The organism is Kitasatospora sp. NPDC051164 (genome assembly GCF_044455625.1).
Lineage (GTDB): Bacteria > Actinomycetota > Actinomycetes > Streptomycetales > Streptomycetaceae > Kitasatospora.
On record NZ_JBITFB010000010.1, the window covers coordinates 112990 to 170660 of the forward strand.

Consider the following 57671-nt stretch of genomic DNA (forward strand, 5'->3'; position numbering starts at 1 on the left):
CGGCGAGGAGTCCCTGGTCGGCCGCCGCTTCCCGGCCGGCCGGGGCATCGCCGGCTGGGTCGCCGCCTCCGGCGAGCCGATGGTGGTCGACGACCTGGGCGCGAACCGCACCTTCGACCGGGACTTCGCCCAGTCCACCGCGTACGTCCCGAATGCCCTGATGGCCGCGCCGCTCACCCACGGCAACCGGGTGCTCGGCGTCCTGGAGGTCCTGGACCCGGCCCCGCAGGCCCGCGCGAGCCTGCCCGAACTGGACCTGCTGGCCATGTTCGCCCGCCAGGCCGCCGCCGCCCTCCGGGTGATCGCCGACCGCGCCCCCGCCCCGCAGCCGGCCCCCGACCGCGCCGCCGCCCTCGGCCTCCTCGCCGACCTGGAGGAACTGCTGCGCCGCTGAGGCGGGTGCGGGCCTCAGCCCCGGGCCGGGGCCAGGCGGAGGATCTCGCCGCGCTCCAGCGCCGCGTACACCGTGCCGTCCGGGGCGACGGCGATGCCGTGCGGCTCGGCGCCCTCGCCCGGGATCGGGTGGCCGTCCAGCCGCCCGTCCGGGGTGAGCACCCCGATCCGTCCCGCGCCCCACTCGGTGAACCAGAGCCGGCCGTCCGGCCCCGCCGCGATGGCGTGCGGCTTGGCGGCCCGGTCGGCCAGCGGGTACTCCGTCACCTCGCCGTTCACCGTGAGCCGCCCGACCAGCCCGCCGCCGATGCCGACGTACCAGAGCGCGCCGTCCGCCCCGGCGGTGATCCCGACCGGTGCGGTGCCCCCGGTGGGCAGCCGGTGGACGGTCACCTGCCCGTCCGTACCGACCCTCGCCACCGCGTCCGCCTGGTTGAGCGTGCACCACAGGGCGCCGTCCGGCCCGGCCGTGATCAGCGACGGAAACGCCCCGGCGACCGGCAGCGGGTACTCCGTCACCTCCCCGTCCGGCGTGAGCCGCCCGATCCGGTTCGCGTTCATCTCGGTGAACCACACCGCCCCGTCCGGCCCGGCGGCGATCCCGTACGGTCCGGCGTTCTCGCCCGGCAGCGCGAACGAGCCCGCCGTCCCGTCCCCGTCGATCCGCCCGATCCGGTGGTCCCGCATCCGGCTGAACCACATCGCCCCGTCGGGGCCGGCCGCGATCACCGCCGGCCCGCACCCGGGCGCACCGAGCCCGTACCGCCGGACCGCCCCGTCCGCCGCCAACCGCCCGATCTCCCCGGCATGCACCAGCGTGAACCAGACGCTCCCGTCCGCCCCCACGGCCACCCCGTACGGCCCGGCCCCCGCTTCGGCCACCTCGAACAGTTCCATCCGCACCCCTCCCGGCACTATCGCGACTGTCGTCGCATTAGTGATGTTCACACAGGGCCCGCAGGCCTGGCAACCGGCTTCTCACGCCCCGCCGACCGCCCGCCCCGGGACGCCGCGCAGGACCGAGATGACACCCGTCGCCGCCGCGCAGACCGGGACGGCGAGCAGCGCGCCGATGATGCCCGCGATGCCGGAGCCGGCCACCACGGCGACCATGATGGTGGCCGGGTGCAGCTCGACGGTCCGGCTCTGGATGACGGGCTGGAGGATGTTGCCCTCGATCATCTGCACGGCGAGCACCACGCCGAGGGCCCACAGGGCCGTGCCGAGGCCCCCGTCGGCGAGGGCGACCAGGACGGCGACCGTGCCGGACAGGAAGGCGCCGACGAAGGGGATGTAGGCCCCCATGAAGACCAGCGCGCCGAGGCCGGGGGCGCCGGGCACGCCGAGGGCGACCAGGCCGATGGTGATGAAGCCCGCGTCGATCAGGGCGATCAGGGTGGTGCCACGCATGAAGCCGGCCATCGCGTCGAAGGCCCGCTCGGCGCAGGCGACCACGGTCTCGGCGCCGGGTCCGGGCAGGTAGGAGCGGATGGCGTCGGCGGTGCGGTGGCCGTCGCGGAGGAAGAAGAAGACCAGGGCGAGCGCCAGTACCCCGCCAGTGATCAGTTGGGTGAGCAGGCCGAGCCCGGAGAGCACACCGTTCGTCAGCGTCGAGACCAGCGAGTTGGTCTCGCCCTTGGCGTTGTTCAGGGCGTGCTGGATCTTCTCCCCGAACGGGCCGAGCCACTCGGCCAGCCGGTGCCCGGCCTGCGGCAGCGAGGTGGCGATCTGCGGGGCACTGTGCACCAGGGAGTTGACCAGCAGCGCGAGGACCCCGCCGACCGCCACGACCAGCACCATGCAGGTCAGCCCGGCGGCGAGGCCCCGACTCACGCCCCGCCCGACCAGCCAGGGCACCACCGGGTAGAGCAGTGAGGCTCCGAGCAGCGCCAGGACGAACGGCACGGTGGCGGCCCGCAGTTCGACCAGCGCGAAGACCACCAGCGAGGCGACCGCGATGAGCAGGATCACCGCCATCGCCCAGGCCGCCGCCTGCCGCAGCGCCGGCGGCAGCATCAGGTACGGCCTGCGGTGGTCGGGCTGCCTGCCGGGCGGGCGCTCCACGGACACGGCCACCTCCGCCGGGGATCGTCGTTGGGTCCGAACCGACCCAGCTCAGCAGAGAATGTGACGATCTGCCCGTTGTATCGCTATTCGGGGTCCTCGATCAGAACCGCACCGCCCGCGCCCGCGAAGGCCAGCACCCGCTCCGCCTCGGCCAGCGCCGCCTGCCGGTCGGCCCGCCGCAGCGCCACGAACGGCTGCACGACGACCTCCTGCTCACCCGTCAGCCGCCAGGACCCGGCGACCATCCCGTCCACCAGCAGCGTCCCGAGCACGATCCCGTTCTGCGTCATGACCCGCCCCCGGTACTCCTCGGGCAGCACCCGGGTGCGGTCCGCGTGCGACAGCAGCAGATTGTCGAACGGCGCGACCAGCCGCACCGGCGCCGGGGTGTCCGCGTCCGGCCGGGGCGCCTCCGGCAGGTCGTACAGCAGCCGGCCCTGCTCGTCGCGGAAGGTCAGCAGCCGCGGCGCGAGCCGTGCCAGCACCGGGGAGAGTCCGGTGCGGCCCGACCACTTCTTCAGGTCGGCCGCGGTGGCCGGGCCGAACGCGGCGAGGTAGCGCAGGACGAGGTCGTCGAGCACGGGCACCGGGTCGAGCGGGCGGCCGAGCCAGGCTTCGGCGGTGGTGTGCGCGGCCGGGCCGCCGCGCCCCCACAGGCCGCGCGGCGGCACCTGGACGAGCGGCAGCAGGCAGCGGGCCGCCTGGGCGAGCACGGCCGGGTCGCGGTCCGGGCGGGCGGCGGCGAGTAGCGCGCCCAGCTGTTGGAAGGTGCGCGGCTGCTCCTCGACCAGCTCCCGGGCCTCGGCGGCGAGCGCGTCCGGGTCGAGCCCGGCGAGCCCCTTGCCGAAGGTGGTGCGCAGCCCCTGGTCCAGGACGGGCTGGAGCAGCGGGCGCAGCGTCAGGCAGTCGTCGGCGGTGACCAGGTGGATGGTGCCGCGCTGGAGGGCGATCCGGACCACCGACCGCTGTTCGATCAGCGTGCTCAGCGGCTCGGGTGTGAAGCCGTCGAGTCGGGCGAGCAGCCCGAGGTAGGGCGGCTGGGGCGCGGCCTGGGCCTGGAGGCCGGCGAGGTGGTGGACCATCGCGGCGGGTTCCAGGTCGGTGCGGGCGAGCAGGTGCTGACGGGCCAGCAGGGCGCGGCCCAGCTCCCGGGTGCCGAGCACCTGCCCGGGTTCGGTCACCGGCGGCCGTCCAGCACCGAGCGCAGTACGCCGATCCGGTTGGTGGTGATGGAGGCGACCCCGGTGTCCCGCAGTCGGCGCATGGTGCGGCGCAGGTCGGCGGTCCAGGTGGAGACGGCGAGTCCGGCGTCGGTCGCGGCGGCGGCGAACTCGGGGGTGACGAGGCCGAACGGCGGGTTGAGGTAGCGCGGGCGCAGGTCGTCCAGCAGGGTGCGGACGGGCATCCGCGGCTGTTTCCAGGTGAGCGCGATCTCGGCGTCGGGGGTCAGTTCGCGCACCGCGAGCATGGCGGTGACCGGGCCGCAGAAGGCGACCTGCCGTTCGGCGCCGAGCCCGGTGACCACGGACCAGGTGGCGGCGGCCGGTCCGGGGTCGTCCAGGTCGATCAGCAGTCGGCGGCCCTCGGTGGCGGTCACCGCCTTGATCGCCTCGGCGAGCGTGGGGATGGCGAGCCGGCCGTGCCGCAGCTCCTCCAGCTGCTCGGTGGTGACCCGGTCGATCGACCGCGGGTCGTTCCAGAGCCGTTCCAGGGTGCGGTCGTGCAGGAGGACGGGCACCCTGTCGCGGGTGAGCCGGATGTCCACCTCGACGGCGTCGGCGCCGGCGGCCAGCGCGGATTCGATCGAGGGCAGGGTGTTCTCGCGGTGGCGGTACGGGTCGCCGCGGTGGGCGACGGCCAGTACCCGGGGGCTGCGGTCGGTGGTCATCGGATCCTCTCCGCGAGCCAGGGGGTGAGGTTGTGGACGCCGACGTCCTCGCGGTGACTCGGCTCCCCGGGGACGGTGACGATCAGCGTGGTGGACGGCGGGAAGGTGCGCGCCCTGACGTGCACGAGGTCGGTCCAGACCGCGTCCAGGAAGCCCGGGACGCGGTCGCGCTCGACGTCGAAGGCGATGCCCTCGACGGTCACCGTGACCTCGTCGTGGGTGAACAGCCGGACGGCGACACGGGGGCGGCCGTCGAACTCCAGCAGCGCCTCGTGCGGAATCCCGTCGAACTCGCCGCCCGAGCCGCCCGAGCCGCCGGAGCTGCCCGACCCGACTGGCCCGGGCGGCCCGACCAGGCCGGCGAAGGTCTGGTCGCGGCCGATGTCGTGCCGGGCGCGGACGGTCCGGCCGTGCCGGTCCGCCACGGTCTGGATCGCGAGCACGGCGCTCTGGGTGGTCGGCAGGTGCGGGGGTGGCATCCGGGCCTCTCGGTCGGTTCGACGTCCGGGACTCGTCGGTGGGGCGTCAGCGCCGCTCGATCATCACATTGGTGGACTTGATGACCGCCGTGGCGGGTGCGCCGGGCACCAGGTTCAGCTCCTCCGCCGACTCCCGGCTGATCAGCGACACCACCCGGAACGGCCCGGCCTGGATCTCCACCTGCGCGGCCACGTCGCCGAGCACCACGTGGGTGACGATCCCCGGGAAGCGGTTGCGGGCCGAGGACGGGCGGCCCTCGGCCTCGGCGTTCTCCGGCCGGGCCAGCTCGCGGGCGAAGGCGGCGAGCTCGGCGCCGGGGATGATCCGGTGCCCGTGCTCGTCGCGCGCGGCCGCGAGCCGCCCGGCGTCCACCCAGCGCCGCATGGTGTCGGCGCTGACGCCGAGCAGCGCCGCCGCCTCGCCGATGCGGTACGGGTTCGCCGGCACCTCGGGCTGGCCCATGAGCGACTCCTGACGGTGGTTCGAGGAACAAGGGTCGTGGCGGTACACGCCCCCGTCCGCCATCCTGCCGTACCGGGTACGGCAACGGGCAAGTCAGGGGCTGCTACCGCTCGAAGCCAGGGGCCGCTACGGCTCGCCGAAGAGGTCCCGTCGCACCGCGTCCCCGGCGGTCAGCACCGCACCGGCGAGCACCGCGCCGCCGCCCGCCGTACCGGCCCGCACCTCGGTGCTCAGCGGGGAGAGCCGGGCCAGCCGCCGCTCGACCCGGCCGGCCAGCTCGGCGCCGCCGGCCCGGCCGATCTCCCCGCCGAGCACCACGCAGCCGGGGTCGAGCACGACGCACACGCTCGCCGCGCCGAGGGCGATCCGCGCGGCCAGCTCGTCCAGGAAGCGCCCGCCTGCCTCGCCCGCCTGGCCCGTGCCCGCCGTCGGCGCCGCCACCGCCGTGCGGACGACGGCCTCGGCGGCGGAGGAGTCCCCGGCCGGGTCGGCGGGCAGCCCGTGGGCGCGGGCCAGGTCGCAGATCGCCGCGCTGCCGACCAGGCCGTGGAAGCCGCCTTCGCAGCTGTCGGCGCTGGGCAGCCCGGCGGTCCCGGGGACGGGCAGGAAGCAGATCTCGCCGGTGCCGCCGGAGAAGCCGCGGCGCAGCCGCCCGTCCAGGATGACGGCGGCGCCGACGCTGTGGCCGAGCCACATCAGCACGAAGGTGTCGCGGTCGCGCGCGGCACCGACCCGGTACTCGGCCCGCCCGGCGAGGTTGACCTCGTTCTCCAGGATCACCTCGGTGCCGGGCAACTCCTCCAGTGCGGCGAGGAGTTCGGCGTGCCAGGCGGGGAGCTTGCCGGTGCTCTGCAGCCGCCCGGTGGCGGGGTCGACCAGTCCGGGGGCGCCGACCGCGACGGTGTGCAGCCGCTCGACGCCGGCGCCGCGCGCGGTCTCCAGCAGGGTGGCGGTGATCGCCGCGGCGGTGTCGGGCCCGCCGTCGCCGTCGACCGGGATCTCGGCGGTGGCGAGGGCGTGGCCGGCAAGGTCGGCGACGACCAGGCTGACACCGCCGGAGCGGACGTCGAAGGCGGCGATGTGCGCCCGGGAGGCGACCAGTGCGTAGACCCGGGCGTTGGGGCCGCGCCGCTGTTCGCCGCGTTCGCCGACGACCGCCACCAGGCCGGTGCGCTGGAGGCGTTCGAGCAGGTCGGCGACGGTCGGCCGGGAGAGGCCGGTGAGGTCGCGCAGCTCGGTCGCGGTCAGGGGGCCCTGCTCGAGCAGGAGGTTGAGCGCCAGCCGGTCGTTGATCGCCCGGGCAGTGCTCGGCGTGGCCGTACGCGCGGTGGTCATGGCCACTCATCCTTCCAGAGTGTTTCTATCAGGGTCCCTTCCTGATAGTTTATCGAACCGTCGACCGGCCGGCTGCACCTGCGTTTGACTGTCAGCAAGGCCACCCACAGGGCACTGTCGCGCCCCGCACCGCGCGACCGGGAGGGAACGCCGATGAACCGCACCACCGCACCCCCGCCGGACCCACGGCCGGAACCCCTGGCCGCCCCGCGCCGGGCGCGGGCGAGCATCGCCCTGGTCTTCGGCGTGCACGGCGCCGTCAGCGGCACCTTCGTCACCCGCATCCCGTGGATCCAGGACCACCTCGACCTGTCCACCGGACAGCTCGGACTGGCCCTGGTCATGCCCGCCATCGGCTCCTCCCTCGCCATGCCGCTGGCCGGCCGCTTCGTCCACCGCTACGGCGGCCGGGCGGCGGTGCGCGGCCTGATCGCGCTCTGGTGCCTGGCCCTCGCCCTGCCCGCGCTCGCCCCCTCGCTGCCGGTGCTGTGCGTGGCACTGCTGGCGTACGGGGCCACGGCCGGCATGGCGGACGTCGCGATGAACGCGCAGGGCGTGGAGATCGAGGAGCGGCTCGGCCGCTCGATCATGTCCGGCCTGCACGGGATGTGGAGCGCCGGCGGCCTGCTGGCCTCCGGCTTCGGCATCCTCGCCGCCCACCTCGACCTCGACGCCCGGCTGCAGCTGGCCGTCACCGCACTGGTCCTGCTCGCCCTCGCCCAGCCGGTCTGCCGCCGCCTGCCCGACCTGCGGGCGCACGAGGGCGCGGAGGAGCCGCCGAGGTTCGCGCTGCCGCCGCGCAGCTCGCTGGTGATCGGGCTGGTCGGCTTCTGCGCGGTCTTCGCCGAAGGCGCCTCGATGGACTGGAGCGGCGTCTACCTGCGGGACGTCACCGGTGCCTCGGCCACCGTCGCCGCCGCCTCGTACACCGCCTTCTCGCTCACCATGGCGGTCAGCCGCCTCGCCGGGGACGCTGCGATCCGCCGCCTCGGCGCCGTCCGCGCCACCCGGATCGGCGGCGCCGTCGCCACCGTCGGCGGCCTGCTGGTGGTCGCCGCCGACAGCCCGGCGCTGGCCATCCCCGGCTTCGCCCTCATCGGCATCGGCATCGCCGTCATCGTCCCGCTCGCCTTCGCCGCCGCCGGCCGGATCGGCACCAACGCCAGCCAGGCCATCGCGGGCGTCGCCACCGTCACCTACACCTCCGGCCTGATCGCCCCGGCCGTCATCGGCACCCTCGCCGAGGCCACCTCGCTGACCGTCTCCTTCGGACTGGTCACTGCCCTCGTCTTCGCCCTGCTGCTGAGCGCCGGGGCGCTGCGCCAGGCCGGACGGCATTCCACCGGCAGAAGCGCGACCGCCGTGGAATCGGACATGACGGCGAGTTCCTGAAGGAGTTCCCCGCCCGCACCGCCGACCCCCGGCCGACTGCCCGCACGACTTTCTCCGCCATCCGGGTGCTCCGCACAACCTCCTCGAACTCTCGGCGGTCGAACACGCCGCCGCGGCCCGGGACTCCCGGCAACGCCTGCCGGGTTTCCTCGCCGGGTCGCGCCGGACCGCACCACCGCCGAACCGCACCACCGGAGGTCGACCGATGTTGTGCCGCACGCGGCTCGTCGCCGCAAGTACCGTCCTCGCCACCGCCGCCGTGGCCTTCACCGCCCCGGCGGCGCCCGCAGCGCCCGCCACCACCACCGACTTCGGCCCTGCCGAGATCCGCACCGGCATGTACGCCGGGACGAACGACCTCTGCCTGGAGGTCGCCGACTGGCGCACCGACGACGGCGCCCCGGTCCGGATCTGGACCTGCACCGGCGGCGACAACCAGAAGTGGACCCAGACCGCCAACGGCTGGATCAACCTGCACAGCGGCAAGTGCCTGGAGATCCCCGGCTACAGCACCGCCTGGGGCACCCAGGCCGACCAGTGGACCTGCAACGGCGGCTCCAACCAGCAGTGGAGCGACCCGCCCGCCAGCCACCCCGGCACCCCGCGCCGCATCGTGAACGCCCACAGCGGCCTCGTCCTCGACGTCGCCGGCGGCGCACTGACCGACGGCACCCCGGTGATCCAGTGGGAGTACCTCGCCGGCGCCAACCAGTTCTGGCACTACAACCCCGAGAAGGACCCGTACAGCTGATCCCCCGGCCGCCCGGCGGCCACCGGAGAGCAGCACCACTCGCCCACCCGCCGTCAGCCTGCCATCGGACACATCCGACGGCAGGCATCCATGGCCACCTCCCAGGCGAACCCGTGACCACGGTTCGCGTCCGGAACCGGTACGTCACCGAATAGGGTTTCGACGCACGTCGTCCCATGACCACGCTCCCAGGGGGAATCCATGACCACGTCGTCACGTGTCCGGCACCACAGACCCGTCCCGCCCGCCGCAGCCCGCCGCGTGCTCGTTGCCGCCGCCGTCGGCCTCGCCACCGCCGCCGCGACCGTACTCGCCGCCCCGTCGGCCTCGGCGAGCCAGGCCGGGCAGTACCGGATCAGCAACGTCGCCACGGGCAAGTGTCTGGAGGTGGCCGACTGGCGCACCGACGACGGTGCCCCGGTCCGCCAGTGGACCTGCACCGGCGGGGCCAATCAGCAGTGGACGAGCGGACCGGGCTCAACGATCATCAACGTCCACAGCGGCAAGTGCCTGGAGGTCCCCGGGTACAGCACCACCATGGGCACCCCGATCGACCAGTGGAGCTGTAACGGCGGGTCCAACCAGGGCTGGCTCGACGAGACCCTGGGCACCGGCTTCCCCCACGTCTACCCGAACGTGAACAGCGGCCTCTGGCTCGACCTGTACGGCGGGAGTCCGGCGGACGGGACGCCGGTGATCCAGTGGCCGTGCAACGACAGGCCCAACCAGCACTGGTTCACCAACGGCCCGGTGGCCCAGTAGCCCGCGGCCCCGGTTAGGCTCGGGCGGTGTCCGAGCCCGATGTCATTCCCGCACCCCCCGCCGCGCCGCGTTCGTCCCGGTGGCGGTTGGCGCTGCTGATCGTGCTGCTCGGCACGGCGGCCGGGTCGCTCATGCTGTGGAACCCGACGGAGCTGCTGTCCGGGGGGCTGGCGGACCGGATGCCCGGGTACTGGTTCGGGCCGCTGTTCGCCCTGGTGTACGCGGTGGGGACGCTCGCCTTCGTGCCCCGGCCGGCGCTCAACGCGGCGGCCGGGCTGCTCCTCGGCGTCCAGCAGGGCGTCGCGCTGGCGGTGCTCGGCACCACGCTGGGCGCCGCCCTGGCCTTCGGGCTCGGCCGGGGCCTCGGCCGGGACGCGCTGCGCCCGTACCTGCGCGGGAAGGTGCTCGGCGCCCTGGACCGGCGGTTCACCGAGCAGGGGTTCCGCAGCGTGCTGGTGCTGCGGCTGCTGCCCGGCATGCCGTTCCAGGCGGTCAACTACGGCGCCGCTTTCTCCGGGACCCGCGCCCTGCCGTTCGTCCTCGCGACCGCGATCGGCGCGGTGCCGACCACGGCGGTGTACGTGACGGCGGCGGCCAGCTCGGGCAAGCCCGGGTCGGCGGCGTTCCTGCTGTCGGCGGGCCTGATCGCGCTGTTGGGGCTGGGCAGCGTGGCGGGGCTCTGGCGGGCGGCGAGGGCACGGCGCCGGGCGGCGGCCGCCTGAGCGGTCGGCCCGGAGGTCGGCCCGGAAGACCTCCCCGGCCGACCTCCCGGTAGACCGCCCGACCCGACGTCCGGCCGAACAAATCGTTCGCGCCCCTGCGGCCGCCGGCGCCAGGATTGCCCGCATGACCGGAATGAACCCGCGGGTGGACCCGCCGATGGCCGCCGACGAGGCCGCCACCCTCACCGCCTTCCTCGACTACCACCGCAGCACCCTCGCGCTCAAGTGCGAGGGGCTGAGCGACGACCAGCTGCGCCTGCGCTCCGTCCCGCCGTCCGGCCTCTCGCTGCTCGGCCTGGTCCGGCACATGGCCGAGGTCGAGCGGTACTGGTTCCAGGGGATCCTGCGCGGCGAGGAGGTCGCCACCGGCCACTACTGGACCAAGGCCGACCCGGACGGCGACTTCGACAACGTCGACACCGCCGACGTCGCGGCCGACTTCGCCACCTGGCGCGCCGAGATCGAGGCCGCCCGCCGGGCGGCCGCCGGCCTGCCGCTCGACACGGTCGGCAAGCGGCCGCGCCGCGGCGAGGAAGTGACGCTCCGCTGGATCCTCGCCCACATGGTCGAGGAGTACGCGCGACACAACGGCCACGCCGATCTTCTGCGCGAATCGGTGGACGGCGCGACCGGCGAGTGACCGGCCGCGCGAAATCGTTTCCGCATTGTTGACAGAAGGTCAATTACTCGGCGACCGCTACCGATATGGTCTACGCGCGCAACCGTACGGCGCTACGCCGCGTCTGCTCTCTTTGCCCGGGTCCGCCCGGGTTTCCGGCGCGGCACGACTCGTACGGGGGTCGCGAGCGGGCACGGGACCGGTGAACAGTGCGATACTCGGACAGTTCCGACGAGTGGATGACGTGTCAAAAAGCGACACGCGCCCCCGGGGGACCAGACGGGACGAGGCAGGGAGGCGCGGCATGGGAGCACTTCGCGACGAGCACCACAACGGGTGGCTGATGCCCTCGGGGAACTACCCGGCCGCGGTGTACGACGACGAGTGGGTGGATCAGGAGACGGTACCGGCCGTCGCCGCGCCCGCGAAGATCGTCTCCCTGCGGCCGACGGGCTTCGAAGCGGCCCGCACGGTCGGTGAGCACATCCGGGCGAGCATCCCGGTGGTCATGGACCTCACCGAGATGGAGGAGGCCGAGGCCAAGCGCATGGTCGACTTCGCCTCCGGGCTGATCTTCGGCACCCAGGGCGGCATCGAGCGGATCGCCCGCCGGGTCTTCCTGCTGACCCCGGCCGAGGTCGAGGTCATGGTGATCGACCGCCCGCTCGACGAGACCGGCTTCTACAACCAGAGCTGAGCCGCGGCGCCCAGGGCGCAGCGGCACCCCTGACCGGGGACGGCACCCGCCGTCTCCGGTTTTTGCTGTCCGGGCACGCCTCAGCCAGTGGATCATTTGAGACTGGGACTTCAATTCTGAGACATACATGTCTCACATGAACTAGACTCCCCTCATGGCCACCGACCGCGACACCGTCCTCGAAGCCGCCGTCGGCGTGCTCTCGCGCCGCCCGACCGCCCACCTGGACGAGATCGCACGGGCCGCCGGCATCAGCCGCGCCACGCTGCACCGGCTCTTCCCGGGGCGCGAGGCGCTGATCCGCGAGGTCGGCCTGCTCGGCCTGCGCCGGTTCGCCGGCGCACTGGACACCGCCGGGGTCGAGGAGGGCGACGCCGAGGCCGCACTGCGCCGCCTGGTGGACGCCTCGGTCCCGGACGCCATGCTCTGCGCCTTCCTGGCCGGCGAGAACCAGCTCTACGAGAACGACGAGATCAACGACCTCTGGGAGCTCCAGATCGCCCGGCTGCACGCGCTCTTCCTGCGTGGCCAGCAGCAGGGCGTGTTCCGCATCGAGCTGAGCGCCGCCTGGCTGAGCGAGGCCTTCTTCGACCTGGTCGCCGGCGTCGGCTGGTCGATCCAGGACGGCCGGCTCGCCCCGCGCGACGCCGCCTTCTCGCTCACCGAGCTCTTCCTGGGCGGGGCGCTGCGCAGACCGGACGCCGCCGCCCACGAGTCCACCACCCACAGCACCTCGGATCGCAGCACCTCTGACTGCAGACCGGACACCGATAAACCATGAGTACCCCGACCGCCCGCCAGCGCTGGACCGGCCTCGCCGTCCTCGTCCTGGCCGTCACCGTGGTCGCGCTGGACGCGACCGTCCTCTCCCTCGCCATCCCGTCGATCAGCGAGACGCTGCGCCCCAGCGGCACCCAGCTGCTCTGGATCGGCGACTCCTACTCCTTCGTTCTGGCCGGTCTGCTGGTCAGCATGGGGGCGCTGAGCGACCGGATCGGCCGCAAGCGGCTGCTGCTGGCCGGTGCCTCCGCCTTCGGTGGGGCCTCGCTGCTGGCCGCCTACGCGCCGAGCCCGGGCTGGCTGATCCTGGCCCGCGGGCTGCTGGGTGTCGCCGGGGCGACCATCATGCCGTCCACCCTGTCGCTGATCCGCAGCCTCTTCCCGGACGACCGGGAGCGGGCCACCGCGATCGGCATCTGGGGCGCGGCCGCCACGGCCGGTGCCGCGCTCGGGCCGGTGGTCGGCGGGGTGCTGCTGGAGCACTTCTGGTGGGGTTCGGTGTTCCTGATGAACATCCCGGTGCTGCTCCTGCTGCTGGGCTTCGGCGTCTGGCTGCTGCCGGAGTCCAAGGACCCGAAGCCGGGCCGCTGGGACGTGCTGAGCGTCGTCCTGTCGATGGCCGGGGTGATCGGCGTGGTGTACGCGGTCAAGGAGGCGGCCGCACACGGCGTGGTCCGCTGGGACGTGCCGGTCTCGTTCGTTCTGGGTGCCGCGGCGCTGACCGTCTTCGTCCGCCGCCAGCTGCGGCTGGAGACCCCGCTGCTCGACGTCCGGCTGTTCCGCGACCGGCGGTTCACGGCGGCCGTCTCGGCCTCGCTGATCTCCCTGGTCGGGCTCTCCGGTGTGATCTTCGTGGTCTCGCAGTACCTGCAGCTGGTCCGCGGCTACCAGCCGCTCCAGGCGGGCCTGGCCGAGCTGCCGGCCTTCGCGGGCTCGGTGGTCGGCGGTCTGCTGACCGTCCGGGTGGCCCGGCGCTTCGGCGCCCGGAAGGCGCTGACGGCCTGTCTGCTCGCGATGGGTCTGGGCGTCGGCGTGCTCGGCTGGCTGGAGCAGGACACCACCTACCTGCTGCTGGCCGTGTCCTTCCTGCTGGTCGGAACGGCCGAGGGCGTGGTCTACACGCTCGGCGCCGACCTGGTGCTGAGCGCCGCGCCCGCCGACAAGGCCGGGGCCGCCTCGGCGGTCTCGGAGACGGCGTACGAGCTGGGCACCGCGCTCGGCATCGCACTGGTCGGCTCGGTGGTCGGCTCGATCTACGCGAACGGGCTGGCCGTCCCGGCCGGGACGGACCCGGCGGTCGCCGTCCGGGCCGGCGAGTCGCTGGGTTCGGCGGTCGAGTCGGCGCAGGGGCTGCCGCCGGAGGTGGCGCAGCCGCTGCTGGCGAGCGCGAAGCAGGTCTTCGTCGGCGGCATGAACAGCGCCGGACTGCTGGCCGCCGCGCTGCTGGTCGGCGCGGCCGTGATGGCCTGGCGCCTGCTGCACGGGCTCTCCGAGCCGGCCGACGCTGCGGCAGCGACCGACGGGGCGCCCGCCGAGGCACCGGTCGAGACACCCGCCGAGGCACCGGTCGAGACACCCGCCGAGGCGCCCGCCGAGACCTCGGAGAAGGTCCACGCGTGACCCGCTCCCCCGTACCTCCTCGCCGTCCCGACGGGGGTACGGGGAACGGCCCTTCTCCGATGGCTTCCCTGTCGCTCCGCCGTCGCTCCCTGCGGAAACGGCCGTTCTCCTCACGGGAACGTCCGTTCCTGCGTGGTCGGGCGCCGCTACTTCGCCCCGAAAGGCAGCTCCAGCTCTGCCCAGACGACCTTGCCGTCCCGGGTGAGCCGGCTGCCCCAGCGCTGGGCCAGCTCGCTGACCAGGAACATCCCGCGCCCGCCCTCGTCCTGCTCGGCGAAGGGGCGCAGCTGCGGGGTCTGGCCGCCGGCGTCGGCAACCTCGACGGTGAGCACCCGGTCGCGGAACAGCCGCAGCCGGCGCGGGGCGTCGGCGTGCAGCAGTGCGTTCGTCACCAGCTCGCTGACCAGGAGTTCGGCGTAGTCGGTGAGCGCGGTCAGGCCCCAGGTCTCCAGGGTGGCGCGGGTGAAGCGGCGGGCCCGGCCGGGCAGTCGGCCACCGCCGCTGAGCGGGAGGGTGGCGATCCGGTCGGCGGGCAGCGGCAGCACCCGCGCCATGATCATCGCGATGTCGTCCTCGGTGCCGTCGGTGACCAGGGCGCCGAGGACGGCGTCGCAGTTCTCCTCCAGGGTCCGGCCGGGCCCGGAGAGCGTGCGGGCGAGCAGGTCGATCCCGGTGTCCAGGTCCTGGCCGCGCCGTTCGACCAGGCCGTCGGTGTAGAGCGCGACCATGCCGCCCTCGGGGATGGTGAACTCGATCGACTCGAAGGCCACCCCGCCGACGCCCAGCGGCACGCCGGGCGGCACCTCGACCATCTCGGCGGTGCCGTCGGGGGCGACCCGGACCGGCGGCAGGTGCCCGGCCGAGGCGACCTGGACGGTGCGCTCCAGCGGGTCGTAGACCGCGCAGATGCAGGTGGCGAACTGACCCTCGCCGATTCCTGAGGCGGTCTCGTCCAGCCGGGTGAGGACCTGCTCGGGCGGCATGTCGAGGGTGGCGAGGGTCCGGGCGACGGTGCGCAGCTGGCCCATCGTGGCGGCGGCCCGGATGCCGTGGCCCATCACGTCGCCGACCACCAGGGCGACCCGTCCGCAGGACAGCGGCACCACGTCGAACCAGTCGCCGCCGACCTCGCTGACCACGCTGCTGGGCAGGTAGCGGTAGGCGATCTCCAGGCCGAGGGTGCGGTGCACCTCCTGCGGCAGCAGGCTGCGCTGCAGGGTGAGGGCGGTCTCCCGCTCGCGGCGGTAGAGCCGGGCGTTGTCGAGTGCCAGCGCGGTGCGGGCGACCAGTTCCTCGGCGAGGGCGACGTCGGCGGCGGTGAAGGGCTCGGGGTTGCGCATCCGGATGAACTCGGAGCCGCCGAGCACCATGCCCCGGGCGGTGATCGGCACCATCAGGTACGAGTGGATGCCCGCCGCCATCCCGGGGGCCACCCGGTCCTCGCTGGAGACCAGTCCGCGCAGCACCTCCTCGTCCACGTGGGCCCGCAGCAGCGGCTTTCCGCTGCGCAGGCACTGGGTGTAGCTGCGGTCGGGGGCGTACTCGGAGGTCTCGCCGACGACGTCGACGGCGCTCGCGAGCCCGGTCTCGTAGGACTCCCCGACGGCGACGGCGCGCAGGGTGGCGGTCCGGTCGGCGGGGATCGGGGTGGGCTCGGCGCCGCGCAGGACCGGCTCCAGCAGGTCGACGGTGGCGAAGTCGGCGAACCGGGGGACGACGGCCTCGATCAGTTCCTCGGCGGTGCGCTGGAGGTCGAGGGTGGTGCCGATCCGGGCGGTGGCCTCGGCGATGGTGGCGAGCCGTTCCTGGGCCCGGGCGGCACGGGCCTCGGCCTGGAAGCGTTCGGTGACGTCGATGATCGAGGAGCAGACGCCGAAGACCCGGCCGGTGGGGTCCTCGAGGCGGAAGTAGGAGGCGGACCAGGCGCGGTCCCGCTTGGGGTCGCCGGGGACGCGGCCGTGCGAGCGGGCGTCCACCACGGGCTTGCCGGTCTTCAGCACCTGCCGCATGGTCTGCTCGATCTCGGCGCCGTTGATGCCGGGGAGCACCGCGGATATCCGGCGGCCGAGGTGGGCGGCGACCGGCACGCCGTTCATCCGGGCGAGCGCCTCGTTGAGCCGGACGTAGCGCAGGTCGGTGTCGTAGACGGCCATGCCTATCGGGGAGCGGCCGAAGATGCCGTCCAGTACCGCCAGGTCGGCCTCGACGGCGTGCAGGGCACGGCTGTCGGAGGCGGTGGCGAGGAGCAGCAGGGTGCCGGCCGGTCCGGCGATGGGGTAGGTGCGGAACTCCAGGTCGACGGTGTGGCCGTCGCGGTGGCGGACCGGGAAGACGCCGGACCAGCCGACGCCGCCCATGATCCGTTCGAAGAGGGCCAGTACCTCGGCGCGGTTGCCGCCGTCGGTGAGCAGCTGGGCGGCGTAGCTGCCGACGGCTTCCTCGGTGGTGTAGCCGAGCAGGGCTTCGGCGTCCTCGCTCCAGTGCAGGATCAGGCCATCGTCCTGGAGCAGGGCCGTCGCGAGCGGGACGAGCCGGTGGCCCTCGGGGCGCGCGCCTTCGAGGTGTGCGCCTTCGAGGTGTGCGCCCTCGGGACGTGCGCCCTCGGGACGTGGCTGAGTGCCACCCGGTGCCGGGTCGGCGGCGTCGGTCGCGCCCCACTCGTGTCCGTGCATGATCAGGCAGCACCCCGGTTCGGCTCGTGCCCGGCCGGGTGGGCCTCGCGGTCCGTGCCGGCCGGGATTCTTCTCCAGACTGCACGGACATCGGCCGCCCGGCGACCCCTTGGTCAGAGGTTCTCCGGCCGCTCCGGGTGTACGGGCGTCATGGGCCTACCGGGCGCAGCGTACTCTCCAGAATGCCCGCCCACTGCCGGATCACTCCGGATCGTCGAAGGCTGTCGTCGGTGAGCAGGTTGGCCAGGCCCAGCCCGCGGGCGAGGTCCAAGGTGGCCTGCACCGATTCGCGCACGCCGGGGCGGGTCTCGTCGGCGTCCAGGAACTCCACGGCGGCCCGGTGGGCCTCCCGGCCGACGTGTCCCTCCAGGGTGATGATCCGCTCGCGCAGCGCCTCCTCGGTGGCGGCGGCGGTCCACAGGTGCAGGGCGGCGCGGAACAGCGGGCCGGTGTAGAGGCGGACGATCATGTCGACCACGGCGCGGGTGCGGTCGGGGCCGGCGGCCGGCAGCTCGTCCGCGTGGGCGCGGACGGCTGCCAGCCGCTCGGCGGTGACGTGCTCGACGGCCGCGGTGAAGAGGTCCTCGCGGGTCGGGAAGTGGTGCTGGGCGGCGCCCCGGGAGACGCCGGCGCGTTCGGCGACGACGGTGACGGTGGAGCCGTTCCAGCCGCGTTCGGCCAGGCAGTCCACGGCCGCCGCGAGCAGCCGGGCCCTGGTCGCGCGGCTGCGGTCCTGCTGGGGGGTGCGGGCGGCGGCGTGGCTGGTCATGGCGGCGGGCGGCTCCTGTTCCGGTGGGGGCGCGGCGGGTCGATCCTCACAGACGGGCGCCGGTCTTCGCCCGCCGGGGCCCGGCCCGCCCGGGTCGGCGGCGGGCCCGGTCGGCGGCGGGCGCGGGGCGGCGGGCGCGGGGCGGCGGGCGCGGGGCGGCGACGCACTCAGCCGACGGCGGCGCGCTCGGCCTCGCGGGCGCGCAGTTCGCGGCGGAGGATCTTGCCGGCCGGGGACTTGGGGACGGCGTCGACGAACTCCACCGCGCGGACCTTCTTGTACGGAGCGACCTGCCCGGCGACGTACCCGGTGACCTCCTCGGCGGTCAGGCCGCTGCCCGGGACGCGGACCACGAAGGCCTTGGGGCACTCGGTGCCCTCGGCGTCCGGGACGCCGATCACGGCGGCGTCGGCGATCTGCGGGTGGCCGAGCAGTACGGCCTCCAGCTCGGCGGGGGCGACCTGGTAGCCCTTGTACTTGATCAGTTCCTTGACCCGGTCGACGATGTGCAGGTAGCCGCGTTCGTCCACATAGCCGACGTCGCCGGTGTGCAGCCAGCCGTCGGCGTCGATGACGGCGGCGGTCTCGGCGGGGCGGCCGAGGTAGCCCTTCATCACCTGGGGGCCGCGGATCAGCAGCTCGCCGCGCTCGCCGGCGCCGAGGTCGCCGTCGGAGCCGTCCAGGGCGGTGATCCGCAGTTCCGTGGAGGGGACCATCCGGCCGACCGAGCCCAGCGAGGGGTCGCCCTCCCGTGGGGAGACCACGTGGGTGACCGGGGAGAGCTCGGTCATGCCGTAGCCCTGGAGCAGGTGCGGCAGGCCGAGGCGCCGGGCGCAGGCGTCGGCGAGCTCGCGGTCCAGCGGGGCGGCGGCGCACAGCAGGTACTCGACGGAGGAGAGGTCGAAGCGCTCCACGGCCGGGTGCTTGGCCAGGGCCAGGGCGATCGGCGGGGCCACCACCAGGGCCTGTACCCGGTGCTCCTCGACGGCGCGGCAGAACTGCTCCAGGTCGAAGCGGGGCAGCACGACCACGGTGGCGCCGCAGCGCAGCGGCTGGTTGAGCAGCGCCGCGAGGCCGTAGATGTGGAAGAACGGCAGGACGGCGAGCACCCGCTCGCCCTCGGCGGGGCGGTAGAGGGCGTCGCACTGGGCGAGGTTGGTGGCGATCGAGCGGTGGGTGAGCATGACGCCCTTGGGCAGGCCGGTGGTGCCGCTGGAGTAGGGCAGCACGGCGACGTCCTCGCCGGGGTCGATCGCGACCTCGGGGGCGGGGCCGGGCGCGGCCAGCAGGTCGGCGAGCGAGCGGTGGCCGTCGGCGCCGTCCAGCACGACGATCTCGGTCAGCGGGTGGCCCTGCTCGGCGAGCAGTTCGGCGGCCGTACGGGCGGTCGGCAGGAACGGGGAGACGGTGACCAGCCGGCGGGCGCCGCTGTCGCGCAGCTGGCCGGCGAGTTCGGCGGGCGTGGCCAGCGAGGAGACGGTGGTCACGGTGGCGCCGGCCCGGGTGGCGCCGTAGTAGGCCATCGGGTAGGTGATCGAGTTGGGGCTGAAGAGGGCGACCACGTCGCCCCGGCGCACGCCCGACTCGGCCAGCCCGGCGGCGACCCGTTCGACGGCGGCGGCGAGCTGCGCGTAGCTGACCCGCTCCCCGGTGAGGCCGTCGATCAGAGCCGGCCGGTCGCCGTACCGGGCCGCGGCGCCGAGGACCGCGTCATGGATCGGCAGGTCGACCACGGGGACGTCCGGGAAATCGCTGCGGAACACCAAGGTAAGCCTCCAGTAAGGAAGTTGACGCGGCAACAAAACCTGCGAGGGCGTGTTCAGGAGCATACGGACAGTCAGGGGGGAGGCTGGGCCATTGTGGGGAACCGGGGGGAGCTCGCGTGGCACAGTTGCTCCCGGGGGCGCCCGCGCGGACGGTGTTGCACCACGGCCGCCCAGCCCAGGGCGGCCTCGGACCCTGGAGCACCCCACCGTGAGCACCACCTCCCCTCCCCTGCCCCCCGGCCCGCCGGCTGCTCGCCGCCGCCGGCGCCGCCCTCGCGCTCACCCTCGGCGCGGCGCCGGCCGCGCTGGCCGCGCCGGGCGACAACGGTGACGTCAAGATCCACGACAGCACCACGCCGGTGGCCAGCCAGAACGACGACCCGAAGGTCTGCCAGTTCTACCTGGACGCCTTCAACTTCGACACCGTCACGCTGGTCAACTGGACGATCTCGCAGCAGCCGCCGACCGGCACCGCGCAGGTGCTGGCCGGGTCGATCGTGCTGGCCACCGGCACCGGCTCGACGCAGACGTACAGCCTGCCCGACGGGCGCTACAAGCTCGAATGGACGTTCGTCGGCGAGAACGGCAACGCGAAGCAGAAGGTCTTCGACGTTTCCTGCGCCACCTCGTCGCCATCTCCCTCGCCCTCCTCCTCACCGTCCTCGTCACCGAGCCACTCGCCCAAGCCCGGCCCGCACGGCGGGGTGGGCACCGGCGGTGGCGGCACCTCCGGGGCGAACGCCGCCGAGGTGGTCGGCGGCGTCGCACTGGTAGTCGGCGCCGGCGGACTCACCATCCGCGCGATGCGCCGCCGCCCCGGGCGCAATGCCGAGTCCTGACCGCCCCACCCGCGCGCCGCACGGCGACCCCTGCCCTGGCGGGCGGGGGTCGCCGCGCTGGCGCTCGCGGCGTGCGGCGTCTGGCTGGTCCACAACGGCACCACCGGCCGGAACGGGCCACCACTGCCGCCCGCGTCCTCGGCACCCGCCGCCTCGGCACCCGCCTCGCCGGCCGCCGCCCCGACGCCGGCCCCGGTTCCGGCCCCGGTTCCGGCCCCCGTGCCCGCGCCGCCGCTGCCGGCCTCGGTTCCGACCAGGATCCGGATCCCCGCGATCAAGGTCGACGCCCCGGTCACCGGCGTCGGGCTGACCGCCGCCCGGCAGCTCGCCACCCCGCCGATGGAGCAGCGCAACCTGACCGGCTGGTACCGGGTCGGCGCCGCGCCCGGGGCCGCCGGGAACGCGATCGTCGTCGGACACGCGGACAACCACAGCGGGCCGGCCGTCTTCTACCGGCTCGGACTGCTGCGCCCGGGCGACACCGTCGAGGTGACCCGCAAGGACCGGCACACCGCCGTGTTCACCATCGACTCCGTCCAGGTGTTCCCGAAGAAGGACTTCCCGGACGCCCTGGTGTACGGCGCCGACAGCGCCGACCGCGCGGAGCTGCGGTTGATCACCTGCGGCGGGAAGTTCGACCGGAAGACCGGGTACGAGTCCAACACCGTGGTGTTCGCCCACCTGTCCTCCTCGCGGTGAGCAGCGGTCACGACGGCCCGGCTCAGTACGACTTCGGCAGGCCGAGGGTGTGCTGGGCGACGTAGTTGAGCACCATCTCGCGGCTGACCGGGGCGACCCGGCCTACCCGGGTGGCGGCCAGCAGCGCGCCCAGCCCGTACTCCTGGGTGAGGCCGTTGCCGCCGAGGGTCTGCACCGCCTGGTCGACGGTCCGCGCGGCGGCCTCGCCGGCGGCGTACTTGGCCATGTTGGCGGCCTCACCGGCCGCGAGGTCCTCGCCCGCGTCGTAGAGCAGCCCGGCCTTCTGGGTCATCAGCCGGGCCAGCTCGATCTCCACCGCGCACTGCGCCAGCGGGTGGGCCAGGCCCTGGTGGGCGCCGATCGGGGTGGACCAGACGGTGCGGGTCTTCGCGTACTCGACGGCCTTGCCGAGTGCCTGGCGGGCCAGGCCGAGGGAGAACGCGGCGGTGAGGACGCGCTCGGGGTTGAGGCCGGCGAACAGCTGGAGCAGGCCCGCGTTCTCGTCGCCGACCAGGGCGTCGGCGGGCAGCCGGACGTCGTCCAGGAAGACCTGGAACTGCTTCTCGGGGGCGACGAGTTCCATCGGGATCGCCCGGTACTCGAAACCCGGGGTCTCGCGCGGGACGACGAACAGGCAGGGCTTCAGCTTGCCGGTGCGAGCGTCCTCGGTGCGGGCCACGAACAGGACGGCGTCGGAGTGGTCGATGCCGGAGACGAACACCTTGCGGCCGGTGAGCAGCCAGTCCTCGCCGTCGCGGCGGGCGACGGTGGAGATCCGGTGCGCGTTGGAGCCGGCGTCCGGCTCGGTGATGCCGAAGGCCATCTTGCGGCTGCCGTCGGCGAGGCCGGGCAGCCAGCGCTGCTTCTGCTCCTCGGTGCCGTAGCGGGCGATCACGGTGCCGCAGATCGCCGGTGAGACGATGAGCAGCAGCAACGGGCAGCCGGCGGTGCCCAGTTCCTCGAGGACGATGGCGAGGTCGGTGATGCCGCCGCCTCCGCCGCCGTACTCGGCGGGCAGGTTGACACCGAGGTAGCCGGCCTTGCCGGCCTCCGCCCACAGTTCGTCGGCGGGCTCGCCGGCCCGAGCCTTGGCGAGGTAGTAGGCGGAGCCGTAGCGACGGCCGAGGTCGCCGACGGCCTGGCGCAGGGCCCGGCGTTCGGGGGTTTCGAGGAGCTGACTGCCGATGGCGGACATGCGGTGGTTCCTTCCTCAGGCCTCTGGGGGCTCAGCCTCTTGGGGGCTCAACCTCTTGGGGGGACTTGACGACGGCCAGCAGGGTGCCGAGTTCGACCTGCCGGCCCGGGGTGGCGCAGAGTTCGACGAGGACGCCGTCGGCGGGGGCGGTGACGCGGTGCTCCATCTTCATCGCCTCCAGCACGAGCAGCGGCTGTCCGGCGGTGACGGTGTCCCCGACAGCGGCGGTGGTGCGCACGACCGTGCCGGGCATCGGGGCGAGCAGGGCACCGGGGTCGGTGCGGACGGTGGGGTCGGGGAAGCGCGGGAGGGTGGTGAGCACGCTGCCGCCGGCAGGGGTGTCGACGTACACCCGGTCGCCGTGGCGGGCCACGCGGTAGGTGCGCCGCAGCCCGCCCTCGCGTAGCACGACCCGGTCGGGGGTGGCCTCGACCAGCTCGACGTCCGGGTGGTCCTCGGCCCGCAGACCGGTGCGGGTGAGGCGGTAGCGGACCTCGAACTCGGCTCCGTCGTCCGCCCGGTAGCGCTTGAGCTGCGGCTGGGAGGGCAGGTTGCGCCAGCCGGACGGGAACGCCGCCACCCGCCGGGCGGCGGCGTCGGCGAGGGCGGCGGCCAGGGCGGCGCGTTCGGCGCCCTTGGTGTCCGGCGCGGTGAGCTCGGCGCCGTGCTCGGCCAGGAATCCGGTGTGCAGGCACTCACCCAGGAACGCCGGATGCCGCAGCGCGCGGACCAGCAACTCCCGGTTGGTGGCGGGCCCGTGGATCCGGGCCCGGGCCAGCGCGTCGGCCAGTCGGCGGGCGGCGGCCGCGCGGGTCGGCCCCCAGGCGATCACCTTGGCGAGCATCGCGTCGTAGTGCGGGGTGATCTCGCTGCCGGCCTCGACGCCGGAGTCCAGCCGCAGGCCGGAGTCCGGGTGGATCCCCCGGCCGGTGAACTGCTGGTGTGGAACGGTGAGTTCGAGGCGGTGCAGGGTGCCGGTGGCGGGCTGCCAGTCCTTGGCCGGGCCCTCCGCGTACAGCCTGGCCTCGATCGCGTGGCCGTGCGTCGCCGGCGGCTCCGGCGGAAGCTTCTCCCCTTCGGCGACAGCGAGTTGGAGCGCCACCAGGTCCAGTCCGGTGACCGCCTCGGTGACCGGGTGCTCGACCTGGAGGCGGGTGTTCATCTCCAGGAACCAGAACCGGCCGTCCTCGGCGAGCAGGAACTCGGCGGTGCCGGCGCCGACGTAGCCGATCGCCCGGGCGGCGCTCACCGCGGCCGCGTGCAGCTCGGCGCGGACCTGCGCCGACAGGCCGGGGGCGGGGGCCTCCTCGATCACCTTCTGGTGCCGCCGCTGCAGCGAGCAGTCGCGGTCGCCGACCGCCCGGACCGTGCCGTGCGCGTCGGCCAGCAGCTGGACCTCGACGTGCCGCCCGGCGGGCAGGTAGCGCTCGCAGAACACCTCGTCCGAGCCGAAGGCCTTGGCCGCCTCGGCACGGGCGGCCGCCAGTTCGCCGGGCAGGTCCGCGAGGCTCCGGACGACCCGCATGCCCCGGCCGCCGCCGCCCGCCGCCGCTTTGACCAGGATCGGCAGGTCGGCCGCGGTCGGCTCGGCGAGCGCGCCCAGGACGGGCACCCCGGCCGCGGCCATCAGCCGCTTGGCGGCCGTCTTGGAGCCCATCGCGGCGATCGCGGCCGGCGGCGGACCCACCCAGACCAGGCCCGCGTCCAGCACGGCCTGCGCGAACTCGGCGTTCTCGGACAGGAATCCGTACCCGGGGTGGACGGCGTCGGCCCCGGCCGTGAGCGCGGCGCGGACGATCAGCTCGGCCCGCAGGTAGGTGTCGGCGGGCGCGGCACCCGGCAGCCGGACGGCCGCGTCGGCCTCGCGCACGTGCGGGGCGTCGGCGTCCGGGTCGGAGTGGACGGCGGTGGTCGCGATGCCCAGCTCACGGCAGGTGCGGAAGACCCGGCGGGCGATCTCGCCCCGGTTGGCGACCAGCAGATTGCCGATCGATGTCTTGGTAGTCATTCGTGGCTCCGTCACAGGACTGGCTCACATTCGGAAGACGCCGTAGCCACGCGCGCCCTCGACCGGCGCGTTGTGGATCGCGGACAGGCACAGGCCGAGCACCGTACGGGTGTCGCGCGGGTCGATCACGCCGTCGTCGTAGAGGCGGCCGGACAGGAACACCGGCAGCGACTCGGCCTCGATCTGCTGCTCGACCATCGCCCGGATCGCCGCGTCCGCGTCCTCGTCGTAGGGCTGGCCCTTCGCCGCGGCCGACTGCCGGGCGACGATCGAGAGCACCCCGGCGAGCTGCTGCGGGCCCATCACCGCGGACTTGGCGCTCGGCCAGGAGAACAGGAAGCGCGGCTCGTAGGCCCGGCCGCACATGCCGTAATGGCCGGCGCCGTAGGAGGCGCCCATCAGGACGGACAGGTGGGGCACCGTGGAGTTGGCGACGGCGTTGATCATCATCGCGCCGTGCTTGATGATGCCGCCCTGCTCGTAGTCCTTGCCGACCATGTAGCCGGTGGTGTTGTGCAGGAACAGCAGCGGGGTGCTCCGCTGGTTCGCCAACTGGATGAACTGGGCGGCCTTCTGGGACTCCGCGCTGAACAGCACGCCCTGCGCGTTGGCCAGGATGCCGACCGGGTAGCCGTGCAGGCGGGCCCAGCCGGTGGCCAGGCTGGCGCCGTAGAGCGGCTTGAACTCGTCGAAGTCGGAGCCGTCGACCAGCCGGGCGATCACCTCGCGCGGGTCGAAGGGCACCTTGAGGTCGCCGGGGACGATGCCCAGCAGCTCCTCCTCGTCGTACCTCGGCGGCTCGGCCAGCGGGTCGGGGCCCGGGCCGGGCTTGCGGTGGTCGAGCCGGGCGACGATCCGGCGGGCCAGCCGCAGCGCGTCCGCCTCGTCCACCGCGAAGTGGTCGGCGAGGCCGGAGGTGCGGGCGTGCATCGCGGCGCCGCCGAGCGACTCGTCGTCGGCCTCCTCGCCGGTGGCCATCTTGACCAGCGGCGGGCCGCCGAGGAACACCTTGGCGCGCTCCTTGACCAGCACGGTGTGGTCGGACATGCCGGGGACGTACGCGCCGCCGGCCGTCGAGTTGCCGAACACCACGGCCACGGTGGGGATTCCGGCGGCGGACAGCCGGGTGAGGTCCCGGAAGAGGGCGCCGCCGGGGATGAAGATCTCCTTCTGGCTGGGCAGGTCGGCGCCGCCCGACTCGACCAGGTTCACCAGCGGGAGGCGGTTGTGCAGCGCGATCTCGTTGGCGCGCAGGGCCTTGCGCAGCGTCCAGGGGTTGCTGGCGCCGCCGCGCACGGTGGGGTCGTTGGCGGTGATCACGCACTCGACGCCCTCGATCACGCCGATGCCGGTGACCAGCGCGGCGCCGACCTGGTAGTCGCTGCCCCAGGCGGCCAGCGGGGACAGCTCCAGGAACGGCGAGTCCGGGTCGATCAGCAGCTCGATCCGCTCACGGGCCGGCAGCTTGCCGCGCTTGCGGTGGCGCTCCAGGTACTTGGGGCCGCCGCCGGCCAGCGCCTTGGCGTGCTCGGCGTCCAGGTCGGTGAGCTTGGCGAGCATCGCGGCGCGGTGTTCGGCGTACTCGGGCCCGGCCGGGTCGACGCGGGTGGGCAGGACGGTCACAGCGGCCTCTCCGGGCTGTCGAGACGTACGGTCGGGCTGTCGGGTCGCGGTTCGGAGGCCCGGAGCGGTTCCGGAGCCAGGAGCGCCGTCGGGATGTCGAGGTGGCGGGAGCGCAGCCACTCGCCGAGGGCCTTGGCCTGCGGGTCGAAGCGGTGCCGGGCGGCGACGCCCTCGCCGAGCAGGCCGGTGATGGTGAAGTTGACCGCGCGCAGGTTCGGGAGCAGGTGCCGGGTGACGTCCGACTGCTCTGTTTCAGGGAGGAGTTCGCGCAGCCTTTCCACCGTGAGGGCGTGCGCAAGCCAGCGCCAGCCGGCCTCGGAGCGGGCCCAGACGCCGAGGTTGGCGTCGCCGCCCTTGTCGCCGCTGCGGGCGCCGGCCACCAGGCCGAGCGGGGCCCGGCGGGTCGGCCCGGCGGTCAGCGGTTCGGGCAACCGCTGTTCGGCGGTGGTGACTTGGCCGGTGACCGGCGTGGGTGGGACGGCGATCCGGCGGCCGTCCGGCAGGACGGCGGTGTGCTCGACGGCCTTGGCGTCGACGTAGGCGGCGGTGAACACCCCGTACGGCGCGCCCGGTCCGGGTGGGGCGGTGAGGTGGAAACCGGGGTAGCCTGCCAGGCCCAACTCCACTGCTGCCTTGCCGAGTTCGCGGCCGACCCTGGCCGGGTCGGGGTCGCGGGCGGTCAACCGGAGGAGGGCGGAGGCGGCTTCCTCGGTCGGGGCGTCCGGGTGGTCGGTGCGGGCGAGCGTCCAGCGCAGTTCGGCGGGGCGGGCCTCCGGCGGCAGGGCCGCGGCGAACTGCCGTTGCACCAGGGCGGCTTTGGCCTCGATGTCCAGGCCGGTGAGGACGAACACCACCTCGTTGTGGTGACCGCCGAGCGAGTTGAGGCCGACCTTCAGCGTGGCCGGCGGGGCCTCGCCCCGTACGCCGTCGATCCGGACCCGGTCCGGTCCCTCCTCGGTGAGCCGGACGGTGTCCAGTCGGGCGGTGACGTCCGGGCCGAGGTAGTGCGATCCGCCGGTCTCGTACAGGAGTTGGGCGGTGACGGTGCCGGTGGTGACGGCGCCGCCGGTGCCCGGGTGCTTGGTGATCACGCTGGAGCCGTCGGCGTGCAGCTCGGCGATCGGGAAGCCGGGGTGGGTCACGTCGTGCTCGCGGAAGAACGCGTAGTTGCCGCCGGTCGCCTGGGCGCCGCACTCCAGGACGTGCCCGGCGACGACCGCCCCGGCGACGGCGTCGAGGTCCTCCGGAGTCCAGCCGAACCGGGCGATCCCGGGGCCGGCGACCAGCGCCGCGTCCGTCACCCGGCCGGTGACCACCACGTTCGCTCCCGCACGCAGACAGGCCGCGATGCCGAAGCCGCCGAGGTAGGCGTTGGCGGCCAACAGGCCAGTCGGCAGGCCGAGTTCCTCCCGGCGCGGCAGCAGGTCGTCGCCCTCGACGTGCGCGACGGCCGTCTCGACTCCCAGCCGCCGGGCCAGCTCGCGCAGTTCGTCGGCGAGCCTGGCCGGGTTGAGGCCGCCCGCGTTCACCACGATCGTCACGTCGCGCTCGCGGGCCAGGCCGAGGCACTCCTCCATCTGCCGCAGGAAGGTCCGGGCGTACCCGCGCGACGGGTCCTTCAGCCGGTCCCGCGCCAGGATGAGCATGGTCAGCTCGGCCAGGTAGTCCCCGGTGAGCACGTCCAGCGGCCCACCGGTGAGCATCTCCCGCACCGCCGCGAAGCGGTCCCCGTAGAACCCCGAGGCGTTGCCGATCCGCAGTACCGCGCGTTCGCGCATCAATGCGCCTCCCCTGACGGTGAGTTGGCGGCACTCCCGCACGAGCGCCGTCGGGCAGCAGCGTGGCACCGCCCGAAGAAAAAAGCAATCATGCCTGCTTGTTTTCCTGAGATCACGGCCACCCGCCGCGATCACCCGGCTCCGGTTCGCCGCCCGCGGGGACCGATCAGTTTTCGAGAAGCACCCGGTCGGGAGCCGCGCCTAGCGTTGCGGTCATGAGCGACATCACCATTCACTGGTCCTTCCTTCCGCACACCGACCCCGAGGCCTCCCTCGCCTTCTACCGCGACCTGCTCGGCTTCGAGGTCCGCAACGACGTCGGCGGCGGCGCGATGCGCTGGATCACCTTCGGGGCGCCCGGCCAGTCCGGCGTCTCGGTGGTGCTGGAGCCCCCGGCCGCCGACCCCGGCGTCACCGAGGAGGAGCGCAAGACGATCACCGAGATGATGGCCAAGGGCACCTACGCACGGCTCGTCCTGGCCACCGCCGACCTGGACGCCACCTTCGACCGGCTGAAGTCCGGCGGCGCCGAGCTGGTGCAGGAGCCCACCGAGCAGCCGTGGGGCCTGCGCGACTGCGCCTTCCGCGATCCGGCGGGCACCATGGTCCGCTTCAACGAGGTGCGCTGAACCGGTCGGCACCCCGACACCAGCCGAAGCCCGGCAGCCGTAGCCCCGACGGGCCCGCCCCCGGCACCGGCCGGACCGGACCCCCTCGATTCTGGTTGGATCGAGGGGTACACCGCCGACCGTGACCGCGGGGACGGGCCCGCCCGATCGACAGGGAGAGACCGAACGATGCCCAAGAGGACGGACGCGCACCCCGCGTCGCACGCCGCCGACAGCCACGACCTGATCCGCGTCCACGGCGCGCGAGAGAACAACCTCAAGGACGTCAGTGTCGACCTCCCCAAACGCCGACTGACGGTGTTCACCGGCGTGTCCGGCTCGGGAAAGAGCTCGCTGGTCTTCGACACCATCGCCGCCGAGTCCCAGCGGCTGATCAACGAGACCTACAGCGCCTTCGTCCAGGGCTTCATGCCCACCCTGGCCCGCCCCGAGGTGGACGTCCTCGAGGGCCTGACCACCGCGATCATCGTCGACCAGCAGCGGATGGGCGCCGACCCGCGCTCCACCGTCGGCACCGCCACCGACGCCAACGCGATGCTGCGCATCCTCTTCAGCCGCCTCGGCACCCCGCACATCGGCTCGCCCAAGGCCTTCTCCTTCAACGTCCCCTCGATCAGCGGGGCGGGCGCGGTCACCGTCGAGCGCGGCGGCAAGACCGTCAAGGAGCGGCGCAGCTTCAGCATCACCGGCGGCATGTGCCCGCGCTGCGAGGGCCGGGGCAACGTCTCCGACATCGACCTCACCCAGCTGTACGACGACAGCAAGTCGATCTCCGAGGGCGCGATCACCATCCCCGGCTGGAAGACCGACAGCTGGTGGACGGTCGGCATCTACGCCAACTCGGGCTTCCTCGACCCGGACAAGCCCATCCGCAAGTACACCAAGAAGGAACTGCAGGACTTCCTGTACCGGGAGCCGACCAAGGTCAAGGTCAACGGCGTCAACCTCACCTACGAGGGCTTGATCCCCAAAATCCAGAAGTCGATGCTCTCCAAGGACAAGGACGCGCTCCAGCCGCACATCCGCGCCTTCGTGGAGCGCGCCGTCACCTTCACCACCTGCCCCGACTGCGAGGGCACCCGGCTCAGCGAGGCCGCCCGCTCCTCCAGGATCGCCGGGATCAGCATCGCCGACGCCTGCGCGATGCAGATCAGCGACCTCGCCGCCTGGGTCCGGGGGCTCGACGAGCCCTCGGTGACGCCACTGCTCACCACCCTGCGCCAGGCCCTCGACTCCTTCGTGGAGATCGGCCTCGGCTACCTCTCGCTGGACCGCCCGTCCGGCACGCTGTCCGGCGGCGAGGCGCAGCGGGTCAAGATGATCCGCCACCTCGGCTCCTCGCTCACCGACACCACGTACGTCTTCGACGAGCCGACCACCGGCCTGCACCCGCACGACATCGACCGGATGAACAAGCTGCTGCTGCGCCTGCGCGACAAGGGCAACACCGTGCTGGTGGTCGAGCACAAGCCGCAGACCATCGCGATCGCCGACCACGTGGTCGACCTCGGCCCCGGCGCCGGTACGGCGGGCGGCACGGTCTGCTACGAGGGCGGTGTCGACGGGCTGCGGAGCAGCGGCACCGTGACCGGCCGCCACCTGGCCGACCGGGCCCCGCTGCGGGAGAGCGTGCGCAAGCCCACCGGGCACTTGGAGATCCGGGGAGCGAACACCCACAACCTGCGGGACGTGGACGTGGACGTGCCGCTGGGGGTGCTCACGGTGGTGACCGGGGTGGCCGGTTCCGGCAAGAGTTCGCTGATCCACGGTTCGATCCCGAAGGGCGAGGGCGTGGTCTCCGTCGACCAGGGCGCGATCAAGGGCTCGCGGCGCAGCAACCCGGCCACCTACACCGGGCTGCTCGAACCGATCCGCAAGGCCTTCGCCAAGGCCAACGACGTCAAGCCGGCCCTGTTCAGCGCCAACTCCGAGGGCGCCTGCCCGACCTGCAACGGCGCCGGGGTGGTCTACACCGACCTGGCGATGATGGCCGGGGTGGCCACCACCTGCGAGGACTGCGAAGGCAAGCGGTACCAGCCCGCCGTGCTGGAGTACCGGCTGGGCGGCCGGGACATCGCCGAGGTGCTGGCGATGTCGGTGACCGAGGCCGAGGAGTTCTTCGGCTCGGGCGAGGCCAAGCTGCCGGCGGCGCACCGGATCCTGGAGCGGCTGGCGGACGTCGGGCTCGGCTACCTCAGCCTCGGCCAGCCGCTCACCACGCTCTCCGGCGGCGAGCGGCAGCGGCTCAAGCTGGCCACCCACATGGCGGACAAGGGCGGCGTCTACGTCCTGGACGAGCCGACCACCGGCCTGCACCTGGCCGACGTCGAGCAACTGCTCGGGCTGCTGGACCGGCTGGTCGAGTCCGGTAAGTCGGTCATCGTGATCGAGCACCACCCGGCGGTCATGGCGCACGCCGACTGGATCATCGACCTCGGCCCGGGCGCCGGCCACGACGGCGGTCGAGTGGTCTTCGAGGGCACCCCGGCCGACCTGGTCGCCGCCCGCTCCACGCCGACCGGCGAGGCCCTGGCCGAGTACGTCGGCTGGGACTGCCACAAGGTTGCGGCTGGGACTGTCGCAGGGCGGCGACTGGGGCTGTCGCGGGAGGTCGGCTGAGGCTGCCGCAGGGCGGCATCAGCCCAGCGGAAGGGCCATCTCCAGGATCCGCGCCGAGGCGTCCAGCACGTACGGCGTCTCGCCCCCGGTGTACGCGAACCCGCGCCGCAGGTAGAAGGCGGCGGCGCGGGGGTTCGCCTCGTGCACCCCGAGGAGCATCCGGTCGGCGCCCAGGCCGCGCGCCCAGGCGAGGGCCGCGTCCAGCATGGCGTCCGCGACGCCGCGCTCGCGGCCGCGGTGCGCCGGGTCGACCCAGACGCCGATCAGGTCGACGGCGCCGGGCTGCTCCTTGGTGACGACCGACAGCATCGTGCCGACCCACTCCCCCTCGGCGTCGACCGCGACCAGGCCGACCTTGTCGGGTTCGTTGACCCAGTTCGTCCGGGCCCGCCAGTTGCCCTCGCCCTGGTGGCTCGCGTACTCGTGGGTCTCGCCGAACGCCATGGGCGTGTCGAGGAGTTGGGCGAGGCGCACCTTCCGCAGGCGCTGCCAGTCCTCTCGGCCGATCCGCTCGATCCGGTACTGCACGTTCTCCCCCGTCACCCGGGCCGTCACAACGACGCTGCCTCCGCCGCCGGTGATCACCGGCGGCGGAGGCAGGATAACCGCAGCTCACACCGCGATGCGCACGACGGCCAGCACCGCGGCCCGCACGACGGCCCGCACTGCGGCTCGCATCACAGCCGGCACTGCGGCTCGCATCACAGCCCGCGTCACGGCCCGCGTCACGGCTTGATGCGGACCACCTGCGGGTCGTGGTCGCTCGCCTGCTGGGCGAACTCGGAGTTGATGTGGACCACGTCGTACTTGGCGTAGCCGACCTCGGGGCTGACCAGGATGTGGTCCAGCACCTGGGAGTTGCCCTGGTAGACGTAGGAGTACTGCTCGGTCTCCGGCAGCTCGTTCACCAGGTCGCGCAGCACGCCGCCCTTGGTGAGCGTCGCCAGGGCGGGCGAGAACTGGTAGTCGTTGAAGTCGCCGAGGGAGACGACCTTGGCCTCCTTGTCGGCGGCCAGCAGCTGGGAGAGGAAGGCCTGCTCGACGGTGGCCTGCTTGACCCGCTGCACCTCCGAGCTGCGGGTCGGCTGCTGGAACCGGCTGTCGATGCCCTGGTCGCCGCCCTTGCTGTTGAAGTGGTTGGCGATCACGAAGACCTTCTGGCCGCGGAAGACGAACTGGCCGACCAGCGGCTTGCGGCTGTTGGTCCAGGCCTCGTCGCCGGGCTGGATCCGGCCGGGCGAGGCGGTCAGCGCGGCGGCGGCGCCGGTGCCGGTGACGCCGACGGCGGTGGTGGCGTTGCCGCCCGCGATGTCGGTGAAGGAGACCCGCTGCGGGTTGAACAGGAAGACCTGGCGGATGTTGCCGCCGGGCTCGCCGCCGTCCTTGCCGTCCTGCGGGTCGATCGAGCGCCAGTCGTAGGCCGGGCCGCCGGCCGCCTTGATCGCGGCGACGAACTTGGCGACGGTCTGGCTCGCGTCGACCGTGCCGTCGTTCTTGGAGCCGTTGTCGTCCTGGATCTCCTCCAGGGCGACGATGTCGGGCGAGCGCAGGTTGGTGACGACGCCCTGGGCCAGCTGGGCGAACTTGGCGTCCGGGTTGTTCGGGGCCAGGTTCTGCACGTTGTAGGTGGCGAGGGTGAGTTCGCGGTCGCTCGCCTGGGCGGTGACCTCGCGCTGGAGGTGGTTGTCCTTCAGCGTTCCCACGGTGCCGGCGACGAGCGTGTAGCCGCCGAAGTTGTTGTAGTCCAGCGGGCCGGTGGTGGCGCCGGTCAGCTCGTCGCCGACGTTGGCCACCGGAAAGGGCTGCTGGGAGACCGGCGCCTGCTGCTGCACCATCAGGCGGCCGACGTTGGGCTCGCGGTAGGACTCGTACAGGACGCCGCCGCGCTTGCTGCGCTGGTCCTGGCGGTCGGCGGCGACCCACAGCTCGTTGTACTGGTCGGTCGCCTGGACCACCCGGACGTCCTTGACCTGGACGAGCATGCCCTCCAGGGACTCGTAGAAGTCCAGGGCGTACTTCTCCGGGTCGAGCTTCACGGCGTCGATGGTCCCGTCCGCGCCGGCCGCCGGGGAGTAGGTGCCGGGGATGTTGCGGGTGTCCACGACCACGGGGGCGGGCAGCGGGTTGCCGGCGGAGACGACCGTGATGCCCGGGGCGGAGATCTCGGTGACGGACTGCGAGCCGCCGGAGTAGCTCGGGTAGTACTCGGTTACCTTGCCGCTGACCAGCACCGAGTCGCCGACCTTGACGCTCGGGGTGCCGCCGGTGAAGACGAAGATGCCTTCGCTGGTGGCCGGGTCGGCGTCCGGGTTCGGGTCCTGGATCCAGAAGCCCTTGGAACTGCCGTACGCGCGTACGCCGGTGACGATGCCGGGCACGCCGGTGACGGGCTTGCCGGCCTGCGGGGATATCCGGGTGGTGCCCTGGACGTCGTGGATCCGCAGCGGGCCGGCCTCGGTCGGGGCGGGGGTGGCGGCGCCGGCGGCGTTGGCCACCGGGAGCGGGACGAGCACCAGCGAGGCGGCGAGCGAGGCCGGGACGAGGGCGGCGCGCAGCAGGGTTCTGTGCGGGCGGGATGCGGGGGCGGTGGTCACCGGGGCAGGTCTCCTAGCTCCGTCGTGCGGCACGGTCGTGGCACGGCGGTCCGGGCGGAGGCGCGGTCGAAGCGCGCGCTACTCGCGTAGAGGAAGAGCAGGGGACGGACGCCCGCCCCCCGCGGCGCCCCTCAAGATACGCGCGTAGAAAATGCCCCGACAAGACCTCGTCAGTGAACTGTCGGTTCCGCCCAGGTGACTTGACCGACGGTCAGCCCGGCCTGCTCACAGTCTTCTCACAGCCCGCTCCCGGCGGACTCCCAGGAAGCCTCGACGCGCTCCACGACCAGCTCGCACAGCTCGTGGGTGCGCAGCGCGTCGTGGGCGTCGAGGGTCCGCCCGGCGCGGACGGCGTCCAGGAAGGCGAGCACGCACTGCTCGATGCCGCGCTGGCGGGCGACCGACACCCAGTCGCCACGGCGGCGCACGGTCGGCTGGCCGCGGTGGTCGATCACCTCGGCCAGGTTGTGCACCTCGCGCTTGGAGTCGCCGCCGGAGACCTCCAGGACCTCCTCGGTCGAGCCGGAGACCCGGTTCATGATGCCGAGCGCGGTGAAGCCCTGCCCGCCGAGGGTGAGGACCACGTGCTCGACCAGGCCGTTGCGGCTGCGGGAGCGGACGTCCACGTGCTCGATCTCGCCGGGGACGAGGAAGCGGAGCAGGTCCACGACGTGGATGAAGTCGTCGTAGACCAGGGTGCGGGCCTCCTCGGGCAGACCCTCGCGGTTCTTCTGCAACACGATCAGGTCGCGCGGGCGCTCCTTGGCCTGGACGTAGCCGGGCGCGTGGCGGCGGTTGAAGCCCACCATCAGCGAGCGGCCGGTGCGGTCGGCGAGGTCGACCAGTCGGCGCGCGCCGTCGAGGGTGTAGTCGAGCGGCTTGTCCACGTAGACGTCCACCCCGGCGGTGAGCAGCCGCTCGACGATCGGGACGTGTTGGTCGGTGGCGGCGTGCACGAAGGCGGCCCGGATGCCGGAGCCGATCAGCGCGCCGAGGTCGGTGAACCGGTGCTCGGCCGCGATCCGGTACGCGTCACCGATGCGGTCCAGCTTCGCCCCGTCCCGGGTCATCAACCGCAGATCCAACCCCGGCAACCCGCCCAGAACCGGCAGATACGCCTTCTGCGCAATATCGCCGATCCCGATGACCCCGACCGGAAGAAGGTCGCTGTCGGGGACAGAGGTCGAACTCATCGGATTCTCCACACGCATGTCGACACCATCACCCCCACTCTATTCACCGGCTCCCGCACGCCACCAACCCGTCACGGTGCTTCACATGGGAGACACCGGACGCGCCGGGACACCCGTCGAGTGGGCTGGTGGGTCAGCAGGGCCCGGCGGTACGGCCGGGCTCAGGCGGCCAGCAGGGATTCCGCGATGCCGCGGGCCCGCCAGGCGGCGTCCGCGGTGCCCTCGCGCAGGGCGGTGACGATGGCGCCGTCCATCAGCAGGGCGAACTGCCGTGCGCGGCGGTCCGGTTCGGGGATGTCCGCATCCCGCATGAGCTGCTCGACCAGTTCGATGACGCGCCTCTTGTGCAGCGCCGCCATCTCGCGGGCCGGGCTGGCGCGGTCGGCGATCTCGGTCATCGTGTTGATGGCGACGCAGCCGCGGTAGTCCTGCGCGGCGAACCGTTCGGCCAGCGCGTCGAAGACGTTGAGCGGGTGGCCGCCGTGGGCCGCGACCCGCTCGGAGAGCCAGGCGCGCCACCGCGCGTCCCGGCCTTCCAGGACGGCGGTCACCAGGGCCTCCTTGCCGGCGAAGTGCCGGTAGAAGGAGGCCCGGCCCACACCGGACTCGGAGAGGATGCGCTCCACGCCGACCGCGTGGATCCCGTTGGCGTAGAAGAGGGACTCTGCCGTGCTCAGCAGGCGCGCCCGTGCGTTGACTGCCATGTACGCGATCCTAACCGCTCTTGACGCCAAACGGCACCGGTCGGTACCGTCCTCCAGTCGGTACCGATCAGTACCGTTTTTGCGGGACATTCGTACACGGGGGACGCATGAACGAGGACTGGGCCGAGGCCGCCGTCGAACTGGTCGCCGGCTACACGGTGGTGAACGCGGACGGCGAAGCGGTCTCCTCGGTGCCCAGGGCACTGGTGGCCTTCCAGGGCGGCTTCGTCAAGCTGCGCCTGCCCGACACCGGGACGGTGCAGGTGGTCTCCGCCCCCGCCGTCCGCCTGATCACCCTCACGACCGGGTGACCCCGGCGGTCGGGCCCTCCGACCGCCCCCACCGACCAGCGGCTGCACGGCCGCCCGGGCCGGGACGCCGCGCCACCTGCACACGGCGCGGCCGCCCGACCCGGGACGCCGAGCAGCCGCACAGCCTTTCCGGACCCCTCGCTGACGGACCCTCCCGCTTTCCGGACGCCCCCACCACAGCCCCCGCCCCAGCCCCCGCCGCGCTACGCGCCCGCGGCGGCCGCCTCGGCGAGGGCGTCGAGGACGGGGCGGATCAGCGGGTGCCCGTCGGCGCCGGCCCGGACGGCCGCGAAGACCCGGCGGGTGGCGAGCTCGCTGTCCACCGGGCGGACGGCCACCTGGCCGAGGTCGACGCCGCGCAGCGCCGAGCGCGGGACGAGGGCGACCCCGGCGCCCGCCGAGGCCAGCGCCACCACGGCCCGGAAGTCGTCCGAGGAGTGCAGCAGCCGCGGCTGGAACCCGGCATGCTCGCAGGCCAGCAGGACCACGTCGTGGCAGGGGTTGCCCGGGTAGGGGCCGATCCAGGGCTCGTCGGCCAGCGCGGCGACGGCGAGCGGTCCGGCCTCGCCGGCCAGCCGGTGGCCGAGCGGCAGGACGGCCTCGAAGGGCTCGGCGTACAGCGGCACCCGGGTGAGCCGCGCGTCGTCGGCGCGCAGGGCGCCGCGGTACTCGACGGCCACCGCGAGGTCGGCCCGCCCCTCCAGGACCATCGGCAGGCTGGCGTCGCCCTCGGCGTCCAGCACCTTGAGCCGCACCCCCGGCGCGCGCTCGCCGAGCAGGCCGATCGCGGGGGCGAGCACCAGCCCGATGCCGGTGGCGAAGGAGGCCACGGTGACCTCGCCGGAGACACCCGCGCTGTAGGCGGCGAGGTCGGCCTCGGCGCGTTCCAGCTGGGCGAGCACGACGTCGGCGTGGCCGAGCAGGATCTCCCCGGCGGCGGTCAGCCGCACACCCCGGCCCTCACGGGCGAGCAGGTGGTGCCCGGTCTCCTGCTCCAGGGCGGCCAGCTGCTGGGAGACCGCGGAGGGGGTCAGGTAGAGGGCGGCCGCCGCGGCGGTCACGGTGCGGTGGTCCGCCACGGCCCGCAGGGTCCGCAGCCGTCGTGCGTCGATCACAAGCCAATTCTGCCAGCGCGGCGGACCGGACCGGGCAGGCCGGGGTTCTCGACCGGAAGGATCGGCCCGCGGCGGGAGCGCGGGGTCGGACGGAGGTACCACCGGTGACGTATTTCCGGACGAGATCGCTTCACTTCGTTGACCGCCGGGCCGGGCGGCGCTTGGCTCGTGCCCAACGGGCCGCGGGGGTCGAGCGGGCCCGGCACCGTCATCTGGGGAGGATGATCGATGACCACCGCACGCACCCGCCGCCGGCTGGCCCGCGCCGCCTGCGTCCTGGCCGCCGCCACCGCGGTCGGCGCCGTGATGCCCGCCGCCGAGGCCCGGCCGCCCAAGGGCGACACCGCCCGGGTCAGCGAGGGGCCCAAGGGCGAGGGGCTCGACGGCGACTCGTACGGCCTCGGGCTGACCTCCGACGGCCGCTCCGTGCTGTTCAGCTCGACGGCGACCAACCTCGTCCCCGGTCACACCGATGCCACCGAGGGCCTCTACGTCAAGGACCTCCGGAACGGGCACGTCCAACAGGTCGACCTGGCCGACGACGGCTCCCGGCTGGACGCGAGCGTCTACGACGCCTCGATCAGCGGCGACGGCCGGTACGTGGCGTTCAGCACCGCCGCGACCAACGTGGTGCCCGGCCAGCAGAAGCACGAGTACGACGTCTTCGTCCGCGACCGGTGGACCGGCCGCACCGAGCTGATCAGCGCCGGCACCGGCTCGACGTCCGACGACCAGTCGATCCGCAGGGCCATCAACCCCAGCCTGAGCTGGGACGGCCGCTACGTGGCCTTCGCCTCCGACCGCACCGACCTCGGGGCGACGGTCAAGCGCGGCAAGGTGAACGTCTACGTCACCGACCGCCGGACCCACACCACCCGGCTGATCACGGTCGGCGCCGACGGCACGCCCGCCGACCAGAACTCCTTCGAGCCGACCCTGAGCGCGGACGGCCGGACCGTCGGTTTCACCTCGCGCGCCGGCAACCTGCTCCCACCCGGGCAGGACCCCGCCGGCACCTTCGGCACCTCCGCCGACACCTCCGGCACCTCCGACCCGGCCGACGACGCCACCGCACCCACCACCGGCGCGCAGCCCCGGCTGGCGGTGCCCCGGTTCTACCCCTTCTACGTCTGGGACGCCCGCACCGGCCGGATCAGCGGCGCCAGCTACGACGAGACGGGGGCCTTCCGGGCCTCCGGCCAGGACGGCCGGATCAGCCCCGACGGCCGCTACGCCGTCTACAGCGTCCCCCAGCCCGGCGGGCGGCCCGGCTCGCACGGGGTCCACCTGGTGGTCTACGCCCGCGAGTTGGCCACCGGCACCGTCACCCAGGTCAGCACCCCGCTCCCCGGCACCACGACGGACCTCTCCTCGTCCGAGCCCGTCATGACCTACGACAGCCGCTGGGTGTACTTCACGTCCGACGTCGAGACCCTGGTGCCCGACGACACCAACCAGCAGACGGACGTCTTCCGCCGCGACCTGTGGACCGGACGCACCGAGCGGGTGAGCCTCACCCAGGACGGTTCGCAGAGCACCGCCTCGTCGTTCACGCCGTCCGTGGACGCCTTCGGGGGCACCGTGGTCTTCAACGCCACGGACGGCGACCTCGTCCCGGGCGACACCAACAACCTCACGGACGTCTTCCGGCGCCGCCTCTGACGACACCGGCTTCGGCGGCGCCGGCGTTGATGGCACCGACATCGATGACACCGGCTTCGGCGGCACCGGCGTCGATGGCCTGATCCGATGCCGTCGATGGCCTGACTCCCTTGCGGGATACGTCCGTTGACGAATTTTCCGCCGAGATCACCCCCGGCCGTTGACCGTCGCTCCCTCCCGGCGATTGGCTCTCCAGGAGCCCGTCGCCGGGAGGGAGCCCGGCGGCAGAGGCGATCACTGGGGGAGGACAACGCCCATGACCCGCAACACCCGAACCACCCGCAACCGGTGGTTGGCCGGCAGCGGCAGCATCCTGGCGGCCGCCGCCGTGCTGGCCACGGTCGCCGTTCCGGCCCAGGCCGCCCCGGCGCCGCGCGGCACCGTCCAGGTCAGCGTCGGGCTGAACGGCGCCGTGCCGGACAACCAGTCGTGGAGCAAGGGGATCAGCGCGGACGGCCACTACGCCCTGTTCACCTCCTGGGCCACGAACCTGGTGTCCCAGCCCGCGAAGAGCGGACGCGACGCCTACGTCCGCGACCTGCGGACCGGCGGCACCGAGCGGGTCAACCTGGCCGACGACGGCTCGGTGCTGAACGGCTTCACCGACTACGTCGCGATCAACGCCGACGGCCGCTACGTCGTCTTCGAGAGCGACGCCGACAACGTGCTGCCCTGCCTGCCGGTCCAGGGCCGGACCGAGGTGTACGTCCGCGACCGCAAGACCGGCCGCACCGAGCTGGTCAGCGGCGGGCTCACCAGCACCGACACCGACAAGTTCCACGCCTCGTACGCGCCCTCGATCAGCGCGAACGGCCGCTACGTGGCCTTCGTGTCCTCCCGGACCGACCTCGTTCCGGCCCTCCAGGGCGGCGACCCCTCGCTCGCCAGGCCGTACACCTGGGACTACAACATCTACGTCACCGACCGCTGGACCGGCAAGACCCGCCTGGTGTCCCTCGGCGCGGACGGCAAGCCGGGCGACAGCATGTCCCTCAACCCGACGATCAGCGCGGACGGCCGCACCATCGGCTTCACCTCCTTCGCGTCCAACCTGCTGCCGGCCGAGCAGACCCCGGCCCTCGCCGCCCCGGCCGCCGAGGCCGCCGCCGCTGCCACTGCTGCCACCGCCGCCCGGCCCGCCGCGCCCGCCGACGTCGAGCTCGCCCCGGGCACCGCCCCGGCCCTGCCCCGCGGCGCCCGGGCGGGCCTGGCGCAGCCGAACCTGGCCCGGCCGACCACCGGCGCCTACTACACGTACGACGTGCAGTCCGGCCACATCTCCGCCGCGAGCCTCGGCCTCGACGGCAAGCTCGGCTACGCGAGCTTCGACGCGACGATCAGCCCGGACGGGCGGCGCGCGGTGTACGCCCTGCCCGAGCCCGGCGGGTCGACCGACGGCCACCGGTACCACCTGGTGCTGTACGTCCGGGACCTCAGGAAGGGCACCGTGACGAAGGTCAGCGGCGGTCTGCCCGGCACCACCTCGGTCGGCACCTCCGACCACGGCAGCATCACCGCCGACAACCGCTGGATCTACTTCTCCTCCGCCGCCGACAACCTGGTGGCCGGCCCGCAGCACCCGGGCTGGGACGTCTACCGCCAGGACCTGCGCACCGGCCGCACCGAGCGGGTCGCCACCGCGCCGGACGGCTCGTTCGGCGACGGTTCCTCGGTCGACCCCTTCGTGGACGCCCACGGCGACACCGTGGTCTTCGGCTCGACCAGCGGCAACCTGGTCACCGGCACCAAGGGTCCGGCGACCGGCGGCTACCAGGTCTTCGCCCGCCCGTCCGGGCACCACGGCGACGGGGACGACGACCAGGGCCAGGACGACGACTGATCCCGCCGACCCGGCCGATTTGGCTGATCCCGCTGGTCCGACTGCTCCGAAAACCGCGAACGGGGGCGGGACGTCGGCCGGGCCGGCGTCCCGCCCCCGAAGCGGGAGGGTGGGGCGGATGGTCTGGTGAGCCGTGCGGCGGAGAGGCATCGACGCGCCTCCGCCGCACGGCGGTCGTGAGCCCGCGGGCCGGTCCGGTTCCGAGCGGACCGGCCCGCGGGCAGTCTCGGTGGGGTTGCTCCCCCAGCGGGTAGCACCCCCAGCGGGCTGCTCCCCGGCGGTTACTCTCCCAGCGCGGCGCGCGCGTCCACGAAGGCGGCGACGGCGCGCTCGACGTCCTCGGTGGAGTGCGCGGCGGACAGCTGCACCCGGATCCGGGCCTGGCCGTGCGGGACCACCGGGTAGGAGAACCCGATCACGTACACGCCGCGCTCCAGCAGCAGTTCGGCGAGCCGGCCGGCCTCGGCCGCGTCGCCGATCATCACCGGGGCGATCGGGTGGTCGCCGGGCAGGATCTCGAACCCGGCCTCGGTCATCTTCGTGCGGAACAGCGCGGTGTTGGCCGCCAGTCGCTCGCGCAGCTCGTTGGACTGCTCGACCAGGTCGAGCACCTTCAGCGAGGCGGCCGCGATCACCGGGGCCAGCGAGTTGGAGAACAGGTACGGGCGGGAGCGCTGGCGCAGCAGGGCGACGATCTCCCGGCGGGCGGCGACGTAACCGCCGGAGGCGCCGCCGAGGGCCTTGCCGAGGGTGCCGGTGATGATGTCCACGCGGTCCATCACGCCGTGCAGCTCGGGGGTGCCGCGGCCGCCCGCGCCGACGAAGCCGACGGCGTGCGAGTCGTCCACCATGACCATGGCGTCGTAGCGGTCGGCCAGGTCGCAGATCTCCCGCAGCGGGGCGACGTAGCCGTCCATCGAGAAGACGCCGTCGGTGACGATCAGGCGGCGGCGGGCGTCCTGGGTCTCCTGGAGCTGCTTCTCCAGGTCGGCCATGTCGCGGTTGGCGTAGCGGTGGCGGCGGGCCTTGCTGAGCCGGATGCCGTCGATGATGCTCGCGTGGTTCAGCGCGTCGGAGATGACGGCGTCACGGTCGTCGAGCACGGTCTCGAAGACGCCGCCGTTGGCGTCGAAGCAGGACGAGTAGAGGATCGTGTCCTCCTGGCCGAGGAACGCCGAGAGGCGGTCCTCCAGCTGCTTGTGGACGTCCTGGGTGCCGCAGATGAAGCGGACCGAGGCCATCCCGTAGCCCCAGCGGTCCAGGGCGTCCTTGGCGGCGTCCAGCACCTCGGGGTGGTCGGCCAGGCCGAGGTAGTTGTTGGCGCAGAAGTTCAGCACCTCGCCCGGCTTGCCGCCGCCGGTGACGGTGACCGCGGCGCTCTGCGGGGTCCCGATCACCCGCTCGGGCTTGAACAGGCCGGCCTCGCGGATCTCGTCGAGGGTGGTGGCGATGTCGGCGCGCACGTTGTCGAACACAACAGGCTCCTTTTGCGTCGGCGGGGTGGCTCAGGCGGTCCAGTCGAGGATGATCTTGCCGCAGTTGCCGCTCGCGGCGTCGTCGAAGGCGGCGGCGAAGTCGTCGGCGGCGTAGCGGCCGGTGATCACCGGGCTGAGGTCCAGGCCGCCCTCCAGCAGCACGGACATCGCGTACCAGGTCTCGAACATCTCGCGGCCGTAGATGCCCTTGATGGTGATCATCGAGGTGACGATCCGCGCCCAGTCGACGGCGAAGTCGTCGGCCGGCAGGCCGAGCATGGCGATCTTGCCGCCGTGCGTCATGTTGGCGATCATCGACTGCATCGCCTCGGGGCGGCCGGACATCTCCAGGCCGACGTCGAAGCCCTCGCGCAGGCCGAGCTTCTGCTGGCCCTCCTCGATGGTGTGCTCGGCGACGTTGAGCGCCAGCGTCACACCGACCTCGCGGGCCAGGTCGAGGCGGTACGGGGAGACGTCGGTGATCATCACGCTGCGGGCGCCGGCGTGCTTGGCGACGGCGGCGGCCATGATGCCGATCGGGCCGGCGCCGGTGACCAGCACGTCCTCGCCGACCAGCGGGAAGGACAGCGCGGTGTGCACGGCGTTGCCGAACGGGTCGAAGATCGCGGCCACGTCCAGGTCGACCGGCACCCGGTGCACCCAGACGTTGGAGGCGGGCAGCGCCACGTACTCGGCGAAGGCGCCGTCGCGGTTGACGCCCAGGCCGACGGTGTTGCGGCACAGGTGGCGGCGGCCGGCCAGGCAGTTGCGGCACTTGCCGCACACCAGGTGGCCCTCGCCGCTGACCAGGTCGCCGATCGCGATGTCCGCGACGCCGGCGCCGATCTCGGCGACCTCGCCGACGAACTCGTGACCGAGCACCAGCGGGGTGTTGATGGTCTGCTGCGCCCAGCCGTCCCACTTGCGGATGTGCAGGTCGGTGCCGCAGATGCCGGTCCGCAGCACCTTGATCAGCACCTCGTTGGGGCCGATCTCGGGCTTCGGGACATCGATCATCCAGAGGCCGGGCTCGGCCTTCTGCTTGACGAGTGCCTTCACGGGGGCGGCTCCTGACGCGCGGGGGGACGGCCTTCGGGGGTCGGGCAGGCCGAGGTGGCCCGGTTCGGCCGGTCCTGGCGGACGCACTCCGGGCAGGCAGAAATCTGCCTGGTGGGAGGGGGTGCGGTCCATCGAGGAATTCTTAAGGACGGCCACAGCTGGGCTAAACGATCGTGCCCGAGTGGCGGCCGGCAGGGGGTGCGGCATGCCGGTGCTCACTCGTTCGGCCGAGCGCGGAGCGGCGGGCGCGACTCCAACCGGCGGGTGGACGGGGACATTTGGAGGGGCTTGACCGGTTCTAAGCGGGTTTGACGGTTCCTGATGGCGGCCGCCAGCCGGATTGGGGCACTCGGCTGACGACGGGCCCGTTCGGATCAGCCGGGAACCGACCCGCGCGCGGCCCGGCGGCAGCGGTGCTTACGGTGGCGACGCTTCCCCCGCGCCCCGTGGAGCAGCACTCCGGGGCCCCAGCCCAAGGGGCCGACCGCCCCAGAGAGGCGCTCTCGCCACATGACCAAGACCCGACGGCCGCGACCGGCCGCCATCCGCCCGACCGGTGCGCGACCGGCCGGTGCGCACTCCGCCGGTGCCGGCTCGGCCGTTGCGCGATCGACCGCTGTCCGTTCGGCAGGGCGCGTGACCGCCGCCGCCCTGGCCCTGACCGGCCTGCTCGCCACCGCGGCCTGCTCCGGCGACTCGAAGCCCGCCCAGCCGGCCGGCGGCCCGGCGGTCGCCGGCGAGCCGGCCGCGCTCAGCCCGTCCCCCACCACCTCGGTGAACGTGTCCCCGGGCGCGGTGGTACCGCTGACCCCGGCCGTCACCTCACAGTTGGACTCCGCGATCCAGCAGGTGATGAGCCAGGCCTCCGTCCCCGGCATCTCGGTCGGCATCATCACGCCCGGCGGCACCTACCAGAAGTCCTTCGGCATCGCCGACAAGGCCAGCGGCGCAGCGATGGACCCCGGGCTGTACTCGCGGATCGGCAGCGAGACCAAGACCTTCACCGCGACCGCCGTCCTGCGGCTGGTGGACCAGGGCAAGGTGGCCCTGGACGACCCGATCTCCAAGTACGTGGACGGCGTCCCCGGCGGCGACGGGATCACCGTCCGCCAGCTCGGCGAGATGCGCAGCGGCCTGTTCCCGTACAGCTCCGACCCGGACTTCGTGAACACGCTGATCAGCAACCCGAACCACGTGTTCACCCCCGACCAGCTGCTCGCCTACGGGTACAAGCACCCCGCCGTCTCCCCGCCCGGCACCCAGTTCCAGTACAACAACAGCAACTACATCATCCTGGGCAAGCTGATCGAGAAGGTCGGCGGGCAGCCCGCCGGCGCGTTCCTCAAGGACCAGGTGTTCACCCCCGCCTCGCTCGCCAAGACCAGCTTCCCCGTCGACGCGAGCATCCCCGACCCGCACTCCCACGGCTACACCGACCAGACGCCCACCGGGGCGATCGAGGACGCCACCAACTGGAACCCGTCCTGGGCCTGGACCGCCGGGGCCGTCATCACCACCCTCGCCGACCTGGAGAGCTGGGCCAAGACCATGGCCACCGGCACCCTCGTCAAACCGGCCACCCAGGCCGAACGCCTGAAGACCCTGCCGACCGGCGACCCCGGCGTCACGTACGGCTTCGGGCTGTTCAACAACTACGGGTGGATCGGACACAACGGCTCGATGCCCGGCTACGAAAGCGTGGCCGTGTACCTGCCGGAGGCGCAGAGCACGCTGGCGATGCTGCTCAACACCGATGTGCTGTACCAGGGTTCGGAGCCGTCGTCGCTGTTCGCGAACGCGATCACCAAGATCATCTCGCCGAAGAACGTCTACTCGATCCCGCCGGCGACCGCCGCGCCGTCGGCGCCGGGCTCGGGGTCGGCGTCCGGTTCGACCTCCGGCTCGCCGTCCGCCTTCGCCACGATCACCGGCGGCACGGGCTCGCCGTCGGGGCCGTCGGCCACCGCGAGCGGCACCGGCTCGCTGCGCGTCTCCTGACCTCCCGCACCCACCCGCCGGCGGCCCGAACGGACCCTTTCCGTTCGGGCCGCCGGCGTTCCGCCCGTGTTCGGCCTTTCAGTGTCAGCAGTGTTGACGATTGACGATCCGTCAGATTCCGAGCACCTTGCCGAGGTCGTACGAGACCGGCTCCTCCAACTGCTCGTAGGTGCAGCTCTCCGGAGTGCGGTCCGGCCGCCAGCGGCGGAACTGCGCGGTATGCCGGAAGCGGGTGCCCTCCATGTGGTCGTACGCGACCTCGACCACCCGCTCGGGACGCAACGCGATCCAGGACAGGTCCTTGCCGCCGGTCCAGCGGCTGACCGCGCCGGGCAGCCGGCCCTCGGCGTGCGCGGCCTCGTCCGCCCAGGCGCCCCAGGGGTGCCGAGCGAGGTCGTCCATCCGCAACGGGGCCAGCTCCTCGACGAGTTCGCGGCGGCGGGCCATCGAGAAGGCGGCGCAGACGCCGACGTGCTGGAGCTTCCCCTCGGTGTCGAAGATGCCCAGCAGGAGGGAGCCGACCACCGGGCCGCTCTTGTGCTCGCGGTAGCCGGCCACCACGCAGTCGGCGGTGCGCTCGTGCTTGATCTTGTACATGGTCCGCTCCCCCGGCCGGTACGGCTGGTCCAGCGGCTTGGCGACCACCCCGTCCAGTCCGGCGCCCTCGTACTCGGCGAACCAGGTCTGCGCGAGGTCCCGGTCGGTGACGGCGGGGGCGGTGAACACCGGGTCGGCGGCCTCGGCGAGCGCCGCCTCCAAGGCCGGGCGGCGCACCGACAGCGGCTCGTCCAGCAGCGAGTCGTCCCCGAGGGCGAGCAGGTCGAAGGCGACGAAGGAGGCCGGGGTCTGCTCGGCGAGCAGCTTCACCCGGCTCGCGGCGGGGTGGATGCGCTCCAGCAGCTCCTCGAAGCGCAGGCGGCCGTCACGGGCGATCACCACCTCTCCGTCCAGCACGCAGCGGGGCGGCAACTCGCGCCGGAAGGCCTCGACCAGCTCGGGAAAGTACCTGGTCAGCGGCTTTCCGGTGCGGCTGCCGAGTTCCACCTCGGCTACGTCGCGGAACACGATGGTGCGAAAGCCGTCCCACTTGGCCTCGTACTGCATCCCGGGCGGGATCTTGGCCACCGACTTGGCGAGCATCGGCGCCACCGGCGGCATCACGGGCAGGTCCATGCGTCCGATCCTCGCCCCGTTCCCGCCGGGGCGCGCGCCAGGCTCGGGGGGCGTTCGCCGGGGTTTGGGGGTGTGCGCGGGACTCGGGGGGCGCACGGGGCCCCGCGCGCTTAGCGTGAATGGCATGGGCTCAGCCGTGGAACTGGAAGTCGCCGGGCGCACCGTCCGACTGTCGAACCCGGACAAGGTGTACTACCCCGAGCGCGGCTTCACCAAGCTGGACGTCGCACAGTACTACCTGGCCGTCGCCGACGGAGTGCTGCGCGGCCTGCGCGACCGCCCCACCACACTGCAGCGCTTCCCGGACGGCGTCGACGGCGAGTTCTTCTACCAGAAACGCGCCCCCAAGGGCCTGCCGGACTGGCTGCCCACCGCGCGGATCAACTTCCCCAGCGGCCGCTCCGCCGACGAGATCTGCCCCACCGAGCCCGCCGCCGTCCTGTGGGCGGCCAACCTCGGCTGCCTCACCTTCCACCCCTGGCCTGTACGGCGCACCGACACCGACCACGTGGACGAACTGCGCATCGACCTCGACCCGCAACCCGGCACCGACTTCCACGACGCCGCCCGCGCCGCCCACGAACTGCGCGCCCTCCTCGAGGAGCACGGACTGCGCGGCTGGCCCAAGTCCTCCGGCGGACGCGGCCTGCACGTGTACGTGCCGCTCGAACCCGAGTGGACCTTCACCGACGGCCGGCACGCGGTCATCGCCCTCGGCCGGGTCCTGGAACAGCGGATGCCCGGCAAGGTCACCACCGCCTGGTGGAAGGAGGAACGCGGCGAACGGATCTTCGTCGACTACAACCAGATGGCCCGCGACCGCACCATCGCCTCCGCCTACTCCCTGCGCGCCCGCCCCCGCGCCACCGCCTCCACCCCGCTGCACTGGGACGAACTCGACGACGCCACCCCCGAGGACTTCGACCTGCGCACCGTCCCGGCCCGCTTCGCCGAACTCGGCGACCTCAACGCGGAGATGGACGGCCAGGCGTTCCGCCTCGAAGGCCTCCTGGAGCTGTACGACAAGCAACTGCACGACGAGGGCCTCGGCGAACTCCCCTACCCGCCCGACCACCCCAAGGCTGCAGGCGAACCCACCCGCGTCCAGCCGAGCCGGGCCCGCAAGCAATGAAGGCAGCGGCATAGGCTGGCCCTTTCGACGGTTGGGGGCGCGGATGGGCGTGGAGACGGGCGTGCGGGGGCTGGCGGAGATCCTGGCGGACGCGGCACGCGGGGTGTTCCCCCCGCCGGACGGATCGGTCACGGTGGTGTCGCAGCCGTCACCGCGCGAGACCGGAGTGGTGTCCTTCGCCGCCCACGCGGTCGTCTTCACCGACGAGGACCCGGCCTGGGTGCACTCGACGCTCGCCGCCACCCCCGGCGACGCGCTGTCCGCCCCGCTCTGCCCGCCCTTCCTGACCGCCTTCGGCGAACGCACCGGACGCACCGTCAACAACATCGACCTGCTGACGGTCGCCGACCGCCTGCCGGGTGAGCCGCCGCTGCCACTGACCGAAGTCCGGGACCGCGAGCACCCCCGGGTGCTCCGGGCCCTGCGCTACCGCGAGGACGTCCGTGTCTTCACCACCGACGGCGGCGTCACCGACGGCGGCGTCCTCATCCTCGGTCGCGGCGTCGCCGGCCGCTGGGAGTGCGCCGTCGAGGTCGACCCGCACACCCGGAACCGCGGCCTCGGCCGCACCCTCGCCGGCGCCGCCCGCCACCTCCTCCCCGAAGGCGACACGATCTGGGCCCAACAGGCCCCCGGCAACGCCCCCAGCGTCCGCGCCTTCCAGGCCGCCGGCTATCGCCCGATCGGCGCGGAAGCGCTGCTGGTGGCGGACCGGCCGTAGCGCACCCCGGTCACCCGTCCGACGGCTTCCACATCACCCGTACCCGGTCGGCCTCGGCGTCGAACCCGAGGAACGGCGCCCGTGTGTCGCCTTCGAAGTACATCGGCACCGATTTACCCAGCCGCCGTCCGATCGCCGCCAGGAACCCGCAGAGGACGTCCAGCCGCTCCTGGCCCTGCAGCTCCCACAGCGAGACGTCGAAGTCGATCTGCTCGTCCCCGAGGAACCGGAAGATCGCGCACACATCGGCGGTCGGCCACACGCACAGGTTCGGGCACTCGGCGTCGGCCGGGCGTGACAGCACCGTCGCGGCGCTCGGGAGCGGCAGGACGGTCCTCCCCTCGGAGTACTGGTACGACCAGCCACGCTCCACGACGAGGTCGAGCACCGCCTGCCAGTCCGCGGCCGTGGTGTTGGCGATGTAGACGTCCGGCAGGGTGCCCCCACCGGACGGATCGAGCAGCCACGCGACGTCGTCCCACAGCAGATCCGGCATGCCGCCATCCTGCCCGGGCACACCCGGCCGCACCGAGCGATTATTCGGGCCGGGCGCCCGCCGGGGCCAGCTCGGCGATGATCCGCACCGCGTCGGCGATCTGCCCGTCGGTCAGGTCGCCGCGGGCGGTCAGGCGCAGGCGGGAGATGCCGTCCGGGACGGACGGGGGGCGGAAGCAGCCGACCGCGAGGCCGGCCCGGCGGCAGTCGGCGGCCCAGGCGACGGCGGCCTCGGGGCCCGGGGCGCGGACGGAGACCACGGCGGCGTCCGGCTCGCAGGCGTGCAGGCCGGCGGCGGTGAGTTGCCGGGCGAGGGTGCGGGCGACCTCGCGGGCGCGTTCGGCGCGGGCCGGTTCGGCGCGCAGCAGGCGTAGGGCGGCGAGGGCGGCGCCGGCGGCGGCCGGGGCGAGGCCGGTGTCGAAGATGAAGGTGCGGGCGGTCTCGGTGAGGTGGCGGATCACCCGGCGCGGGCCGAGGACGGCGCCGCCCTGGGAGCCGAGGGACTTGGAGAGGGTCGCGGTGGCGACGGTGTCCGGCCGCCCGGCGAGCCCGGCCGCCGCGAGGGCCCCGGTGCCGCCGGGGCCGAGGACGCCCAGCCCGTGCGCGTCGTCCACGAGCAGGGCGGCGCCGTGCGCGCGGACGGCTTCGGAGAGCGCGGCCAGCGGGGCGGCGTCGCCGTCCACCGAGAACACCGAGTCGGTGACGACGAGCGCCCGCCGCTGCGTCCGGGCGGCGAGCACTTCGGCGACGGCCGCCGGGTCGCTGTGCGGGGCGCGGTGGACGTCGGAGCGGGACAGCCGGCAGCCGTCGATCAGGGAGGCGTGGTTGTAGGCGTCGGACACGATCAGGGTGTCCGGGTCGGTGAGCGCGGTGAGCGCGGCCAGATTCGCCGTGTACCCGGAGGAGAACACCAGTGCCGCCTCGGCCCCGCAGAACTCGGCGAGCTCCTCCTCCAGTTCGGTGTGCAGCGCGGTCGTCCCGGTCACCAGCCGCGAGCCCGTCGCCCCGCCGCCCCAGCGCAGCGCGGCCTCCGCCGCGGCCCGGGTGACCTCGGAGTGCCGGGTCAGGCCCAGGTAGTCGTTGCCGGCGAGGTCGAGCACCGGGTCCTCGGCGGGCCGGCTGCGCAGGGTACGCGTGAGGCCGGCCTCGGCGCGCAGCTCGGCGGCCTCGTCGAGCCAGTCGAAGACGTTCGCCGGAGCGAGCTCGGCGGTGTGCGGTTCGGACGCAGGCGGGTGGACCATGCCCGGCACTCTGGCACGGCCCTCGCGGGCCAGGCAATGTGCCGCTCGGCACAGCTTCGGGACACAAGCCCCGTGTCGTTCACTCAGCGGCGGTCGGTGGGGGGTTGTGGGCGTGGAAGCCGTGGCAGTCCGCGGACCTGCCGGAGCACGCGTGCTGGTCGCTCGTGGACGAGAACGATCTGAAGCCGCTGGCCGGCCCGGACGGGAAGGCCGTCGAGCCCAAGCCGGCCCGGGAGATCGCCACCCTCGAGAAGCCCGAGTCCGGGGACCGCGACTACCGCTGCACCGTCATGTGGACGGGCGGCGCCTTCCTGCTCGACGTGGACATCAGGCCGCCGTGGAACGGGGTCGACGCGGACCGCGCGAGCGACGCCCGCCTCGGCTCGGTCACCCCGCTGGATTTCGGGCCCGGTGCGACCGGCTGGATCGTGAACCACGACAGAGTCCGGCTCTACGTGTCGTGCGACTTCCAGGGCACGCAGCCGGACACCGGCCGCGCCGCGCCGCCCTACGTCGGCGTGCAGGTCAGCGGGGACCACATCGACGGCACCTCCCCGGCTGGGGTGGGGCAGGCGTACGCGGACATCGCCCTGAAGGTCGGCCGGGCCGCCGCGACCGCGTACGAGTGCCGCAACACCGTGCAGCTGCCCGCCGCCGCCCCGCGCGTCCCCTCCTAGCCCCGGGCTTTGCCCGGGGTGGCCGCGAGCAGGCAAGATAGCCGGGTGACCCTCCTTGATCTGATGCCGAAGCCCGCCACGCCCGACGCGCTGTACGAGACGTTCGCCGCCTGGGCGGAGGAGCGGGGGATCACGCTGTACCCGGCGCAGGAAGAGGCGCTGATCGAGTTGGTGTCGGGGAACAACGTGATCCTGGCGACGCCGACCGGGTCGGGCAAGAGCCTGGTGGCGGCGGGGGCGCACTTCGCGGCGCTGGCGGAGGGGCAGCGGACCTTCTACACCGCACCGATCAAGGCGCTGGTGTCGGAGAAGTTCTTCGACCTGGTGAAGATGTTCGGCACCGAGCAGGTCGGCATGATGACCGGCGACGCGAGTGTGAACCCGACCGCGCCGATCATCTGCTGCACCGCCGAGGTGCTCGCCCAGATCGCGTTGCGCGACGGCACGCGGGCGGACATCGGCCAGGTGGTCATGGACGAGTTCCACTTCTACGCCGAGGCGGACCGCGGCTGGGCCTGGCAGATCCCGCTGCTGGAGCTGCCGCAGGCGCAGTTCCTGCTGATGTCGGCGACGCTCGGCGACGTCCGCCGCTTCGAGGAGGACCTGACCCGCCGGACCGGCCGTCCGACGACGGTGGTCCGCAACGCGACCCGCCCGGTGCCGCTGTTCTACGAGTACCGCCGCACCACGATGCACGACACGCTCGAGGAGCTGCTGCAGACCGGCCAGGCGCCGGTCTACGTCGTGCACTTCACGCAGAAGGAGGCGGTGGAGCGGGCGCAGTCGCTGATGAGCATCAACATGTGCTCGAAGGCGGAGAAGGAGGCTATCGCCGACCTGATCGGCAACTTCCGCTTCACCACCAAGTTCGGCCGCAACCTGTCCCGTTACGTGCGCCACGGCATCGGCGTGCACCACGCGGGCATGCTGCCGAAGTACCGCCGACTGGTCGAACGCCTCGCCCAGGCGGGCCTGTTGAAGGTGATCTGCGGCACCGACACGCTGGGTGTCGGCGTCAACGTGCCGATCCGCACGGTGCTGTTCACGGCCCTGTCCAAGTACGACGGCACCCGGGTGCGCATCCTGCGTGCCCGCGAGTTCCACCAGATCGCCGGGCGGGCCGGCCGGGCCGGCTTCGACACCGTCGGCCAGGTGGTGGCGCAGGCGCCGGAGCACGTGATCGAGAACGACAAGGCGATCGCCAAGGCCGGGGACGACCCGAAGAAGAAGCGCAAGGTGGTGCGCAAGAAGGCGCCGGAGGGCTTCGTCGGCTGGACCGAGGAGACCTTCGAGAGGCTGATCGGCGCCGACCCGGAGCCGCTGGTGTCCCGGTTCAAGGTGACCCACGCGATGCTGCTGTCGGTGATCGGCCGCCCGGGCAACGCCTTCGAGGCGATGCGCAAGCTGCTCACCGACAACCACGAGGACAAGGTGGCGCAGCGCCGGCACATCCGCACCGCGATCGCCATCTACCGCTCGCTGCTGCAGGGCGGTGTGGTGGAGCGGCTGCCGGAGCCCGACGCCGACGGCCGGATCGTCCGGCTCACGCTGGACCTGCAGGAGAACTTCGCGCTCAACCAGCCGCTGTCGACCTTCGCGCTGGCCGCCTTCGAGCTGCTCGACCCGACCTCGCCGTCGTACGCGATGGACGTCGTCTCCGTCGTCGAGGCGACCCTCGACGACCCGCGCCAGATCCTCGCCGCGCAGCAGAACAAGGCGCGCGGCGAGGCGGTCGGCGAGATGAAGCGGGACGGCATCGAGTACGAGGAGCGGATGGAGCGGCTCCAGGAGATCACCTACCCGAAGCCGCTGGAGGAGCTGCTCACCCACGCCTACGAGGTGTACCGAGGGGCGCACCCGTGGATCGGCGACCACCAGCTGCAGCCGAAGTCGGTGGTCCGCGACCTGTACGAGCGGGCGATGACTTTCTCGGACTACGTCGGCTTCTACGAGCTGGCGCGCACCGAGGGCATCGTGCTGCGCTACCTGGCCGGCGCGTACAAGGCGCTGGAGCAGACCGTCCCCGAGGACGTGAAGACCGACGACCTCAAGGACGTCATCGCGTGGCTCGGCGAGCTGGTCCGCCAGGTCGACTCGAGCCTGCTGGACGAGTGGGAGCAGCTGGCCAACCCGACCGATCCGCAGGCCGCCGAGGTGCGGCTGGACGACAAGCCGGCGCCGGTCACGGCCAACGCGCGCGCCTTCCGGGTGCTGGTCCGCAACGAGATGTTCCGCCGGGTCGAGCTGTGCGCGCTGGAGCACTACGAGGAGCTCGCGGCGCTGGACGGCGAGTACGGCTGGGACGCGGACCGCTGGGCGGACGCCATGGACGGGTACTGGGACGAGTACGACGACCTGAGCACCGGCCCGGACGCGCGCGGCCCGAAGATGCTGATCATCGAGGAGGAGGACTCCGCCTGGCGGGTCCGGCAGATCTTCGACGACCCGGAGGGCGACCACGACTGGGGCATCAGCGCCGAGGTGGACCTGTTCGGCTCGGACGAGGAGGGCCGGGCGGTGGTGCGGGTGACCGCGGTGGACCGGCTCGGCGGCTGACGGATCGTCAACAGCGAAGGGGGTCCGGTTTTCCGGGCCCCCTTCGGCTTTCACCCTCGGCGGGCCCGTCCGGACGGAAGGGGCCACGAGCGGGGCCCGTCACATCCAACGAACGGGCCGGTCACATCCAGACGAACGCCGAGCCCGCCGCGTAGGAGAGCGCGCGGGTGGCCTCGTCCAGGGTCTGCTCGGTGCTGGGCGCTGCCGAGCCGGTCGGCGTCGGAGTCCCGGCGGCGGGTGCCCCCGTGGCGGGCGCGCCCGTGCTGCTCGGGGTGGAGGCGGCCGGGCGGCCGTCGCCGGTCCGCGAGCCGGTGACCGTCACGTAGTGCCCGACCGCCTCGACCCGCGGGTCGCCGCCCGGGTTGGCGCCGGCGGGCTGCGCGGGGGCGGCGGTGGCGTCCGCGAGGATGAAGGCGACCGATCCGGGCTTGGCCCGCAGGGCCTCGGCGGCCTTGACGGCGGAGGCCTGGTCGGGGAAGCGCAGCAAGGTGACGTTGCTGAGCACCGGGCGGTCCTGGCCGGTGAAGCTCACGGTCAGGTACGCCTGGCAGCCGCTGTCCTTCAGCGGGTCCTGGGCGCGGTCCTGGAGCACCTCGGCGCAGTTGTCGCCCTGCCGGGCCCCGTTGCGCCGGGCCTTGAAGGTGCCGACCTCGACCGGGCGCTGGGCCGGGAAGAAGTTGTCGACGTTGAGGCCCTCGGGGTCGGTGCGCGGCGGCGGGGAGCCCACCACCGGCGGCGTCTTCGCGGCGTCCTTGGCGGACGGGCCGAGCCCGGGTATGTAGTCGCCGGGCATCGGGCGGGTGATGATCCATCCGCCGGCCACGACCACGCCGACCACGACGACCCAGCCCACCGCCCGACGGCCGGTCAGCCGTCGGCCCCGCCTGGGACCGGCCCCCTCGGCGACCTGCTGTCCCGCCTGGCCTGCCCGGTCTTCCTGCCCTGCCCGGCCTTCCCGGCCTTCTCCCGGAGTCGGGGTGCGCTCCCCCTGCGTGGTCATGGCGCAGATTCTAAGCATCCCGGGGGTGGCGTGGGTCACGGGGGCGGGGGTTGTGGATCATCGTCCGCGCCGGGCTTGCGCTCCGCTCCCGTACGGCCCGTCCACCCCCGACCGCTACCCGCCGGTAACCTTCGTCCGGCGTCCGCGTCAAGCTCGTGACCAGCGGCGGAGCCGTGACCTTCGACACTGTGGCAATCGGCACATCCTCACACCGATCTTCTGGCGGGTTTGCTCTGGCGCCGCTCGATCACCAGCAGGCAGGATCGCCCCATGGATCTGCTCGATACCCTCACCGCCAAGGGCCTGCGCGGCGACGTCCCGACCCGCGAGGAGGCCCTGGCCGTCCTCGCCACCACCGACGACGAGCTGCTCGACGTGGTCGCCGCGGCCGGCAAGGTGCGCCGACGCTGGTTCGGCCGCCGGGTCAAGCTCAACTACCTGGTGAACCTCAAGAGCGGGCTCTGCCCGGAGGACTGCTCGTACTGCTCGCAGCGGCTCGGGTCCAAGGCCGAGATCCTCAAGTACACCTGGCTCAAGCCGGACCAGGCCGCCGACGCCGCCCGCGCCGGGGTGGCCGGCGGCGCCAAGCGGGTCTGCCTGGTGGCCAGCGGCCGCGGCCCGACGGACCGCGACATCGACCGGGTCACCGACACGATGGCCGCCATCAAGGACGCCGACCCCGCGGTCGAGATCTGCGTCTGCCTCGGCCTGCTCTCCGACAACCAGGCGGAGCGGCTCAAGGCGGCCGGCGCTGACGCCTACAACCACAACCTCAACACCTCCGAGAGCACCTACGGGGCCATCACCAGCACCCACACCTACGCGGACCGGGTGGACACCGTGCAGAAGGCCCACGGCGCGGGCCTGTCCGCCTGCTCCGGCCTGATCGCGGGCATGGGCGAGAGCGACGAGGACCTGGTCGACGTGGTGTTCGCGCTGCGCGAGCTCGGCTCGGACTCCGTTCCGGTCAACTTCCTGATCCCCTTCGAGGGCACCCCGCTCGCCAAGGAGTGGAACCTGACCCCGCAGCGCTGCCTGCGTATCCTGGCGATGGTCCGCTTCGTCAACCCGGACACCGAGGTGCGGATCGCCGGCGGCCGCGAGGTCCACCTGCGCACGATGCAGCCGCTCGGCCTGCACATCGCCAACTCGATCTTCCTCGGCGACTACCTGACCAGCGAGGGCCAGGCCGGTCAGGCCGACCTCGACATGATCAAGGACGCCGGCTTCGAGGTCGAGGGCGCCGGCGAGGCCACCCTGCCGCGCCACCGCGCCGACATCGCCGACGCGGCCCAGGCCACCGGAGGCTGCGGCACCGCAGCCTCGGCCTGCGGCAGCGGCGGCGGCTGCGGCCCGTGCGGCGGCCACTCCCACGCCCCGGCGGAGGCCACCACCGCCCCGGCCGAGCCCGCCACCCCGGACGGCTCGGAGGACGACGAGCTCCGCAGCGACCTCGTCAAGGTCCGCCGACGCGGCGCCGGCACCGAACTCGCGCCCAACGCCTGACCGTTCCACCGCTCTGGAGAGTCGCCCACCATGCCCCAGCTGTCCGCGGACACGCTGCTCACCCTCGACCGCGCCCACGTCTGGCACCCGTACGGGCCGATGCCCGGCACCGTCACCCCGTACGTGGTCGAGTCCGCGTCGGGCGTACGGCTGCGCCTGGCCGAACCGGTCGCGGGCGGCCGGCGCGAGCTGGTCGACGGGATGTCGTCCTGGTGGGCGGCGATCCACGGCTACCGGCACCCGGTGCTGGACGAGGCCGTACGCGAGCAGCTGGGGCGGATGAGCCACGTGATGTTCGGCGGGCTCACCCACGAGCCCGCCGTGCGGCTGGCCGCCAGGCTGGTCGAGATCACCCCTGAGCCGCTGCAGCACGTCTTCCTCGCCGACTCGGGCTCGGTCTCGGTCGAGGTCGCGATGAAGATGTGCCTGCAGTACTGGCAGTCGATCGGGCGGCCGGGCAAGCGCCGGCTGCTGACCTGGCGCGGCGGCTACCACGGCGACACCTTCCACCCGATGTCGGTCTGCGACCCGGACGGCGGGATGCACCACCTGTGGGGCGGGGTGCTGCCCGGCCAGCTCTTCGCGCCGCAGCCGCCGGCCGGGTTCGACGCCCCGCTCGACGCCGAATACGCCGCGCAGTTCGAGGAGCTGATGTCGCGTCACGCGGACGAGCTGGCCGCCGTCATCGTCGAGCCGGTGGTCCAGGGCGCGGGCGGCATGCAGTTCCACTCCCCCGCCTACCTGCGGATGCTGCGCGAACTCTGCGACCGGTACGGGGTGCTGCTGGTCTTCGACGAGATCGCCACCGGATTCGGCCGCAGCGGCGCCCTGTTCGCCGCCGACCACGCGGGCGTCTCCCCGGACGTGATGTGCCTCGGCAAGGCCCTCACCGGCGGCTACCTGACCCTGGCCGCCGCACTGTGCACCGGCGAGATCGCCGACGGGATCAGCCGCGGCGAGATGCCGGTGCTCGCGCACGGCCCGACCTTCATGGGCAACCCGCTGGCCTGCGCCGCCGCCAACGCCTCGCTGGACCTCCTGCTCGGACAGGACTGGGCGGTGCGGGTCAAGCGCATCGAGGGCGGGCTGCGCGACGGCCTCGCGGCAGCCGCGACGGTGCCGGGTGTCCACGACGTACGGGTCCAAGGCGCCATCGGCGTCGTCCAGTTGGACCACCCGGTGAACGTCCCGGCGGCGACCGAGGCGGCCGCCCGGGAGGGCGTCTGGCTACGCCCCTTCCGCGACCTGATCTACACGATGCCCCCCTACGTGACGGAGGACGAGGACGTGGCACGGATCGCTGCCGCCGTGACCGCCGCGGCGGTGGCGGGATGAGCGCGCGCATCCTCTTCGTGACCGGGACGAACACGGACGTCGGCAAGACCGTCGCCACGGCGGCTGTCGCCTCGGCGGCGCTACAGGTCGGCCGCAGGGTCGCCGTGCTCAAGCCGGGCCAGACCGGTGTGACCGCCGAGGAGCCGGGCGACGCCGCTGAAGTCGCCCGCCTGGCAGGCGAACTGACGCTCCGCGAGCTCGTCCGCTACCCCGAGCCGCTGGCCCCCGACACCGCCGCCCGGCGGGCCGGGATGCCGTACCTCTCCCCCGCCGAGGTGGTGGCCGAGGTCGCCGAACTCGCCGCCACGCACGACCTGGTGCTGGTCGAGGGCGCCGGCGGCCTGCTGGTCCGCTACGACGACGAGGGCCGCACCCTCGCCGACCAGGCCCGGGCCGTCCTCGACGCCGGACTCGACGCCGAGGTCCTGCTCATCGCCTCCGCCGGACTCGGCACGCTCAACATCGTCTCCCTCACGGCGGAGGCCCTGGCGGCGCGCGAACTCCCCCTCACGGGCGTCCTCGTCGGCTCCTGGCCCGCCGCCCCCGGCCTCGCCGAACGCTGCAACCTCGCCGACCTGCCGCGCTCCGCCGGCGCCCCCCTGCTCGGCGCCCTGCCGGAACGCGCGGGCTCGGCCGAGGACTTCACCGCCATCGCCCGCACCTCCCTCGCCCCCGAGCTGGGCGGCAGCTGGAACGCGGAGCACTTCGCACACCTCCACCAGCCCGAATAGGCCCGGCTTCGCTCGAAGGTGTGATCTCTGCGCCCGAACCATGGGTACGGGCACTACGGCTCAATACCGTTCCTTCCATGACAGACGGGCTCACCGTGGACGAGGCCCTGCGGGCCTTGGCCGCCCTGGAGGCGGCGTGGAAGGACGACGACGAGGCGCTGTCCGCCCTGGCGGCGGGCAGCGCCCAGGAACAGCCGCTGCCGGCGCTGGTCGCCGCGTACGGCGAACACGCGATGGACACGCTGATGGCGCTGGCCTTCGGGCTGCGCTCCACCATGAGCGACGAGGAACTCGCCGAGATCTCCGATGCGGTCAGCTCCAACATCGGCGCCCGGATGAGCGCCCTGCTCACCCAGACCCTCAAGGCCTGGGGCACCCTCGCCGACCCGGAAGACTTCGCCATCACCAAGATCATCGCGCACACCGTGATCGACGCGATGCGGGCCGTCACCGAAGACCCCGGCAGGACCGAAGTCCTGCCCCTGCTCGCCACCTTCCGCAGCTACGCCCTCAACGACAGCTGAGAACCGTACGATCCGGCGCGGGCGTCGAACCCGCTCGACGCCCGCACGCGTCGGCTCCGGATCC

49 protein-coding genes and 1 pseudogene (1 of these 50 running past the window's edge) are annotated in these 57671 nt (G+C 73.3%); 25 read left to right on the forward strand and 25 right to left on the reverse strand.

Going from position 1 to position 57671, the window contains the following annotated elements:
• Positions 1-394 carry the 3' portion of a GAF domain-containing protein gene (locus ACIBEC_RS16885; RefSeq protein ID WP_360503003.1) on the forward strand. Its footprint begins 158 nt before the window's first position, so 394 of the gene's 552 nt are visible here — the last part of the coding sequence; its start codon lies beyond the left edge, outside the window; it ends in the stop codon at positions 392-394.
• A gap of 14 nt (positions 395-408) precedes the next feature.
• Here ACIBEC_RS16885 and ACIBEC_RS16890 read toward each other — a convergent pair whose 3' ends face one another.
• The 7 genes from ACIBEC_RS16890 to ACIBEC_RS16920 form a co-directional block, all read right to left on the reverse strand.
• Positions 409-1290, reverse strand: coding sequence for a virginiamycin B lyase (locus ACIBEC_RS16890; protein WP_360503001.1), 882 nt, complete (start codon positions 1288-1290; stop codon positions 409-411).
• A gap of 81 nt (positions 1291-1371) precedes the next feature.
• Positions 1372-2463 (reverse strand): AI-2E family transporter, encoded by a 1092-nt coding sequence (locus ACIBEC_RS16895; protein ID WP_360502999.1) that lies wholly within the window; start codon positions 2461-2463, stop codon positions 1372-1374.
• Between the two features lie 80 nt (positions 2464-2543).
• Positions 2544-3641 (reverse strand): winged helix DNA-binding domain-containing protein, encoded by a 1098-nt coding sequence (locus ACIBEC_RS16900; protein WP_360502996.1) that lies wholly within the window; start codon positions 3639-3641, stop codon positions 2544-2546.
• Positions 3638-4348 (reverse strand): glycerophosphodiester phosphodiesterase, encoded by a 711-nt coding sequence (locus ACIBEC_RS16905; protein WP_360502993.1) that lies wholly within the window; start codon positions 4346-4348, stop codon positions 3638-3640. Before ACIBEC_RS16905 ends, ACIBEC_RS16900 begins: the two co-directional genes overlap by 4 nt.
• Positions 4345-4827: a hypothetical protein gene (locus tag ACIBEC_RS16910; RefSeq protein WP_360502990.1), complete on the reverse strand. Its 483-nt coding sequence runs from the start codon at positions 4825-4827 to the stop codon at positions 4345-4347. The genes ACIBEC_RS16905 and ACIBEC_RS16910 overlap by 4 nt, the downstream gene beginning before the upstream one ends.
• Positions 4828-4873: 46 nt before the next feature.
• Complete coding sequence (locus ACIBEC_RS16915; protein WP_360502987.1) at positions 4874-5290, reverse strand: TOBE domain-containing protein; 417 nt, start codon at positions 5288-5290, stop codon at positions 4874-4876.
• 126 nt (positions 5291-5416) lie between these two features.
• Complete coding sequence (locus ACIBEC_RS16920) at positions 5417-6625, reverse strand: ROK family transcriptional regulator (protein ID WP_360502984.1); 1209 nt, start codon at positions 6623-6625, stop codon at positions 5417-5419.
• A 153-nt stretch (positions 6626-6778) separates the two neighbouring features.
• On the opposite strand from ACIBEC_RS16920, the gene ACIBEC_RS16925 reads away from it, so the two are divergent.
• The 8 genes from ACIBEC_RS16925 (at position 6779) to ACIBEC_RS16960 (ending at position 13968) form a co-directional block, all read left to right on the forward strand.
• Positions 6779-8017, forward strand: a complete 1239-nt coding sequence (locus tag ACIBEC_RS16925) for an MFS transporter (protein WP_360502981.1) — start codon at positions 6779-6781, stop codon at positions 8015-8017.
• A gap of 205 nt (positions 8018-8222) precedes the next feature.
• A complete protein-coding gene (locus ACIBEC_RS16930) occupies positions 8223-8768 on the forward strand; it encodes an RICIN domain-containing protein (RefSeq protein WP_360502979.1) in 546 nt (181 codons plus the stop codon).
• A gap of 201 nt (positions 8769-8969) precedes the next feature.
• Positions 8970-9530, forward strand: coding sequence for an RICIN domain-containing protein (locus ACIBEC_RS16935; RefSeq protein WP_360502976.1), 561 nt, complete (start codon positions 8970-8972; stop codon positions 9528-9530).
• Between the two features lie 26 nt (positions 9531-9556).
• The gene (locus tag ACIBEC_RS16940) at positions 9557-10252 is read left to right on the forward strand and encodes a VTT domain-containing protein (RefSeq protein WP_360502974.1); all 696 of its coding nucleotides are present in this window, start codon (positions 9557-9559) and stop codon (positions 10250-10252) included.
• Positions 10253-10376: 124 nt separating this feature from the next.
• Positions 10377-10892, forward strand: coding sequence for a DinB family protein (locus ACIBEC_RS16945; RefSeq protein ID WP_396287958.1), 516 nt, complete (start codon positions 10377-10379; stop codon positions 10890-10892).
• A gap of 283 nt (positions 10893-11175) precedes the next feature.
• Entirely contained in the window at positions 11176-11568 is a 393-nt protein-coding gene (locus tag ACIBEC_RS16950; protein ID WP_360502971.1) for a cell division protein SepF, read from the forward strand.
• Between the two features lie 154 nt (positions 11569-11722).
• Positions 11723-12349, forward strand: a complete 627-nt coding sequence (locus tag ACIBEC_RS16955) for a helix-turn-helix domain-containing protein (protein WP_360502968.1) — start codon at positions 11723-11725, stop codon at positions 12347-12349.
• A complete protein-coding gene (locus tag ACIBEC_RS16960; RefSeq protein WP_360502967.1) occupies positions 12346-13968 on the forward strand; it encodes an MFS transporter in 1623 nt (540 codons plus the stop codon). Before ACIBEC_RS16955 ends, ACIBEC_RS16960 begins: the two co-directional genes overlap by 4 nt.
• Positions 13969-14114: 146 nt before the next feature.
• Here ACIBEC_RS16960 and ACIBEC_RS16965 read toward each other — a convergent pair whose 3' ends face one another.
• The 3 genes from ACIBEC_RS16965 to ACIBEC_RS16975 form a co-directional block, all read right to left on the reverse strand.
• A complete protein-coding gene (locus ACIBEC_RS16965) occupies positions 14115-16640 on the reverse strand; it encodes a SpoIIE family protein phosphatase (RefSeq protein WP_360502964.1) in 2526 nt (841 codons plus the stop codon).
• A gap of 148 nt (positions 16641-16788) precedes the next feature.
• Positions 16789-17409, reverse strand: a complete 621-nt coding sequence (locus ACIBEC_RS16970; protein ID WP_360502962.1) for a TetR/AcrR family transcriptional regulator — start codon at positions 17407-17409, stop codon at positions 16789-16791.
• A gap of 167 nt (positions 17410-17576) precedes the next feature.
• Positions 17577-19175 (reverse strand): 4-coumarate--CoA ligase family protein, encoded by a 1599-nt coding sequence (locus ACIBEC_RS16975; RefSeq protein ID WP_360502959.1) that lies wholly within the window; start codon positions 19173-19175, stop codon positions 17577-17579.
• Between the two features lie 359 nt (positions 19176-19534).
• Between ACIBEC_RS16975 and ACIBEC_RS16980 the strand changes: the two genes are divergently transcribed.
• Positions 19535-20014: a hypothetical protein gene (locus tag ACIBEC_RS16980; RefSeq protein WP_360502956.1), complete on the forward strand. Its 480-nt coding sequence runs from the start codon at positions 19535-19537 to the stop codon at positions 20012-20014.
• 219 nt (positions 20015-20233) lie between these two features.
• Positions 20234-20713, forward strand: coding sequence for a class F sortase (locus ACIBEC_RS16985; protein WP_360502954.1), 480 nt, complete (start codon positions 20234-20236; stop codon positions 20711-20713).
• A gap of 22 nt (positions 20714-20735) precedes the next feature.
• Here ACIBEC_RS16985 and ACIBEC_RS16990 read toward each other — a convergent pair whose 3' ends face one another.
• Genes ACIBEC_RS16990 through ACIBEC_RS17005 form a run of 4 tightly spaced genes read right to left on the reverse strand, consistent with a single transcriptional unit; the run spans position 20736 to position 27317 of the window.
• Positions 20736-21908 (reverse strand): acyl-CoA dehydrogenase, encoded by a 1173-nt coding sequence (locus tag ACIBEC_RS16990; protein WP_360502951.1) that lies wholly within the window; start codon positions 21906-21908, stop codon positions 20736-20738.
• A 31-nt stretch (positions 21909-21939) separates the two neighbouring features.
• A complete protein-coding gene (locus ACIBEC_RS16995; protein ID WP_360502948.1) occupies positions 21940-23916 on the reverse strand; it encodes a biotin carboxylase N-terminal domain-containing protein in 1977 nt (658 codons plus the stop codon).
• Positions 23917-23940: 24 nt separating this feature from the next.
• Positions 23941-25539, reverse strand: a complete 1599-nt coding sequence (locus ACIBEC_RS17000) for a carboxyl transferase domain-containing protein (protein WP_360502945.1) — start codon at positions 25537-25539, stop codon at positions 23941-23943.
• On the reverse strand, positions 25536-27317 hold the full coding sequence (locus tag ACIBEC_RS17005; protein WP_360502942.1) for an acyclic terpene utilization AtuA family protein: 1782 nt from the start codon (positions 27315-27317) through the stop codon (positions 25536-25538). The genes ACIBEC_RS17000 and ACIBEC_RS17005 overlap by 4 nt, the downstream gene beginning before the upstream one ends.
• Before the next feature lie 215 nt (positions 27318-27532).
• Here ACIBEC_RS17005 and ACIBEC_RS17010 point away from each other — a divergent pair, with 215 nt between their 5' ends.
• Complete coding sequence (locus ACIBEC_RS17010) at positions 27533-27946, forward strand: VOC family protein (protein WP_360502939.1); 414 nt, start codon at positions 27533-27535, stop codon at positions 27944-27946.
• A gap of 168 nt (positions 27947-28114) precedes the next feature.
• A pseudogene (locus tag ACIBEC_RS17015) lies at positions 28115-30493 on the forward strand (ATP-binding cassette domain-containing protein); the annotation flags it as partial.
• Positions 30494-30583: 90 nt separating this feature from the next.
• Here ACIBEC_RS17015 and ACIBEC_RS17020 read toward each other — a convergent pair.
• From ACIBEC_RS17020 to ACIBEC_RS17035, 4 genes are all read right to left on the reverse strand, one after another.
• Positions 30584-31150 (reverse strand): GNAT family N-acetyltransferase, encoded by a 567-nt coding sequence (locus tag ACIBEC_RS17020; RefSeq protein WP_360502936.1) that lies wholly within the window; start codon positions 31148-31150, stop codon positions 30584-30586.
• Between the two features lie 140 nt (positions 31151-31290).
• Positions 31291-33159 carry an endonuclease/exonuclease/phosphatase family protein gene (locus ACIBEC_RS17025; RefSeq protein ID WP_360502933.1) on the reverse strand — a complete coding sequence of 623 codons (1869 nt, stop codon included), beginning with the start codon at positions 33157-33159 and terminating at the stop codon, positions 31291-31293.
• A gap of 236 nt (positions 33160-33395) precedes the next feature.
• Positions 33396-34352, reverse strand: coding sequence for a Gfo/Idh/MocA family oxidoreductase (locus ACIBEC_RS17030; protein WP_360502930.1), 957 nt, complete (start codon positions 34350-34352; stop codon positions 33396-33398).
• A gap of 161 nt (positions 34353-34513) precedes the next feature.
• Complete coding sequence (locus tag ACIBEC_RS17035; RefSeq protein WP_360502927.1) at positions 34514-35056, reverse strand: TetR family transcriptional regulator; 543 nt, start codon at positions 35054-35056, stop codon at positions 34514-34516.
• Between the two features lie 107 nt (positions 35057-35163).
• On the opposite strand from ACIBEC_RS17035, the gene ACIBEC_RS17040 reads away from it, so the two are divergent.
• Entirely contained in the window at positions 35164-35367 is a 204-nt protein-coding gene (locus ACIBEC_RS17040) for a hypothetical protein (RefSeq protein ID WP_360502924.1), read from the forward strand.
• Positions 35368-35570: 203 nt separating this feature from the next.
• On the opposite strand, the gene ACIBEC_RS17045 is transcribed toward ACIBEC_RS17040, so the two are convergent.
• On the reverse strand, positions 35571-36482 hold the full coding sequence (locus tag ACIBEC_RS17045) for a LysR family transcriptional regulator (RefSeq protein ID WP_360502921.1): 912 nt from the start codon (positions 36480-36482) through the stop codon (positions 35571-35573).
• Between the two features lie 228 nt (positions 36483-36710).
• Between ACIBEC_RS17045 and ACIBEC_RS17050 the strand changes: the two genes are divergently transcribed.
• Together ACIBEC_RS17050 and ACIBEC_RS17055 are read left to right on the forward strand one after the other, a co-directional pair.
• Positions 36711-38144 carry a hypothetical protein gene (locus ACIBEC_RS17050; protein ID WP_360502918.1) on the forward strand — a complete coding sequence of 478 codons (1434 nt, stop codon included), beginning with the start codon at positions 36711-36713 and terminating at the stop codon, positions 38142-38144.
• Between the two features lie 256 nt (positions 38145-38400).
• Positions 38401-39984 (forward strand): hypothetical protein, encoded by a 1584-nt coding sequence (locus ACIBEC_RS17055; RefSeq protein WP_360502915.1) that lies wholly within the window; start codon positions 38401-38403, stop codon positions 39982-39984.
• Between the two features lie 281 nt (positions 39985-40265).
• Here the strand turns inward: ACIBEC_RS17055 and ACIBEC_RS17060 are convergent, their stop codons facing one another.
• Positions 40266-41459: a glycine C-acetyltransferase gene (locus tag ACIBEC_RS17060; protein ID WP_360502912.1), complete on the reverse strand. Its 1194-nt coding sequence runs from the start codon at positions 41457-41459 to the stop codon at positions 40266-40268.
• Between the two features lie 30 nt (positions 41460-41489).
• Entirely contained in the window at positions 41490-42518 is a 1029-nt protein-coding gene (tdh, locus tag ACIBEC_RS17065; protein ID WP_360502909.1) for an L-threonine 3-dehydrogenase, read from the reverse strand.
• Between the two features lie 636 nt (positions 42519-43154).
• On the opposite strand from tdh, the gene ACIBEC_RS17070 reads away from it, so the two are divergent.
• The gene (locus ACIBEC_RS17070; protein WP_360502906.1) at positions 43155-44516 is read left to right on the forward strand and encodes a serine hydrolase domain-containing protein; all 1362 of its coding nucleotides are present in this window, start codon (positions 43155-43157) and stop codon (positions 44514-44516) included.
• Positions 44517-44627: 111 nt separating this feature from the next.
• Here ACIBEC_RS17070 and ACIBEC_RS17075 read toward each other — a convergent pair whose 3' ends face one another.
• Complete coding sequence (locus tag ACIBEC_RS17075) at positions 44628-45689, reverse strand: ATP-dependent DNA ligase (protein ID WP_360502903.1); 1062 nt, start codon at positions 45687-45689, stop codon at positions 44628-44630.
• A 124-nt stretch (positions 45690-45813) separates the two neighbouring features.
• Here ACIBEC_RS17075 and ligD point away from each other — a divergent pair, with 124 nt between their 5' ends.
• Positions 45814-46821 carry a non-homologous end-joining DNA ligase gene (ligD, locus tag ACIBEC_RS17080; protein ID WP_360502901.1) on the forward strand — a complete coding sequence of 336 codons (1008 nt, stop codon included), beginning with the start codon at positions 45814-45816 and terminating at the stop codon, positions 46819-46821.
• 43 nt (positions 46822-46864) lie between these two features.
• On the forward strand, positions 46865-47542 hold the full coding sequence (locus tag ACIBEC_RS17085) for a GNAT family N-acetyltransferase (protein ID WP_360502898.1): 678 nt from the start codon (positions 46865-46867) through the stop codon (positions 47540-47542).
• A 10-nt stretch (positions 47543-47552) separates the two neighbouring features.
• Here ACIBEC_RS17085 and ACIBEC_RS17090 read toward each other — a convergent pair whose 3' ends face one another.
• The gene (locus ACIBEC_RS17090) at positions 47553-48038 is read right to left on the reverse strand and encodes a hypothetical protein (RefSeq protein WP_360502895.1); all 486 of its coding nucleotides are present in this window, start codon (positions 48036-48038) and stop codon (positions 47553-47555) included.
• A 40-nt stretch (positions 48039-48078) separates the two neighbouring features.
• Positions 48079-49278: an 8-amino-7-oxononanoate synthase gene (locus ACIBEC_RS17095; RefSeq protein WP_360502892.1), complete on the reverse strand. Its 1200-nt coding sequence runs from the start codon at positions 49276-49278 to the stop codon at positions 48079-48081.
• A gap of 164 nt (positions 49279-49442) precedes the next feature.
• Between ACIBEC_RS17095 and ACIBEC_RS17100 the strand changes: the two genes are divergently transcribed.
• A complete protein-coding gene (locus ACIBEC_RS17100) occupies positions 49443-49955 on the forward strand; it encodes a hypothetical protein (protein WP_360502889.1) in 513 nt (170 codons plus the stop codon).
• A gap of 63 nt (positions 49956-50018) precedes the next feature.
• Complete coding sequence (locus ACIBEC_RS17105) at positions 50019-52511, forward strand: DEAD/DEAH box helicase (RefSeq protein WP_396287965.1); 2493 nt, start codon at positions 50019-50021, stop codon at positions 52509-52511.
• Positions 52512-52632: 121 nt separating this feature from the next.
• On the opposite strand, the gene ACIBEC_RS17110 is transcribed toward ACIBEC_RS17105, so the two are convergent.
• Entirely contained in the window at positions 52633-53511 is an 879-nt protein-coding gene (locus tag ACIBEC_RS17110) for a hypothetical protein (protein WP_360502883.1), read from the reverse strand.
• A 270-nt stretch (positions 53512-53781) separates the two neighbouring features.
• Between ACIBEC_RS17110 and bioB the strand changes: the two genes are divergently transcribed.
• The 4 genes from bioB (at position 53782) to ACIBEC_RS17130 (ending at position 57607) form a co-directional block, all read left to right on the forward strand.
• Positions 53782-55017, forward strand: coding sequence for a biotin synthase BioB (gene bioB / locus ACIBEC_RS17115; protein WP_360502880.1), 1236 nt, complete (start codon positions 53782-53784; stop codon positions 55015-55017).
• Positions 55018-55047: 30 nt separating this feature from the next.
• On the forward strand, positions 55048-56352 hold the full coding sequence (locus ACIBEC_RS17120) for an adenosylmethionine--8-amino-7-oxononanoate transaminase (RefSeq protein WP_360502877.1): 1305 nt from the start codon (positions 55048-55050) through the stop codon (positions 56350-56352).
• Positions 56349-57083 (forward strand): dethiobiotin synthase, encoded by a 735-nt coding sequence (gene bioD / locus ACIBEC_RS17125; RefSeq protein WP_360502874.1) that lies wholly within the window; start codon positions 56349-56351, stop codon positions 57081-57083. Before ACIBEC_RS17120 ends, bioD begins: the two co-directional genes overlap by 4 nt.
• Before the next feature lie 77 nt (positions 57084-57160).
• A complete protein-coding gene (locus tag ACIBEC_RS17130; RefSeq protein ID WP_360502871.1) occupies positions 57161-57607 on the forward strand; it encodes a hypothetical protein in 447 nt (148 codons plus the stop codon).
• Positions 57608-57671 lie beyond the last annotated feature (64 nt).

Coding starts and splice junctions, on each gene's coding strand:
- ACIBEC_RS16890 (WP_360503001.1), bottom strand. CDS start 1,290: ATGGAACTGTTCGAGGTGGCCGAAGCGGGGGCCGGGCCGTACGGGGTG.
- ACIBEC_RS16905 (WP_360502993.1), bottom strand. CDS start 4,348: ATGACCACCGACCGCAGCCCCCGGGTACTGGCCGTCGCCCACCGCGGC.
- ACIBEC_RS16910 (WP_360502990.1), bottom strand. CDS start 4,827: ATGCCACCCCCGCACCTGCCGACCACCCAGAGCGCCGTGCTCGCGATC.
- ACIBEC_RS16915 (WP_360502987.1), bottom strand. CDS start 5,290: ATGGGCCAGCCCGAGGTGCCGGCGAACCCGTACCGCATCGGCGAGGCG.
- ACIBEC_RS16920 (WP_360502984.1), bottom strand. CDS start 6,625: ATGACCACCGCGCGTACGGCCACGCCGAGCACTGCCCGGGCGATCAAC.
- ACIBEC_RS16925 (WP_360502981.1), top strand. CDS start 6,779: ATGAACCGCACCACCGCACCCCCGCCGGACCCACGGCCGGAACCCCTG.
- ACIBEC_RS16930 (WP_360502979.1), top strand. CDS start 8,223: ATGTTGTGCCGCACGCGGCTCGTCGCCGCAAGTACCGTCCTCGCCACC.
- ACIBEC_RS16935 (WP_360502976.1), top strand. CDS start 8,970: ATGACCACGTCGTCACGTGTCCGGCACCACAGACCCGTCCCGCCCGCC.
- ACIBEC_RS16945 (WP_396287958.1), top strand. CDS start 10,377: ATGACCGGAATGAACCCGCGGGTGGACCCGCCGATGGCCGCCGACGAG.
- ACIBEC_RS16950 (WP_360502971.1), top strand. CDS start 11,176: ATGGGAGCACTTCGCGACGAGCACCACAACGGGTGGCTGATGCCCTCG.
- ACIBEC_RS16955 (WP_360502968.1), top strand. CDS start 11,723: ATGGCCACCGACCGCGACACCGTCCTCGAAGCCGCCGTCGGCGTGCTC.
- ACIBEC_RS16960 (WP_360502967.1), top strand. CDS start 12,346: ATGAGTACCCCGACCGCCCGCCAGCGCTGGACCGGCCTCGCCGTCCTC.
- ACIBEC_RS16965 (WP_360502964.1), bottom strand. CDS start 16,640: ATGCACGGACACGAGTGGGGCGCGACCGACGCCGCCGACCCGGCACCG.
- ACIBEC_RS16970 (WP_360502962.1), bottom strand. CDS start 17,409: ATGACCAGCCACGCCGCCGCCCGCACCCCCCAGCAGGACCGCAGCCGC.
- ACIBEC_RS16990 (WP_360502951.1), bottom strand. CDS start 21,908: ATGTCCGCCATCGGCAGTCAGCTCCTCGAAACCCCCGAACGCCGGGCC.
- ACIBEC_RS16995 (WP_360502948.1), bottom strand. CDS start 23,916: ATGACTACCAAGACATCGATCGGCAATCTGCTGGTCGCCAACCGGGGC.
- ACIBEC_RS17005 (WP_360502942.1), bottom strand. CDS start 27,317: ATGCGCGAACGCGCGGTACTGCGGATCGGCAACGCCTCGGGGTTCTAC.
- ACIBEC_RS17010 (WP_360502939.1), top strand. CDS start 27,533: ATGAGCGACATCACCATTCACTGGTCCTTCCTTCCGCACACCGACCCC.
- ACIBEC_RS17030 (WP_360502930.1), bottom strand. CDS start 34,352: ATGAGTTCGACCTCTGTCCCCGACAGCGACCTTCTTCCGGTCGGGGTC.
- ACIBEC_RS17035 (WP_360502927.1), bottom strand. CDS start 35,056: ATGGCAGTCAACGCACGGGCGCGCCTGCTGAGCACGGCAGAGTCCCTC.
- ACIBEC_RS17040 (WP_360502924.1), top strand. CDS start 35,164: ATGAACGAGGACTGGGCCGAGGCCGCCGTCGAACTGGTCGCCGGCTAC.
- ACIBEC_RS17050 (WP_360502918.1), top strand. CDS start 36,711: ATGACCACCGCACGCACCCGCCGCCGGCTGGCCCGCGCCGCCTGCGTC.
- ACIBEC_RS17055 (WP_360502915.1), top strand. CDS start 38,401: ATGACCCGCAACACCCGAACCACCCGCAACCGGTGGTTGGCCGGCAGC.
- ACIBEC_RS17075 (WP_360502903.1), bottom strand. CDS start 45,689: ATGGACCTGCCCGTGATGCCGCCGGTGGCGCCGATGCTCGCCAAGTCG.
- ligD (WP_360502901.1), top strand. CDS start 45,814: ATGGGCTCAGCCGTGGAACTGGAAGTCGCCGGGCGCACCGTCCGACTG.
- ACIBEC_RS17085 (WP_360502898.1), top strand. CDS start 46,865: ATGGGCGTGGAGACGGGCGTGCGGGGGCTGGCGGAGATCCTGGCGGAC.
- ACIBEC_RS17090 (WP_360502895.1), bottom strand. CDS start 48,038: ATGCCGGATCTGCTGTGGGACGACGTCGCGTGGCTGCTCGATCCGTCC.
- ACIBEC_RS17095 (WP_360502892.1), bottom strand. CDS start 49,278: ATGGTCCACCCGCCTGCGTCCGAACCGCACACCGCCGAGCTCGCTCCG.
- ACIBEC_RS17105 (WP_396287965.1), top strand. CDS start 50,019: ATGCCGAAGCCCGCCACGCCCGACGCGCTGTACGAGACGTTCGCCGCC.
- ACIBEC_RS17110 (WP_360502883.1), bottom strand. CDS start 53,511: ATGACCACGCAGGGGGAGCGCACCCCGACTCCGGGAGAAGGCCGGGAA.
- bioB (WP_360502880.1), top strand. CDS start 53,782: ATGGATCTGCTCGATACCCTCACCGCCAAGGGCCTGCGCGGCGACGTC.
- ACIBEC_RS17120 (WP_360502877.1), top strand. CDS start 55,048: ATGCCCCAGCTGTCCGCGGACACGCTGCTCACCCTCGACCGCGCCCAC.
- bioD (WP_360502874.1), top strand. CDS start 56,349: ATGAGCGCGCGCATCCTCTTCGTGACCGGGACGAACACGGACGTCGGC.
- ACIBEC_RS17130 (WP_360502871.1), top strand. CDS start 57,161: ATGACAGACGGGCTCACCGTGGACGAGGCCCTGCGGGCCTTGGCCGCC.